The sequence below is a fragment of the Aureibaculum marinum genome (assembly GCF_003813905.1).
Lineage (GTDB): Bacteria > Bacteroidota > Bacteroidia > Flavobacteriales > Flavobacteriaceae > Aureibaculum > Aureibaculum marinum.
In genome coordinates this window covers 1-57,671 of the sequence record NZ_RPFJ01000030.1, presented here as the reverse complement: position 1 = coordinate 57,671, position 57,671 = coordinate 1, and the positions used below count along the sequence as shown (strand labels likewise).

Annotated in this window: 34 protein-coding genes (1 of these 34 running past the window's edge); 14 read left to right on the top strand and 20 right to left on the bottom strand. The window is 31.7% G+C overall.

Going from position 1 to position 57,671, the window contains the following annotated elements:
* The 4 genes from EGM88_RS12830 to EGM88_RS12815 all read left to right on the top strand — a co-directional run.
* Window positions 1-725, top strand: partial view of a polysaccharide lyase family 7 protein gene (locus tag EGM88_RS12830; RefSeq protein WP_123898829.1) — the 3' portion only. 163 nt of this gene lie to the left of the window's left edge; 725 of the gene's 888 nt are visible here — the last part of the coding sequence; its start codon lies off the left edge, out of view; its stop codon occupies window positions 723-725.
* Between the two features lie 171 nt (window positions 726-896).
* Window positions 897-1,607 (top strand): FadR/GntR family transcriptional regulator, encoded by a 711-nt coding sequence (locus EGM88_RS12825; RefSeq protein WP_123898828.1) that lies wholly within the window; start codon window positions 897-899, stop codon window positions 1,605-1,607.
* A 105-nt stretch (window positions 1,608-1,712) separates the two neighbouring features.
* Window positions 1,713-3,014, top strand: coding sequence for an MFS transporter (locus EGM88_RS12820; protein WP_123898827.1), 1,302 nt, complete (start codon window positions 1,713-1,715; stop codon window positions 3,012-3,014).
* A 31-nt stretch (window positions 3,015-3,045) separates the two neighbouring features.
* A complete protein-coding gene (locus EGM88_RS12815) occupies window positions 3,046-3,810 on the top strand; it encodes an SDR family NAD(P)-dependent oxidoreductase (RefSeq protein ID WP_123898826.1) in 765 nt (254 codons plus the stop codon).
* A 40-nt stretch (window positions 3,811-3,850) separates the two neighbouring features.
* Here the strand turns inward: EGM88_RS12815 and EGM88_RS12810 are convergent, their stop codons facing one another.
* A complete protein-coding gene (locus EGM88_RS12810) occupies window positions 3,851-4,885 on the bottom strand; it encodes a LacI family DNA-binding transcriptional regulator (protein ID WP_123898825.1) in 1,035 nt (344 codons plus the stop codon).
* Between the two features lie 154 nt (window positions 4,886-5,039).
* On the opposite strand from EGM88_RS12810, the gene EGM88_RS12805 reads away from it, so the two are divergent.
* The 3 genes from EGM88_RS12805 to EGM88_RS12795 all read left to right on the top strand — a co-directional run bounded on the left by EGM88_RS12805 (window position 5,040) and on the right by EGM88_RS12795 (window position 8,082).
* The gene (locus EGM88_RS12805) at window positions 5,040-6,080 is read left to right on the top strand and encodes a sugar kinase (RefSeq protein ID WP_123898824.1); all 1,041 of its coding nucleotides are present in this window, start codon (window positions 5,040-5,042) and stop codon (window positions 6,078-6,080) included.
* 9 nt (window positions 6,081-6,089) lie between these two features.
* Entirely contained in the window at window positions 6,090-7,307 is a 1,218-nt protein-coding gene (locus EGM88_RS12800) for a 6-phosphofructokinase (RefSeq protein WP_123898823.1), read from the top strand.
* Between the two features lie 106 nt (window positions 7,308-7,413).
* Window positions 7,414-8,082 carry a bifunctional 4-hydroxy-2-oxoglutarate aldolase/2-dehydro-3-deoxy-phosphogluconate aldolase gene (locus EGM88_RS12795; RefSeq protein WP_123898822.1) on the top strand — a complete coding sequence of 223 codons (669 nt, stop codon included), beginning with the start codon at window positions 7,414-7,416 and terminating at the stop codon, window positions 8,080-8,082.
* Between the two features lie 102 nt (window positions 8,083-8,184).
* Here the strand turns inward: EGM88_RS12795 and EGM88_RS12790 are convergent, their stop codons facing one another.
* The 3 genes from EGM88_RS12790 to EGM88_RS12780 all read right to left on the bottom strand — a co-directional run bounded on the left by EGM88_RS12790 (window position 8,185) and on the right by EGM88_RS12780 (window position 14,132).
* Window positions 8,185-9,390 (bottom strand): glycoside hydrolase family 88 protein, encoded by a 1,206-nt coding sequence (locus EGM88_RS12790; RefSeq protein WP_238988443.1) that lies wholly within the window; start codon window positions 9,388-9,390, stop codon window positions 8,185-8,187.
* 130 nt (window positions 9,391-9,520) lie between these two features.
* On the bottom strand, window positions 9,521-11,071 hold the full coding sequence (locus EGM88_RS12785) for a RagB/SusD family nutrient uptake outer membrane protein (protein ID WP_123898821.1): 1,551 nt from the start codon (window positions 11,069-11,071) through the stop codon (window positions 9,521-9,523).
* Window positions 11,072-11,096: 25 nt separating this feature from the next.
* On the bottom strand, window positions 11,097-14,132 hold the full coding sequence (locus EGM88_RS12780; protein ID WP_238988442.1) for a SusC/RagA family TonB-linked outer membrane protein: 3,036 nt from the start codon (window positions 14,130-14,132) through the stop codon (window positions 11,097-11,099).
* Window positions 14,133-14,883: 751 nt separating this feature from the next.
* Here EGM88_RS12780 and EGM88_RS12775 point away from each other — a divergent pair.
* From EGM88_RS12775 to EGM88_RS12755, 5 genes are all read left to right on the top strand, one after another.
* The gene (locus EGM88_RS12775; RefSeq protein WP_123898819.1) at window positions 14,884-17,727 is read left to right on the top strand and encodes a TonB-dependent receptor; all 2,844 of its coding nucleotides are present in this window, start codon (window positions 14,884-14,886) and stop codon (window positions 17,725-17,727) included.
* Window positions 17,728-17,738: 11 nt separating this feature from the next.
* Window positions 17,739-19,352, top strand: a complete 1,614-nt coding sequence (locus EGM88_RS12770) for a hypothetical protein (protein ID WP_123898818.1) — start codon at window positions 17,739-17,741, stop codon at window positions 19,350-19,352.
* Between the two features lie 28 nt (window positions 19,353-19,380).
* Window positions 19,381-20,928 (top strand): hypothetical protein, encoded by a 1,548-nt coding sequence (locus EGM88_RS12765; RefSeq protein ID WP_123898817.1) that lies wholly within the window; start codon window positions 19,381-19,383, stop codon window positions 20,926-20,928.
* A 65-nt stretch (window positions 20,929-20,993) separates the two neighbouring features.
* Window positions 20,994-22,271 (top strand): purple acid phosphatase family protein, encoded by a 1,278-nt coding sequence (locus EGM88_RS12760; protein WP_162497584.1) that lies wholly within the window; start codon window positions 20,994-20,996, stop codon window positions 22,269-22,271.
* 15 nt (window positions 22,272-22,286) lie between these two features.
* Window positions 22,287-24,344 (top strand): alpha-galactosidase, encoded by a 2,058-nt coding sequence (locus tag EGM88_RS12755; RefSeq protein ID WP_123898815.1) that lies wholly within the window; start codon window positions 22,287-22,289, stop codon window positions 24,342-24,344.
* A gap of 175 nt (window positions 24,345-24,519) precedes the next feature.
* Here EGM88_RS12755 and EGM88_RS12750 read toward each other — a convergent pair whose 3' ends face one another.
* On the bottom strand, window positions 24,520-27,138 hold the full coding sequence (locus EGM88_RS12750; RefSeq protein WP_123898814.1) for a glycoside hydrolase family 2 TIM barrel-domain containing protein: 2,619 nt from the start codon (window positions 27,136-27,138) through the stop codon (window positions 24,520-24,522).
* A gap of 133 nt (window positions 27,139-27,271) precedes the next feature.
* Between EGM88_RS12750 and EGM88_RS12745 the strand changes: the two genes are divergently transcribed.
* Entirely contained in the window at window positions 27,272-31,384 is a 4,113-nt protein-coding gene (locus EGM88_RS12745; protein WP_123898813.1) for a two-component regulator propeller domain-containing protein, read from the top strand.
* 148 nt (window positions 31,385-31,532) lie between these two features.
* Here EGM88_RS12745 and EGM88_RS12740 read toward each other — a convergent pair whose 3' ends face one another.
* From EGM88_RS12740 to EGM88_RS12670, 15 genes are all read right to left on the bottom strand, one after another.
* Entirely contained in the window at window positions 31,533-32,297 is a 765-nt protein-coding gene (locus EGM88_RS12740) for an HpcH/HpaI aldolase family protein (RefSeq protein ID WP_123898812.1), read from the bottom strand.
* A gap of 2 nt (window positions 32,298-32,299) precedes the next feature.
* A complete protein-coding gene (locus tag EGM88_RS12735) occupies window positions 32,300-33,757 on the bottom strand; it encodes an NAD-dependent succinate-semialdehyde dehydrogenase (RefSeq protein ID WP_238988441.1) in 1,458 nt (485 codons plus the stop codon).
* 9 nt (window positions 33,758-33,766) lie between these two features.
* Entirely contained in the window at window positions 33,767-34,921 is a 1,155-nt protein-coding gene (locus tag EGM88_RS12730) for a mandelate racemase/muconate lactonizing enzyme family protein (protein WP_123898811.1), read from the bottom strand.
* A gap of 156 nt (window positions 34,922-35,077) precedes the next feature.
* Window positions 35,078-36,553 carry a sulfatase-like hydrolase/transferase gene (locus EGM88_RS12725; RefSeq protein WP_123898810.1) on the bottom strand — a complete coding sequence of 492 codons (1,476 nt, stop codon included), beginning with the start codon at window positions 36,551-36,553 and terminating at the stop codon, window positions 35,078-35,080.
* A gap of 25 nt (window positions 36,554-36,578) precedes the next feature.
* Complete coding sequence (locus EGM88_RS12720) at window positions 36,579-38,237, bottom strand: sulfatase (protein ID WP_123898809.1); 1,659 nt, start codon at window positions 38,235-38,237, stop codon at window positions 36,579-36,581.
* A 29-nt stretch (window positions 38,238-38,266) separates the two neighbouring features.
* Window positions 38,267-39,727, bottom strand: a complete 1,461-nt coding sequence (locus EGM88_RS12715) for a hypothetical protein (protein ID WP_123898808.1) — start codon at window positions 39,725-39,727, stop codon at window positions 38,267-38,269.
* A 102-nt stretch (window positions 39,728-39,829) separates the two neighbouring features.
* Window positions 39,830-41,398 carry an MFS transporter gene (locus EGM88_RS12710; protein ID WP_123898806.1) on the bottom strand — a complete coding sequence of 523 codons (1,569 nt, stop codon included), beginning with the start codon at window positions 41,396-41,398 and terminating at the stop codon, window positions 39,830-39,832.
* Between the two features lie 38 nt (window positions 41,399-41,436).
* Window positions 41,437-43,314 carry a CRTAC1 family protein gene (locus EGM88_RS12705; protein WP_123898804.1) on the bottom strand — a complete coding sequence of 626 codons (1,878 nt, stop codon included), beginning with the start codon at window positions 43,312-43,314 and terminating at the stop codon, window positions 41,437-41,439.
* Between the two features lie 132 nt (window positions 43,315-43,446).
* Window positions 43,447-45,831: an alpha-amylase family protein gene (locus EGM88_RS12700; RefSeq protein ID WP_123898802.1), complete on the bottom strand. Its 2,385-nt coding sequence runs from the start codon at window positions 45,829-45,831 to the stop codon at window positions 43,447-43,449.
* A 16-nt stretch (window positions 45,832-45,847) separates the two neighbouring features.
* Entirely contained in the window at window positions 45,848-47,833 is a 1,986-nt protein-coding gene (locus EGM88_RS12695; RefSeq protein ID WP_123898800.1) for a glycoside hydrolase family 127 protein, read from the bottom strand.
* 11 nt (window positions 47,834-47,844) lie between these two features.
* Window positions 47,845-49,359: a family 16 glycosylhydrolase gene (locus EGM88_RS12690; RefSeq protein ID WP_123898798.1), complete on the bottom strand. Its 1,515-nt coding sequence runs from the start codon at window positions 49,357-49,359 to the stop codon at window positions 47,845-47,847.
* 50 nt (window positions 49,360-49,409) lie between these two features.
* Complete coding sequence (locus EGM88_RS12685; RefSeq protein WP_123898796.1) at window positions 49,410-50,825, bottom strand: sulfatase-like hydrolase/transferase; 1,416 nt, start codon at window positions 50,823-50,825, stop codon at window positions 49,410-49,412.
* A gap of 272 nt (window positions 50,826-51,097) precedes the next feature.
* Window positions 51,098-52,816 carry a RagB/SusD family nutrient uptake outer membrane protein gene (locus EGM88_RS12680; RefSeq protein WP_123898794.1) on the bottom strand — a complete coding sequence of 573 codons (1,719 nt, stop codon included), beginning with the start codon at window positions 52,814-52,816 and terminating at the stop codon, window positions 51,098-51,100.
* Window positions 52,817-52,866: 50 nt separating this feature from the next.
* The gene (locus tag EGM88_RS12675; RefSeq protein WP_123898792.1) at window positions 52,867-56,073 is read right to left on the bottom strand and encodes a SusC/RagA family TonB-linked outer membrane protein; all 3,207 of its coding nucleotides are present in this window, start codon (window positions 56,071-56,073) and stop codon (window positions 52,867-52,869) included.
* Between the two features lie 225 nt (window positions 56,074-56,298).
* On the bottom strand, window positions 56,299-57,156 hold the full coding sequence (locus EGM88_RS12670) for an AraC family transcriptional regulator (RefSeq protein WP_123898790.1): 858 nt from the start codon (window positions 57,154-57,156) through the stop codon (window positions 56,299-56,301).
* Window positions 57,157-57,447: 291 nt separating this feature from the next.
* On the opposite strand from EGM88_RS12670, the gene galT reads away from it, so the two are divergent.
* Window positions 57,448-57,671, top strand: a 224-nt coding sequence (gene galT, locus EGM88_RS12665) for a galactose-1-phosphate uridylyltransferase (RefSeq protein WP_123898788.1), incomplete at its 3' end; no start/stop codon positions are given.

The following is a 57,671-nucleotide window of genomic DNA, read 5'->3' as shown; positions in this document are numbered from 1 at the left end:
AAGTAACATTACCTATTGGTAATCCAACAGAAGTTGAACCTCCAGATATTTTAGATTATGGTACTAATGAAATATTAAAGCCATTTTTTTACAATGACTCTGTAAATGGGGCCTTAGTATTTTATACCTATCCTGGAGCATCAACAGCAAATTCTTCGTACTCTAGAACAGAATTGAGAGAACAAATGGTACCAGGTAGTAACAATACCAATTGGACATTTAAACAAGGAGGCCAAATAAAAGGAGTGTTATCTGTGGATGAAATATCTAAAGATTCTAATGGAGATTATCATAAAACAATTGTTATGCAAATTCATGGGAGACTAACAGATGAGCAACGCGATTTAATTGGACAAAAAGATAATAATGCACCTCCAATGCTTAAAATCTATTGGGTTGATGGTAAAATTAGAGTAAAAACTAAAGTTTTAAAAGATGTAAATGCTTCAGATATTGAACTGTTAAAAACTGACGCATGGAGTGATGATAAAGGTTATACATTTTCTGAATATGTTGGTTTCGAAAAATTCTCTTTAGAAGTTAAAGCTGAGGAAGGCAAAATGGAAGTAACCTTAAACGAAAAAGAAACTATTATTTATAACGATATTAACATACAAAAATGGAACATTTTTGAAAATTATTTTAAAGCAGGAAATTATTTATCAACAACAGATGAAGGATCATTTTCGAGAATAAAATATTATGAATTACAAGTTTATCATTAATGGTAAAAATAACTTCTTGAGTTTATATATTTAAGTAAGTTTGTTGCAAAGTTTTACAAACCTTAATTAAGATTATGGTTGGTAAAAACTAAATAATTAATGTTGACTGCTAGTTATTGAGTTTTTCATAAATTTAAAAACTGAAAACTGGTTAACCAAATAAAGTAATCAATGAATTTAGAAGTAATTGCAAAAAACGAAAATCAAGAAGTTCAAAATTCGATAATCTCGAAAATTAGAGATTTAATTAATTATAAGAATTTAGAACCAGGTGAAAAATTACCCTCTGAGCGTATGTTATCAGAAAGGTTTAAAGTAAGTAGAAATAATGTAAGAGAAGCCATTCAAAAATTAGAATTCTATGGGTTGTTAAAATCGATTCCACAAAGTGGAACTTTTATTGCACACATTGGAATTACAGCAATGAATGGGATGATTGACAGTATTTTAAGCTTAGAAGATCCTGATTTTAAATCTTTAGTAGAGACAAGAATTTTATTAGAATTAAAAACAGCAGGCTTAGCGGCTACAAGAAGAACGGAAAAGGATTTAGATCAAATAAAAGAAACTCTTGATGCTTATAAAGAAAAAGTAATGAATGGTCAAGATGCTGTACAAGAAGATTTATTATTTCATCTTGCTATAGCAACGGCCAGTGGTAATGGTACATTAAACACATTAATGTTGCTTATTACGCCAGAAATTATAACAAACTTTGCTAAATATCATGTTTGCGATGAAAACCAAGCCGTTATGGCAATTCAAGAACATATTGACATCTATGAAGCTATCAAAGATCAAAATCCAAAATTAGCAAAACAAAAAATGAAAGATCATTTTAAAATGTTATATCAGTATTGTTATAGCGATAAAACTAAATAAAATTACACACAGAAAATGCTAATTGATAAGTAGAGAGTGCAATTTTAATTATTTACGCAAAGCCTTAAGAGATTATAAAATCAAATATTAACTAAATATAGACATATGAAAATAAAAGGATTACGTTGGTGGGTTGTTGCGTTAATTGCCTTAGCTACAATTATCAATTACATTGACCGTCAGTCATTAAGTGTTCTGTGGCCAGAAATTGCCAAAGAACTATACCCTGGACATACACCTGATGAAACAAAGGCAATTTACGCTCTTATATCAATTATTTTTGTTTTCTCTTATGCATTTGGACAAGCAATATTTGGTAAAATTTTTGATTGGGTTGGAACTCGAATGGGATTTGTGCTATCAATTGGTGTATGGTCAATCTCTACAGCTCTACACGCTTTTGCTCAAGGTATATTAAGCTTTGGTATATTTCGTTCCATATTAGGTATTTCTGAAGCTGGAAACTGGCCTGGAGCAACTAAAGGAAATGCAGAGTGGTTTCCTACAAAAGAACGAGCTTTGGCTCAAGGTATTTTTAATTCTGGAGCCGCTATAGGCGGTATTATATCTATTCCTTTAATTGCAGCATTAACAATCATTTTTGATTGGAAAGCAATATTTATAATAATCGGTTTAGCTGGTCTACTTTGGCTAATTCCTTGGTGGATTTTAGTAAAAGCTCCACCCAAAAGTCATCCTTGGATTACCGATGAAGAACGTGAATATATTTTAACAGGTCAAAAAAATGAGGATTTTGATGGTGACGGAACACCAGACCAACAATACAACCCTAATACTGGTCAACTACTTAGTCATAAACAAAGTTGGGGAGTAATTTTAGCATCCGCTTTTATAGATCCAATTTGGTGGTTGTTTGTTTTTTGGATTCCAATCTACTTGCATGAAGTTTATGCTATGGACGTTACGTCAATTGGACTATATGGTTGGGTTCCTTATGTAGGTGCAATGTTTGGAGCTTGGTTTGGTGGATTATTTGCTCAAAATAGATTAAAAGCCGGTTGGAATATTAACAAAACACGAAAAGTAGTAATTACAATTGGATGTTTAATAATGTTGCCAGCACTTATAGCTATGGCAAACCCTGGAGGACCTACCTCTGCAGTTATTATAATGGCTGTTATTCTATTTGGATTTCAAACAACAATTGGTAACGTTCAAACTTTACCAAGTGATTTGTTTAGTGGAAAAACAGTGGGTACCTTAGCTGGATTTTCAGGTATGGCTGCCAAATTAACAGCTGCTGGTTTAACCTATTTAGTGCCTTGGTTAACAAGTGGTGGCAATTACACACCCGCATTTATTATTGGAGCTGCTCTGGCTATATTAACTTTAGCCAGTGTATGGATATTGATTCCTATAGTTAAACCTATAAAAAAAGGAATATAACATAATTATAAATAAATTAAAATAATTAAAAATGAGTAAAAACAAAGGAAAAGTAGCTGTTATTACAGGAGCTACAGGAGGAATTGGGTTTCAAGTAGCTAAAAGATTGGGACAAGATGGATATACCGTAGTGTTAAATGGTATTGAAGACGAAGCCGGATTGAAAAGAATTAAAGAACTTGAAGCTGAAGGAATAACTGCAGAATACTACGGATTTGATGTTACTAACGAAGACGAAGTAACTTCAAACATCAATAAAATAGGTGAAAAATACGGTAGAATTGATGTTCTGGTAAATAACGCAGGTGGTTTAGGTGGTAGATCTAGATTTGAAGAAATGACAACCGAATTTTATAGAGCTGTAATGGCTTTAAACCTTGATTCAGTATTTTTTGCTTCAAGAGCAGCCATTCCATTCTTAAAAAAAGGAGAAAATTCTACAATTATTAATTATACCTCCAATGCTGCTTGGAATGCTGGTGGACCAGGAGCAGGAATCTATGGTACATCTAAAGCTGGTGTTCATGCAATTACGAGAGCGTTAGCAAAAGATTTAGCGGAATACGGAATTAGAGTTAATGCAGTATCGCCAGGTACTATTGATACTCCTTTCCATGCTCAAATTAAATCTACAAAACCTGAAGTGTTTGCAACATGGAAAAATAGCATTTTATTAGGAAGATTAGGAGAACCAGAAGAAGTAGCTTCTGTAGTTTCTTTCTTAGCTAGTAATGATGCGTCTTTTATCACTGCTGAAACAATACAAATTGGTGGTGGTCAAGCTTTAGGTATATAACAACCTACTGACAAATTACATGTATTTAAAAAGCCCTTCTTTATGTAAGTAGGGCTTTTTTATTTGAAGAATCTCTTATTATTAATTCAGCACTTAAAATAATTTTATTTAAACTTTGTTTTACAACTTTTTCTTTATTGTATTTTAAAAATGTAAGTGCTGCTTGTTTTCCTATTTCTTCACTATGTTGATTAACACTAGTAATTCTTGGAGTAACCATATCAGTAAAAGGTTCGTTGCCAAACCCTACCAACGCAATCTCATCAGGTATTTTTATGTTTTCTTCATTTAATACTTGTAAAGCTCCTAAAGCAGCATAATCTCCTGCAACATAAACAGCATCTGGTCTTTTCTTTAAATTTAGTAATTGATACATCTTCTCTCTTCCATCTTCTATGGTTAAGCCACTTTCGGTAAGCAATTCAGTATCTAAAGGTAAATTATGTTTTTTAAGTGCATCTATATACCCCCTAATACGATTATTAAAAATTCTTGTACGTTTATATCCACCAATATGAGCGATTCTTTTACAACCGTTATCCACCAAATGATTAACTACCAAATGACTACTTTCATAATCATTTATACCAATATAATCAACATTTAAATCATTCTCTCCCCTGTCAAATAATATTAAAGGAATTCCTTTTGATTTAACTTTTTCATAATAATCTAATTCAACCGTTTCGTTAGCCATAGAAGCAATAATACCATCAACTTGTGTATATAATAAAGTGTCTATATTATCACATTCTTTCTTATAAGATTCATTTGATTGCGTAATAATAATATTATATCCTTCTTTGTTTAATACCTCTTCAATATTCTGCAAAACTGATGAAAAGAAATTACTGTTAGTTCTAGGAACAATAACACCTACTAAATTACTCTTCCCACTTCTTAATGCACTTGCTAAATGATTGGGTTGATAATTAAGATTTTTAGCAACTTGCTTTACTGCTTTTTTAGTTTTTTCACTAATTCGAGAATCGTCATGTAAAGCCTTAGAAACTGCCGCAGCAGATATATTTAAAACGTTCGCAATATCTTTTATAGTAGTTTTCTTTTTTGTCATTAATATTTTATATATTTGCTTAATCGTTTAAACAAATGTAATACCTTTGTTCGTATAATCAAAACTTATCGCATATTAATGGAGTTTTGATTTTATTTTAATTTTTTGCTTAAACGATTAAGCAAATTAAACTTAACTAATTAAATTTAAAAAAATGAAAAAAGTTGTAACTTTTGGAGAAATCATGTTAAGATTAGCTCCACACGGATTTTTAAGATTTTCACAAGCAAATTCTTTCGATGTTATTTATGGGGGTGGAGAATCAAACGTAGCAGTCTCCTTAGCAAATTATGGTATTCCAGTAGATTTTGTTACTCGCTTACCTAAAAATGATATTGGCGAATGTGCCATGATGGAAATGCGTAAAAGAGGTGTAAATTGTGAGAATATTATTTGGGGTGGTGACCGTTTAGGAATTTACTTTTTAGAAACAGGTGCAGTAAACAGAGGTAGTAAAGTTGTTTATGACAGACAACATTCTGCAATGGCTGAAATAAAGCCAGGCATGGTTGATTGGCATAAAGTTTTTGATGGTGCTGGTTGGTTCCATTGGACAGGTATTACTCCTGCAATTTCTCAAGGTGCTGCAGATGCTTGTTTAGAAGCAGTAAAAGTAGCTAGTGAATTAGGACTTACAATTTCAACAGATTTAAATTACCGTCAAAAATTGTGGAAATATGGAGGCGACCGTGAAGCAATTATGACTGAATTGACTTCTTATTGTGATATTATTCTAGGTAATGAAGAAGACGCTGAAAAACATTTTGGTATCAAACCAGAAGGTTTAGATATTACTACTCAAGGAGAACATGTAAAAGGAGAAGCATTTTTATCTGTTTGTGATCAAATGCTGAAAAAATTTCCTCGTGCAAAGAAAGTAATTACTACATTAAGAGGTTCTATATCAGCATCTCACAACACTTGGGCGGGCGTATTATATGATGGAAAAACATTATTTGAATCGCCACAATACCAAATAACTGACATTGTAGATCGAGTTGGAGGTGGAGATTCATTTATGGGGGGACTAATTTATGGATTGTTAGAATACAAAGGAGATGACCAAAAAGCATTGAATTTTGCTGTTGCTGCCTCATGTTTAAAACATACCATAAAAGGAGATGCTAACCTATCTAGTATAGATGAAGTTAAAAAATTAATGAGCGGAGATGCTTCTGGTAGAGTATCAAGATAAGCTAACGTTGTGAAAAAATCTATAGCAATCATTTGTGGAGGAGGTCCAGCTCCTGGAATTAATACCGTGATTAGTACCTTAGCCAAAACTTTTCTTAAAGATGGTTATACGGTTATTGGTGTTCATCACGGATATCAAGGATTATTATCCGATAATCCAGATGTAAAAATATTTGATTTTGCCCATGCTGATCGAATTTTTAGTCGAGGTGGGTCTACACTAATAATGAGTAGATTTAAGCCTAAAGACAGTGATTTTAAAGCTGATTTTTTCAAAAAAAACAATATCAAATTATTGGTTACTATTGGTGGTGATGATACCGCATCTACCGCCAATAGATTAACCAAATATCTTCAAACTCAAAACTTAACAGTTGCACATATTCACGTTCCTAAAACAATAGATAACGATCTACCACTTCCGGATAGAAATCCTACTTTTGGTTTTCATACCGCTAAAGATGAGGGTGTTCGCATTGGAAATACGGTTTATGAAGATGCTCGTACTAGTGAAAATTGGTTCGTAGTTTCTGCCATGGGACGCTCAGCTGGTCATTTAGCTTTTGGTATTGCTTCCGCATGCCATTTTCAAATGATGATAATACCTGAAATGTTTAATAAAACAACAATTACATTTGATAAGATAATTAATATGATTATCTCTTCAATAATTAAATGTAAAATTAAAGGAATTGAATATGGTGTTGCATTAATAAGTGAAGGTGTTTTTCATTTTATGGAAAATTCTGAAATTATAAATTCAGGTATTAATTTCACTTATGATGATCATGGCCATCCGGAATTAGGAAATGTTAGTAAATCTCATATTTTTAATTATCTTTTACAAATTAAGCTAAAAGAATTAGGCTTAGATATAAAATCTAGACCCGTTGAAATAGGATACGAATTAAGATGTTGTAACCCTATTGCATTTGATTTAACCTTATGTACGCTGTTAGGAATTGGCGTAAAAAAACTATTTGACCAAGGTATTTCTGATTGTATAGTAAGTGCAAATTCAAGAGGAGATATTACCCCTTTATTTTTAAAAGATTTTGAAGATGAAAATGGTAAAATTCCTCCAAGATTGGTCAATATTAATTCTGATATGGCTCAATTATTTATTAATAATCTTTTCTTTATTCATGAAAAAGATTACACTCAAGCTCAAAAATATGTGTCTAATCCAGAGGAATATGACTTTAAGAAAATACTAAACTGGAGTTAATTGAGCAGAAATAGACAGACGCTAGTATTCATATTTTTATCAAATATCAACAAAATTAGACAACAAAAAAACAAAACGAACAGTTAAACGATTAAATATCAATAAAATGGCACAATTTTCAAGATTAGAAGTAGCTCAAGCGATGAAAGATACAGGAATGATTCCTTTATTTTTTCATAATGATATTGAGTTAAGTAAAAAAGTATTAAAAGCATGTTACGATGGCGGTGCAAGACTAATGGAGTTTACATCACGTGGTGATTTTGCTCACGAAGTATTTGGCGAATTAACAAAGTATGCCATTGCTGAATTGCCTGGAATGATAATGGGTGTAGGTTCTGTAACTGATGCAGGAGCAGCATCATTATATATGCAATTGGGAGCTAATTTTATAGTAACGCCTGTATTAAGAGAAGACATTGCAATAGTTTGTAACCGTAGAAAAGTACTATGGTCTCCTGGTTGTGGCACATTAACAGAAATTACAAGAGCTGAAGAATTGGGGTGTGAAATTGTAAAATTATTTCCAGGTGATATTTATGGACCTCAATTTGTAAAAGGTGTAAAAGGTCCTCAACCATGGACAAACCTTATGCCAACTGGAGGAGTCTCACCTACAAAAGAAAATCTAAAGGCATGGTTTGATGCTGGTGTTACTTGCGTAGGAATGGGTTCTAAATTAATATCAAAAGATATTTTAGCAAATAAAGATTTTAAAGGATTAGAAAATAAAGTAAAAGAAGCTCTTGAGATTGTAAAATCAGTTAGAAATTAAACTTTTCTCCTTTACTATAACTTATAATAGACTTCAGTGATTTTTCCATTATTTCTAAAAAAAAGAGTAATCGTTGAAGTCTATTTTACTATAAAACATTATTTAGATGTCTTTTTTTCTAAGAAGGGCTTCTAAAAAATAGTAGTCTGCATAATTTATGGGTACATCCATTTCGTCATTTTTAGGGCCATTACCTGTACTGTGATTTAATATAAAAGGAGCTTCAATATCCGCATCTAAAATATATTCAGTAGTTTTTAAATTACTTAATACGGCGTTAGCAAAATTGAGATATGTTTTATTGTTAGTAAAAGCATATAGTTCAAATAATGCAGATGCCATAATTGAGGAGGCAGATGCATCTCTAGGTACATTTGGAATATTAGGATGGTTAAAGTCCCAATAGGGAATTCTGTCTTCAGGCAAATTTGGGTGTTCTATAAAAAATTTTGCAGTAGCTTCCGCTTGAGCTAGATAGGTAGTATCTTTAGTGTATCTGTAAGCCATAGTAAACCCATAAATGGCCCAGCTTTGCCCTCGAGCCCATGAAGAATAATCGTTAAAACCTTGATGCGTCACTTTCATTTTTACACTTCCATTGATAGTGTCATAAACAACAACATGGTTTACACTATTATTCTCTCTAAACTGATTTTTAAGAGTTGTATTAGCATGCCGTACCGCAATTTTATGATAAATACTATCTCCAGATATTTTTGTTGCTTCAAATAGTAATTCTAAGTTCATCATATTGTCTATGATTACTGGGAACTCCCAAATGTCTTTGTTAAAATCCCATGATCTAATTGAGCCTACGTTTTTATTAAAACGAGAAATCAACGTGTTTGCACTAGTAATTAAAACATCCTTATAATTCTGATTTTTAGTAACCTCATAACCTTCGCCAAAACTACAATACATTTTAAAACCCATATCGTGAGTACCTGCATTAAATTTTTGATTTTCCATTAATGCAGTCCATTCAGCTGCTTTGTCTCTATAAATAGTATTGTTTGTTAATTTATACAATTGCCATAAATTACCCGGAAAAAAACCACTTGTCCAATCATTAGAACTCACCAATCTGATTTTATTAGAAATTAAATCTAAACTTCTAGGAAAGCTATCATTTTTTACAGGATAATTTACAATATTTTGATACCGAATTGTTAGTAAAGAATCTATAGTAATAGAATCATTTTCAGATGTATGATCAGAAGTTTTTTTACAAGAAGTTAAACAAATAGATACCAAAAGAAACATTTGAATTGCAAAAGACAAATTGTTTTTTTTATTGTTATATTTCATCTGGACAGTTGAATTAAATTTTAAATTCTTTTAAAGATAGTAAATTAATAAATCTAAAAAGGCGTATTACTTTTTACAAGTAAATACGCCTTTAATTCAACTAACTCAAATAATATTTTAATTTCTCATCTTAATACCCTGGATTCTGTGTTAAGTTAGGATTTCTAACAATCTCATTTACTGGTATAGGAAATAAGTAATCTCTATTTGCATCAAAAGTTGGTTTTTCTCCTTCTAGTCCTGAAGCACTAAATACTTCAGATCCTAATTTTCTTCTTGCTATATCATACCATCTTTTAAACTCAAAGGCAAGTTCAATCCTCCGTTCTTCTAAAACCATAGTTCTAAAGTCATCTTGAGACAACCCAGATACATCTTCTGGGAAAGTACTTGATGTAAAGTTATTAGCCACACCTCCATTTCTAGCTCTTTCTCTAATTCTATTAACATAACCATGAGCTTCTGCACTTCCAGGACTTACTTCATTTAAAGCTTCTGCCGCAATCAACAACACTTCAGCATAACGCATCATCATATAATTTTGCTCTGAGCCTCTTCCATTTCCACCAGCATATAAATTCCCATTACGACGATTATATTTTGCAATATGAGGACGATCTACCCCATTAGCATATCCACCAACACTCACATCAGTAAAGTGTTCGTAAGATACTTCTACCCCATCAAAAACAGCTGTATCGTCAAAACTAACTTCTTTTCTATAATCTCTATCATCCCAAGTATCATATACTGCCATTGAAGGTATTTCTACAGACCAACCTCCACCTAAACCGTATTGGTCATCATTTCTTATACCTGTGTATGGTCCTTGATAATTCATACCTTGGTCAGAATCATCACTAGCAGTCATTCCAATAAAATCTATTACAAAAATAGGCTCTAAAGAAGCATCTTCATTTTCATTATATAGATTTTGAAAATCTGGATCTAACCCTAAATTATATGTTCCTTCGTTGTCTATTACTTCTTTGGCATAATTATATGCTTGCTGAAATTCTCCTCTTGTCAAATACACTAAAGCTAAATATGATTGAGCAGCTGACTTAGCAGGAATAGATCTAGCTTTTTGAGTATTTGGCAACCACTCTTCAGCAAATTCTAAATCTGCAATAATGTTTGCATATACTTCTTCCGCTGGAGTTCTAGTTACAGTAGATGCAGCTTGCAAATCTGTAACAGGCTCGTCCAAATAAGGAACATCTCCAAACTGTCTTACCAAATGAAAATAAGCAAATGCTCTAGCAAAATGAGCTTGAGCTACTATTGGATTTTTAATAGCATCGTCAGCATCTACTAATTTTGCACCAGCGATGGCTTCATTTGCTGCTCCGATAATTTGATATATTTTTGGCCAATACTGTTCAATACTTGCATTATCTGCTAGTAGATTTACATCGTTAAACTGAACTCTTTCTGCCCCTTGACCATTTGGATTTAGGTCTACCATATCACTACGTAACATCAGTGGCATTGACATTTCTCTAGATACAAAATACCTGTGCATCATGTGTCCATAAGAACCATTTACCGCTGTCTGTATATCATCTACAGAGGTGAAAAAACTTTCAGGTGCTAGCAAGCCTACTGGCTCTTCTTCCAAATCTGAACATCCAATTATCGAAAGTCCTATCAATAAGAATAAATATTTATATGTTTTCATTATATATATGTTTTTTAATTAGTTATTAAAATCTTAAATTAAGGCTAAAATTCACAGATTTAATAGTTGGGTAATTTCCAAAATCAAAACCTTGAGTTGTATTACTTTCTCCACTACTCTCACCTCCAGAACCAAAGTAACTTACTTCAGGGTCTAGACCTGAATAATTTGTAAACGTTAATAAATTCTGAGCACTAACCGATAGTCTTAAGTTATCGATACCTAATTTTTCAACAATATCTTCAGAAAAATTATATCCTAAAGCTATGTTTTTTAATCTCAAATAACTACCGTCTTCTACAAAACGAGAAGAGATTTCTCTACCTCTATTAGCCACTGCTCGTGGTATATCCGTATCTGTATTGGTTGGAGTCCATGAATTTAAAACATCTTTAAGTGCATTCGAATCTCCATTGTACAATTGTACATTAGTAAGATTAAATACATCGCCACCATAAGCACCTTGAAAAAAGATATTTAAATCTAAATTTTTATATCTAAAAGTATTTGTAAAGCCCATTGTCCAATCTGGATTAGGATCACCTATTATTTTTTGATCATCTGTAGTTATTACACCACTATTATCTAAATCGCTAAATAAAGGATCTCCTGCTTGTGCTCCTGCAAGAGTAGCTGTACCTGCTGGCAAAGCACCACCTTGGTAGACACCTTGATAATCATACCCCCAAAAAACACCTGCTGCTTCACCTTCTCTTAAAACGTGTGTTCGAGAAACACTAAAGTATCCTGGAGAAGCATCAAGAAATACATCTATACCATTAATTAATGATACTACTTCATTCTTATTCGTAGACCAGTTAAAATCGGTTGTCCAACTGAAATTATCAGTTGATATATTTCTAGTATTTAAACCTATTTCAAACCCTTTATTATTTATCTCACCAACGTTTCTAATACTTGCTAAGGTCAAAAATCCTAAATATTCTGGTTGACTTGCATCTGCCAAAAGAAGATCTTTAGTATCAATATTATAATAATCTAAAGAAAGAGAAATTTTATTATTAAACAGCCCTAAATCTAAACCTAGATTTGTTTGATACGAAGATTCCCATTTTAAATCTGGATTTGCCGCCTGATCTGGAACAACAGCACCTACTACCTGTCCATCTATCGCACTAAAAAGAGTACTTAATTTTGAAAAAGACTCATAAGGATTAATAGCCTGGTTTCCAGTCACACCATAACTAGCTCTTAATTTTAAGTTAGAAATAGTTTCACTATCTTCTAAAAAGCTTTCTTTTGAAATTTTCCAACCTATAGCTGCAGAAGGAAAAATAGCATATTTTTCATTTTTAGCAAAATTAGAAGCTCCGTCTCTTCTTACTGTGGCTGTTAATAAATACTTATCATCATAATCATAGTTTAACCTACCAAATTGAGATTGAATCTCTTGTTCTGTAATAGATGAGCTTGGTATAATTGTAACTTCACTACCCCCTAAATTATAGTAAGAAAAACTATCACTAATAAAACCAGTAGCCCCTGTAGAAAATCTTTCTGTGGTTGTTTTTTGATAAGAATATCCTGCTAATAAAGTTAAATTTCCTTTTCCTATCTCAGTTTTATAGGTCAAATAGTTTTCACTCAACACATTGGTAGATCTTCTATTATCAATACCGGCTCTTCCTCCTACACCTCCAGCAGTAACAATTAAAGTAGAAGGTCTAAAATAGCCTACAGTTTCATTAATTGTACTATACCCAAAGGTAGTTTTAAAACTAAGATTTTCCAGAATATCATAATTTGCATATAAGTTTGCTCTAAATCTATCTGTTTTCGTTTCGTCTATAGCTTCATTAGCAATTGCATATGGATTGTCAATATTATCACCAATAGTATTAGTCGTATAATTTCCATTATCATCATAAATTCCTAAATCTGGCATAAATCTAAACATTAATGATACCACATCATCTCCACCACCATTTACACCATTACTACCTGTAGATTGAGTAGGAACTCCATCTTTATCTGCTCTACTTCCAGTAAGATTTAAACCTAATTTTAATTTATCTGTAACTTGAGCATCTATATTAGATAGAAAAGATATTTTTTCATATTCAGAATTTATAATAACACCATCCTGTTTAAAATAATTTGTAGAAGCATAAAAATTTATTTTATCACTTCCTCCTGAAAAAGAAAATTGATGATTTTGAGTATTGCCCGATTTATATAATAAGTCTTGCCAATCTGTGTCAGCAGAACCTTGTACATAACCTGAATTTATAGATTGTTGATAAGCTGCAAATTCATCTGCATTTAACAAATCTAATTTATCTGCGGTATTTTGGATAGAATAGTTAGAATTTACTTCTATAGCCAATCTACCACTTTTACCTTTTTTTGTAGTAACCATTACCACACCATTTGACCCTCTAGATCCATATATTGCAGTTGCTGATGCATCTTTTAAAATCTCCATAGATTCTATATCATTAGCTTGAGGCATAGCTGCACCCACAAACCCATCAACAACAATAAGTGGAGCACTACTTGCATTAATCGAAGTGTTTCCTCTAATTTTTATACTTATTGGAGCTCCTGGCTCTCCTCCATTATTAGATTGAACCACAACCCCTGCTGCACGCCCTTGTAATGCTTGCTCTGCGTTTGCTACAGGAAATGCATTTAACTCGTCTGACTTTACCGAAGAAACCGCCCCAGTAATATCACTCTTTCTTTGAGATCCATAACCAACAACCACGACTTCATCTAATTCATTCTGATCAGCCTGAAGAATAACATTGATTTCAGTTTGAGTACCTACAGGCACCTCTTGACTCAAGAAACCAATAAAGCTGTAAACCAAGACAGCATCGTCACTAGGCACATCAATTGAATATAGACCATCAAAATCTGTTGAGGTTCCGATTGTACTCCCTTTTACAGAAATATTTACTCCTGGAAGAGGCATTCCGTCATCAGAGGAAGTAACTTTCCCTGTAATACTTCTTTCTTGAGCATTAACAACAGCTGTTGTTAAAAAAAGACAAGTAAGAAAAAAAGCACTGACTAATTTTACTTTGTTTTTCATCATAATTATTTGACTTAAGTTAGATTAAAAAAATTTGAGTAATACAATTATTGTAAAGTAATTTTTGGAAAGAAAAATGATAAGAATCTAACTAAAAAGTCCTTTACGGTAGGTTTACATTACACCTCTTGGGTAGATTATTTTTATTTTATTAATTATTAAAAATTGGTTTTCCAGATTGGTTTACTAAACTGGTTTACCAGATTGGTTTGCCAAATATATTGTTTTTAATTAGTAAAAAAAAATTATTTCTCTATTAATTTTCATATCTAAATATTAATTAGAAGAAGTTGTAACGAATTATAGGACAGTCATTAAACAAAAGAGGAACATTTCAACGCACTATTTATAGTACATATGCAAAAAAATAAGATAGAAAAACTATTTTACAAACTACAACAAACCATTCTCAAATAAAATTGTAAAACGGTAAAAACAAATTACAATCTCCGTAAAATGAAGGTGTAAAAATTACCAAAACCAATAAAACAGACACCACTTTTTATCAAATAAACAACAAAAAAAGAGGCAATAAAGCTTTTGTAACTAAATTACCCCATTTATGTAACCAGAATACCTCTGTAAATATTTAATAGTTACAATCTTAGTACCCGTAAATAAATCACATAAATGATACGATGAAATTTACGAGAAAATCATATTTAAAAAAGCTGATAAAATACCACGGAAGAGAAATTATATTTGGTATTCTCTTCCTGGTCTTTATCTTATTTTTGACTGTAATTATTTAATTATGTATAAAAACGTCTTAATATCAATAGTACTTATTCTTTTATTTACCAGTCTTCATGGTCAAACTACATTTGACATTAGAGGAAAAGTAATGGAAAGTAACACGGACATGCCTTTGCCTGGAGCCTCAATTGTTCTTTCTAATATTTCTGGTGATATTATAAAAGGAGCAATGACAGATGGTTTTGGTATGTTTATTTTAAACACTAATAAGCAAGGTTCTTATAAATTAGAAATAAGCTTTATAGGATTTGAAAGTAAACATATAGATATTGAATTAGATGGAACTGATAAAAATATAGGTACTATAAACCTACAATCCTCTACATTTGCATTAGAAACAGTTACTATTAGATCTAGTTTAGAAGAAAAACAAAGAGCATTAAATACCCAACGTAATGCAGATAATATAAAAAATGTTATCTCTTCCGACCTCATTGGTCGCTTTCCTGATTTAAATGTAGCTGAAGCTTTACAACGTGTTCCTGGAGTTAATATCCAAAGAGATAAAGGAGAAGGCTCAACCGTAACTTTGAGAGGAACACCTCAGCATTTTACATCAATTCAAATAAACGGAGAGCAAATACCTAGTGTACAACAGGGCGGTTCTAGAAATGAGGCTCTAGATCTTATTCCTGCTGATCAATTAGAAATGATGGAAATTACTAAATCACCAACACCGGATATGGACGGAGATGCCATAGGAGGTGTTGTAAACTTAAAAACACCAACAGCTCGTAAATATGACCTAGTGTTAAAAGTAGAAACAGCTTTAGGTTATAATGATATTTCTGGAAAAATTAATTCTATTAATAAACTAAGAATAGACAAAAGGTTTTTTAAAACCAACAATGTAACCATGGGTAAACTTGGTATAATTTTAGGAGGTAGTTATTATGAAAATAACAATTCTGAAGATAGAATAGATGCTACATGGACCGGATTACCTGAACCTATAACCAACACAGGAGAAGGTTCTCTGGTCATGGAAAATTACCAATATAGAACTACTCAAAATAAAAGAATAAGAACTGGTTTTACTGGAACTTTTGATTATCAATTCAATGATAAAAACAGTATTGTATTCAAATACATGTATAATAAAAGAGATGACAAAGACGTACGAAATCGCTTACGTTTTGATATGGATCGTAGTGGTAGCGTTTATGAAACTTTAGACTCTGTTTCTGAAGGACGAATTCGAAGAGACATTAATATTTGGGACGAATTAAAAGAAAACCACAACTTTCATTTAGAGGGAGACCATAGTATCGCTTTATGGAATATCAATTGGAGTGGATTCTATTCTACTTCTAAACGAACTTTTTATTCTGATAGAGGTGATTTTGCAAATGACGAAATTGACATTGTTGCTGACAATCCTAATGGGATTTTTACAGACGTACCTAATTTCAGGCAAGCCTACGGTGAGCAAAGTATGTACGATCCTTTTTTTTACAGCGACTTTAGAAGGTACGAAGAAGATTACGAGACTAGTGATGCCGACAACATGGTTGCCAAAATAGACATTAAACGAGATATTCAATTCTTCAAAAAACACAACGGCTACATTAAATTTGGAGGAAAATACAGAAGTCAAGGAAACTCAAAATACAGAAACAATAATGTGTATAGTTTTAATGACCCTAATAATTTAATAAAAACTGAAGAAGCTTTTTTAAATGTGCTTTCCGGTAAAGAACCAGAAACCTATTTATATTCAGATTACAGGTTTGGACCACTAATAGGCAGAAATACATTTAAAAATTACATTCAAGACAATAGACGACTACTAACAACATCAGATGATGCGTGGGATGCTAAAAGACTGTCATTAAATGACACTTATGATGCAGGTGAAGAAATTATTGGAGCGTATGTTATGGGAAAAATTCAATTTAATAAACTAATGGTTTTGGCCGGTGTCCGTTATGAGAAAAACAAAGTAGATTATGATGCTTTTGAAGTATTTAGAGTTGGAACAGATGTTTCTGGATCTCCTATAAGTGGAGGAAATGATTATGATTTTATTCTTCCAAATCTTCAATTAAAATATAGTTTTGACGAATATACTGCCATACGATTTTCATCTTTATTTAACTATTCTCGACCAAATTATGTAGATATTGTGCCTTTTGTAAATTTTGATTCAGACGCCATTACACTTCGATTAGGGAATCCTAATTTACTTCCAGCAAACGCGTTTAACCTAGACTTTATGGTAGAGCGATACTTCTCCAACATTGGAGTTATTTCATTAGGTGCTTTTTATAAAAATATTAATGATTTTCAGTTTACAAGAATTGACCCTTCACTTTCTGAAGATTTTCCTGGTTATCCTAGCACGCAAGGATTTAAATTTGAACAAGAACAAAATGGTGAAAATGCCAAAGTTGCTGGAGTGGAATTAAATTTTGTACGTCAATTAGATTTTTTACCTTCATTCCTTAAAAATTTAAGTATTGACGGAAATTATACGTACACTTTTTCTGATGCATTTACACAAGATAGAGATGGAATATCTCTTCCTGGTCAAGCTAACCACACATTTAATACTGCATTAGCTGGAGATTTTGGAAACTTTACAGCCCGAGTTTCTGCAAATTATAATGGTACATTTATTAACTCTTTAGCAAGCCAAGCACAAGACGACATTTACCAATTAGCAAGATTACAAATTGATGCAAATGCCTCTTATAAAATAGGCAAACATTTTAGAATATTTACTGAATTTACTAACCTTACAAATGAACCAAGTATTCGTTATCAAGGTGAAAGAAACCGAATATCTAGAATCGCATATTTCGGATGGTTAGCAAGAGTAGGAATCAGTTACAGACTTTAAAATTTATAAAAATGATAAAAAAATATACTTACATTTTATGGATAACAATAGCTGTTTTTCTTACAGGCTCTTGTGAACGAGAAATTGATTTTGAACTCTCAGCTCCTAGTCTAATTGTAGATTTTGACGGACCTCCAGAAATAACCCAAGAACCTGGATACGAAGTGTTTCTTGATTTTAAATTACAAGCGGCTAGCGGCTTAAAAGAATTTAAAATTTTACAAAACGGACAACTTTATGAAACAATTACATTTGTTAATGAAGAAATTTCAGACAATTATCAATTTCTGTTTACAATTCCTGAAGATACTGATAATGGAACAAATTTTAATTTCACATTTGAGTTATCAGATCAAGAAGATAGATTATCTACCTACGATTTATTAGTAAAAGTAAATACTACTTTTTCTGAATTAGAACAAACAATAAATGGAACACAAGTAATCTCCTTAAAAGGTAGATTAAATAAAGATTATTCACTCACATCAGATAACATTTACTTAATAGACAGCACTTTATCAATAGAAAATAATAGTACGTTAACTATAGATAAGGGATCAACAGTTTATTTTAAAACCTATCAAGAAGCTAATTTAGTATCTAAACTTGTTATTACAAGAGGCTCTAAAATTGAAGCTGAAGGTACCGCAGAAGAACCTATTATTCTTACCAGTGATAAAATATTAAAAAACGAAACTCCAACTCCTGAAGATTGGGGCGGACTGTTCCTTTATGGTAGTGCTCCTACAAATGAAGGTGATGATGTTTTCGGAGACGGATTTAGATATGGCGGAAATTTACCAAATGATAATTCTGGGCGTTTACAATATGTTAGAATTGAATATGCAGGAAAAGACGATGCCCATGGGATACATCTCTTAGGGGTTGGATCAACAACTCAAATTCATCATTTAGAAGTCTACAGAAATCAAAATATTGCCATCAGAATTAAAGGTGGTCGCGTTAATTTAAAATATGTTGCCACTATTGGTCATGGAGGCTATGGAATTTGGGCTGATGCAGGATGGCAAGGAAATGGTCAGTTTTGGATTTGCCAAACCGACAGACAAGCTACATTGATCCCAACAAACTTTTGGAATCAAGCTAGGTCAATTGAAATGCGTAATGATGAATCATTCTTTCTAAAAGAACCTCGTACTACTTTTAACATTTCCAACGTCACTTTAATAGGAAATGGATATGAAGATAATATTGATAATGGAACTCGTAGAGGGGTCCGTATTAGACGTGGTGCAACGGGTATTTTACAAAATCTAATTGTTACCGAATTTCCAGATGACGGAATACGAGTAGAAGATTTGGATATTGAAGAACTTGGTCAAAGCATGATTTTAGATAATACACGCTCTTTTAACAATGAAAAAAATTATGAACAAGAAGCTGAATCTATTTTCTTAGAAAGCTCACAATACAATGTTACCGAAGACAATGTTTCTGGTATTTCAACAACAAACTTTGTTGGTTCTATACCCTCTGACTTTAATCCAACAGCTATAAGCAATTGGTTTACAGCAGCACCTTTTATTGGTGCAGTCAAAGACGCTTCGGATAACTGGACAACAGAAGGGATTTGGTTTAAATCTCTAGATGGAAGTACTAATTAAATTAAACATAACTAAAATTTTATGAACTATGTTAAAAACAATCAATTTTAATCGTATCAGTATGCTATCAAGCATTTTTCTGATAATTTTTGCACTTGCTTCATGTAGCAGTGATGATGACCCTAAAGAATTACCCGCAATACCCATTTTATCCATAGATGGAGATAATGAAGTGGTTGTAAAAAATGGAGAAACAATTCATGTAACATTATCTCTCAATGCTGCTGGAGGCAACAAATCTCTTGTAGTAAATAAAGGAGGTGGATTTTTAGAAGAAATTCCTTTAAATGCAACTGCTTCAACCTACACCTATTCAAATCAAAGTGTAGATGAAAACGCAGAAGAAGGTGAGGAAATTGAATTTGAATTTATCTTGGTAGATACTGAAAATCAAGAATCTTCTGCTGTTTCTTTTAAAGTCTTCTCAGCAAAATACGACTTAATCACTATAGGAAGTGAAAAAGTATATGATGTAAATATATCTGGTGGAGTAGTAGAAAGCGGTACAAATATAAAATTTATTGAAGGAAGAAATTACTACATTAGTGAAGATGTTACATTTCTGGATGGTTCTTCTTTAAATATAGAATCAGGAGTAACTGTTTACTTAAACGCTGGTCAAGAACCGAGTGTAGGTATAAAAGCAGAATCGGGAACATTGGTAGATATACAAGGTACAGCAACAAACCCTGTGGTAATGACTTCTAGTAAAACCTTAACAGGAGATGCTAAAGCTGGAGATTGGGATACCTTTGAGTTAGAAGACATGTCAAATGCAGTGGTACGTTTTTTAAGATCTGAATATGCTGATACCGGTTTAAGATTAGACAATTGTGACAACACAAATACTGTCGAGTATATTCAATCTTTTATGAGTTCTGGTGAAGGCATTTATATTACTGACAACAATATTAATTTAAAATATTTAATAAATACTAAATCTGAAGATAGTGGATATAGAATTGGAGATGATTACAATGGTAAAATGCAATTTATCATTAATGTAGGTGCTGATAATGATGAATCAGAATTCTATGTTAGAGAAAATGCTTCTGTTATTGCTGCTAATATGACACTGTTAGGACCTGGAGAAGATGCTGAAGAAGGTGGAGACCTTATTGAAATAAAATCTGAAGCCAACACTTTTAAAATTTACAGTTCTATAGTAGCAGAATCGGTAGATGAAGACATAAAGTTCTCTGGAGATATGCCAATTACCGATTTAAATGGAGTAAACGTATTAGCTTATTCTTATTTTTTCAATAATGATGACCCATTAAAAGATAATGCATCTGACTTCTTTGGAACTTTTAATGAAGATGGAAGTTTAGCTACTAACCCATTTTTTAATAATGCCATAGCTCTAGAGGAAGATGGAGATATTGATTTTGAAAAAATAGACGGTATTGGCGTAGATGATTTTATTCCAGATGCTACTGTGACTGCAAAAGAGTCTTTTGACCCAAGTACAATAGACTCCTTTTTCACCTCTGTAACCTTTGTTGGTGCTGTAGAAAATGAAGCGAATGATTGGACAAAAGGATGGGTGAAAAATCCTGACGGAAGTATAAGATAATTGAGTTAGTAATTTTAAACGCTATACGGTAAATTATTGTATAGCGTTTTTTAATATAAATGATAATGATAAGAACAATTTTTAGTTTAGTAATATGGATGTTTACATTGACAATAGTAGCACAATCCTATGAAAAAAATTTAGCTCCAAAAACATTAGATGTTAATTACAAAGCTTCTCCAAGACCAGATAGAATTATCTTAACATGGAGTAAAAATGATTTATCAACACAAACTGTAACTTGGCGTACAGATACAACCGTTACAGACATTGAGGCTGAAATTGCAAAAGTGACACCTGATGTCGATTTTTATAAAAATGAGACTGATTATGATGCAACGTCAACTACTTTTACAGCAATAGATGAAACTGTACAATACCATACCACTACTTTTAAAAACTTAGAACCCGACACATATTATGCCTATCGTTTAAAAGCAGATGATTATTCAAGTGAATGGGTACAATTTAAAACTGCACCTAAAACAACAGACAAACCATTTTCATTTATCTATTTAGGTGATGCTCAAAACGACCTCTTCAGCTTATGGTCTAGAGTGATTCGATTGGCTTATAAAAGAGCCCCTGATGCAAAGTTTATGCTACATGCAGGTGATATGATAAACCATTCTCAAAACAACTACGAATGGGGCGAATGGTTTGAAGCAGGCTCTTTTATTTTTAAAGAAATGCCACAACTAACTATTCCAGGCAATCATGAATATATAAAAAACGACGAAGGTCATAAAACGGGAATTACACCCATATACAATCCTCAATTTAACTTTCCTAAAAATGGTTTAGCCGAAATTGGTCACACCAATTATTACATGGATTATCTTAACATGAGATTAATCAGTTTAAACTCTAATCAAGACCTTGACTTACAAAAAACATGGCTCGAAGATGTATTAAAAAACAATACTAAAAAATGGGTAGTAGTAATGACTCACCACCCTGTCAGATCACCAGCAAAAGGTAGATTTAACAAAGGTGTTATAGAAAATTGGAAGCCTCTTTTTGAAAAATATAAAGTAGATTTGGTACTTCAAGGACATGACCATACGTATGGACGAGGAAATAAAGTTAATTTAGGTTATGACGAAAAAAATGATTACTCTGGTACAATGTACGTTGTCTCAGTTAGTGGAAGAAAAATGTATGAGCTAGGTAATGAACCTTGGATGGAAGCAAAAGCAGAAAATCAACAATCTTATCAAATAATTACAATTGATGATTCTATACTAACATATAAAGCATACACCACTGATGATACTTTATTTGATGGTTTTACCTTAACAAAAAGAAAAAATAAAGACAATAAAGTAAAAGAGATAAAATAATAAATTTTAACTGCAATGACAGCTCTTAAATTGCTTGCCCATAAAAAGTATCCTTTTATCTTGATATGCTTATTTATTAATCAATTTGTATGGTCTCAAAGGATTGAAAATGAAATAAAAATAATATTAGAAAAAGATACATTAGTCCTTGAAAACCAAAAAATAAAAGCAAAATATTCATGGAATAATGGAAATATAAGTTTAACACACTTAAACGATAAAACTAATAATAAGTCAGTTTCGTTTTCTAATGAGAATCAGAATTTTCTTTTAAACAATGAGACCTCTAACGCTACTGATAGCCACTTTGAAATAATAACAGGCACTAATAAAAACTATAAAGATGCTGTTATAACATTTAATTTTAAAGGCATAAATATAAAGCAAGTTTTAAGACTTTATTCTGATGTTAAAGCCATAAAACACACTTACTTTTTAAAAGGCAAATCCGATCAAAAATCATGGGATATCAATAAGGTAGAAAATCTTGATATGATTGAAACACGAAACAATAAAAATGATGAATTTAGTAGGATTGGACACTTAGAATTTAATACTCGACATTGGAAATTTAAATCAGTTAAATTTTATGAAGCAACTGATCATCATGATAATCCCGTTGAAGAAACAACATTTTTAAGCTATCGTAAACAACGTAAAGTTCAGGCAAACTTACTTTTTGCTTCAAATACACAAAGAAAACAGTCTATTTATATTTTAAAAGAATCTCCAATTGGTGTTAGTCAGCAATATTATCCAGGGTTTGACTTTTTGGTAGATTATAATGGATTATCAATTCATGGTTTAGGTATTTCCCCAACAGACCTTAATGACAATTGGATTCAGGGTTATGGTTATGCTTTAGGTATTTCAGATGGAGATGACATCCAACAGAAAATAACTATTTTAAATTATCAAAAAAAGGTTAATCCCTATATTTTTGAACGTGATTTTATGATGATGTCAAATACTTGGGGAGATCGAAGTAAAGACTCTCGAATGAATGAAGAATTTATCCTAAATGAATTAACATCAGCCTCCAAATTAGGTATTACTCACTTTCAACTTGATGATGGTTGGCAACAAGGATTATCTAGAAATTCAGCTTCAAAATCAGGAGTAAAATGGGATGATTGGAGTACTGAAGATTGGCAACCTCACAAAGAAAGATTTCCCAATGGTTTTAAAAAAATTATAAAAACAGCTGAAAAAGAAAATATTAAAATTGGACTTTGGTTTAACCCAAGTAAAACAAATAATTATGCAAATTGGGAACGCGATGCCAATATTCTATTAGAATACTATAACAATTTTGGCATTTCTAATTTTAAAATTGATGGTTTGGACCTAATGACAAAACAAGCCGAAATTAATCTTAGAAAATTGTTTTCAAAAGTAAAACTAGAAACTAATGGAAAAGCCGTTTTTAATTTAGATGTTACTGCTGGTCGTAGAATAGGATATCACTATTTTGGAGAATATGGTAATATCTTTTTAGAAAACAGATATACAGATTGGTCAAACTATTACCCATATAGAACCTTAAGAAATTTATGGTTATTAGCTTCTTATGTCCCCTCACAACAGCTTCAGATAGAATTTTTAAATGTCAATCGCAATAAGAAAAAATATCCTATGGAGGATATGGCATCTCCTGAAAAGGTAGGATTAAATTATGCTTTTGCCGCTACTATGATGGCACAGCCTTTGGCATGGATGGAAGTGTCTCAACTAAAAGAAATACCTTTAAACTTTATAGAAATTGTAGAAAAATACAAAACCGTTGCCAAAGACCTTCATGCCGGAACAATAATACCAATAGGACAAGAACCTGATGGCAATTCTTGGACTGGCTTTTTATCATTGGGATCTGGTAACGAACATTATTTGTTAGTTTTTAGAGAAAACAATCAAAACAAAAGTTATGAATTGAATTTACCTTTTTCGATTAATAAAACGGAAATAATTTTAGGTGATTCAATAAAAATAAAAAAACAAAATACGCACAACTTAAAATTAACATTGGAAACTCCTTGGAGCTTTAGTTTGCTAAAAATTAGTTCGAATGACTAGTTATAAATTGTAATTTATTTACCCAAACACTCTTAAAACAAAGAAGATAACTTACTATTACATAATACATCATCATAGATGCTAATTATTAATCACGGACATTAAAATTAAATGTGAATTTAGGTTAGTAAAAAAACGGAAGTCTTAATTTAAGCTTCCGTTTTTTATTTCATTATTAATTTAAACTTCTCAACTTAACTCCACTTACAATTGGCTTTCCTTTTATAGCCTTAAAAGAAATACTTAATCCTTTCCCTTCTGTAACCTTAATTTTAGTTTTCTCTCTTAATGGATAGTTATACCCATAATCCTTTAAAAGATCTAAATTTTGCAACCATGGTTGATTATTAATTAACACATCAAATATTCTTTTTCCACCAAGGTGACTAGGTGAAACATCATTACCTACAAAACGTCTAGATTTAGGAAAAGGCTCAACAAATAATAACTCCACCTCATACCATCCATCTTCAACATCAAAACGATAAGCTTCTATACCTTCTCTAATGGTTTGATATAATGGAATAAACGAATCTATAGTCAATATTTTTTCTTTTGTTCCAATTTTTTTCCCAACATATAATTGCTCACCTCCAATATACCCCCAACTTTCAGGCCTATAAGGTTGATCTTCTACCCATACGTTCGCCCCTTTTTCGTCAAAAAAAGAATGATTACTACCTGCATTAATACTTATATCAATATTATATTGTTCCTTTAAAAGAACAGGGATGTTTCTAAAATTAATGGTAATATAATCAGAAATATTATTACTTATTGCTAAAAGTTGATTTTCACCTATAGAAAGCGGTACATTAAAAGTAACTTTATTATTTTTTACTATTTTCTCCTCTAAAAGTTTTCCATTGGCTTCTAATTGTACAGTTTTTTGATTGGTATAAATATCTACTGGAGATAAAAATGGAGTTGTATCTGAAACACCAACTCTATGTTGCCAATTGGTTTCAGCAATTTTTATAAAAGGCTCTTTTAAAAGTGTCGCCTGAAACAAATAGTAAGGATCTTTAGGTACTCTTTTAGAAGAAAGCAACCCTTTCTGATTCCAATGAGGTTTAGTATCAACACGTTTTTCAGAATTAAAATCAACCAAATTCCAATACGTAGCACCAGCAAGATAATTACGTTCCATAATTTGTGTTAAATAACTTTCAATCATTGCCTTTTGACCTTCCATTGTAAAGTCAAAACGCTCTGGTTTTAGACTGTGTAATCGCTGGTCACTTCCTGAACCAAATTCACTTAAAATATGTATACGTTCAGGGTGTTTTTTATGTTCTTCATCAAGAAATTTTCCTAAATCTTCAAAGTTATCATAATACCATCCATGGTAAAGATTCCAACCTACCACTTGAGGAATATCTCCTAACCCACTAGTTTCATATAAAGGATAATGATGTAATGCCATTACAGTATATCGTGTAGGATCTTCATTTCGTACTACATTTTCTAACCTTTTAGCCAGTTTAACTGTTGCTTCGGTATGTGCATCAACCACATTTTCATCTAAAAAACGATGTGCCCAATAAATTTCATTCATATACCCCCATAAGATTATCGATGGATGGTTATAATACTGCCTAATCATTTCTATAAGTATAGTTTCTGCATTGTTATCATGTGCTTCACTGAGAGTTACTTCATTAACTAATGGGGTTTCTTGCCAAACCAACAGCCCCAACTCATCAGCAGCTTCCAATACTGCTGGATCTTGAGGATAATGAGCTAATCTTATAAAATTAGCCCCCATATCTTTTAATATTTTTAAATCATGACGGTGCACATCATCTGACAAAGCTACACCATCACCATAATAATCTTGATGGCGGTTAGCTCCAATTAATTTTAAATGACTACCATTTAAGAAAAAACCATTTTCTGGATGAAAATAAAAACTTCTAAAACCAAAACGGATATTTTCTTCATCGAGAATATTACCATCTTTTATTATAGAAATTTCAGCGGTATACAAATACGGATTGTCAGGAGACCACAAATTGACTTCTGTTAATTTACTTTTAATTTCAAATGTATTTAACCCTGTATTTGATTTTAGTCTTTTTATAGTTGAAAGTACTGTTTTACGCTGAGCATCTAAAACTTTTAATTGAATTTCTAATTTGTTTTTAGATTCAGAAATAAAACTACCTTTTAATTGAATTTCAGAACTATTTCCTTTGACGTTTGGTGTGGAAATAAACAAACCTGTTGAACCATTATCGGATAGGTTAAAATGTGTTTTTGAAGTCTCTATTAAAAAAACATCACGATAAATTCCGCCAAAAAATGTAAAATCAGCAGATAAAGGTGGAATATCGGGATTATGGGCATTGTCAACTTTTATATGTAAAATATTATTATCTGCCTTTAAAAATGGTGTAATATTTAATGTAAACCCTGTGTAACCACCAACATGACTTCCTGCTTTGTGTCCATTTACAAAAACTTCCGCTACTTGACCTACACCTTCAAACTGAAGAAAATATGATTTTTCATTCAAATCTGGAAACAAAGAAATAATTTTAGAATACCAACCTTCACCACGATAATGCCCAGGTTTGTGGTCGTTAAGCACATCTTTATTGTTCCATGTATGTGGTAAGTTTACAATTTCTCCTTCTATATTTTTTGAGAAATCAGGATTTAAAACGCCTTTATGGAATTTCCAATGTGAATTTAAAGTTGTTTTTTTTCTAATTTGGGCATGAGAAAATGCCACTGAAAGGAATATTATCAGTAATAATAATCCCTGAAGGTGTGTGTTTTTATTCAACATTATATCAATTTTATGAGATTAATTATTCACACAATTGACACAATGAAATCCGAAAAAATATATTTTAAAAGCTTGCCAAATATAATAATTTCTTTTTAAATTATCCTCGTTTTTCATTTAAGCATTTAGTTTTTTGGCGAGATATATAAGATATATTAATTATTTATTAAAATCAGATTTTACAACCATTGTTTTTTTACTTTGTTGGATTGTAAGTTCTGGGCAAATTACGGACTCTATAGGTACTAGAATTAAATTCAATCATCTAAATGTAGCAAATGGTTTATCTCAAAGTACAGTATTAAGTATTCATCAAGACACCTATGGCTTTATGTGGATAGGGACACGAAATGGATTAAACCTTTATGACACAAATAGTTTTAAAATTTTTCGTCCTACTGCAGGAGACTCTTCATCTATTGCAGGACATGTTATATACGATATTGCAGAAGATGCTAATAATAATATTTGGATTGCAACTCAAAACGGTTTAAGTAAATATGATAGAAGTTTAAATACTTTTAACAATTACCAACTTTTTCCTAAAGCAACAAAAACAATTCCTGCAAGTACTATTTTTATAGATAAAAATAATCGAATTTGGGTTGGTGGAAATTTTGGACTTTTAACATTTGACCCTAAAAACAAGACTTTTTATTATCCTGAAATAAACAATAATATTCCTAAAAACATAAATGTTAGCTCTATTCAGGAAGATACTGATGGTAACTTATGGATTGGTGCAGAAAATTTTAGTGTATACCGTTTCCATCAAAAAACTAATAATTGGCATCAATTAGAAATAAAAACTCCTACACCTATTAATTCTCGTATTGAAGCATTAAAAATTGAAAAAAACGTAGGATTATGGCTGGGTACTTACGGAAGTGGTCTTATAAAAATTGATTTTTCTGGAAACCTTCTGGAACATTACCATCAAAAAGCTTCTGGAAAAAATATAATATCTAATGATAATATAAGAGCTCTTGAATTTGATGAAAAAAATAACTTGTGGATTGGAACTTTCAATGGTCTCAATATTGTGGATCAGAACGGTTATTCTAAAATTATAAATTATCAGGAAAATAATTTTCAAGGATTAAGTCATAGTAGTATTCGATCTCTTTTTAAAGATGAAAAAGGATCGATATGGATCGGCACTTACTTTGGAGGATTAAATATTTATGACAAAGACAATCAACGATTTAAACATTTTTATCACATTGAAGGGGATAAAAACTCTCTAAGTTTCAATGTGATTGGAGCTTTTTCGGAAGATTCAGACGGAAACATTTATATAGGTACTGAGCGTGGTGGGCTAAATATTTTAAACAGAAAAAAATACACACATAAAAAACCTCCAACTGGTTATGACGACCTCACTATAAAATCACTTTTTCATGACAGAAACAAACAACTTTGGCTAGGTGTTTTTAAAAAAGGACTAAACCTATACAATCCAATAAATGGACACTTAACTCAATATCCAATAAATCAACCAAACTATAACTTTTTAAAATCTACAATAATTAATGATATTCAACAAGACTTTAAAGAGAATTTATGGTTAGCAACAGATGCTGAAGGAATTTATAAATTTAACTTAAAAAACAAAACATTTATAGATTATCCGCATCAAAAAATATTAACAGAGAGGTTACGCTATGTTCCTGTAAAAAGTATTGTAATTCTAAAAGACCAACAATTGGCATTAGCTACAAGAGGACAAGGTCTGATATTTTTTAATAGTAAGACAGGAAGTATAATTCAAAAAAAAAATTTTACAGTAAAAAATAAAGATATAAATATTGAAGAATTTAATCATGTTTATGCAGATAAAAATAATAATCTTTGGCTATCCTCAAATGGAACTGGTTTAATAAAATATAATCTTAATAACAATAAAATTAGTCACTTTGACATAAAAAAAGGACTTAGCAACAATGTTGTACAAGGTATTATGGAAGACGCAGATAGTAATATTTGGGCCATTACCTTAAATGGTTTAACTAAGATAGATATAGTTTCTGACAGCATTGTTAAAAATTACACTTATGCATCTGGAATTCCGCTAAATGAAATAAACGAAGGAGCTTTTTATAAAACAATAAATAATGAGTTTTTAATTGGTGGAAATAATGGGTATATAAAATTTAACCCCACATCTCTACAAAATAACAATTATATCCCCAAGATGGCTTTTACAGGAATTGAAGTAATGAATAAAGCTGTTTCACCACAAGATGATTCAGGCGTACTAGAAAAAGAACTCAATAAAACAGAAAAAATAACGCTTAGCCATTCTCAATCAATTTTAACTTTAGAATTTGTAGCATTAAGTTACTTAAAAGCTGAAAATAACCATTACAAATATAAACTGGAAGGCTTTGATTTAGATTGGGTTTATACTAAAGATAGGCCCCGGGTAACTTATACAAATTTGCGTAAAGGAGACTATACTTTTTATGCAAAAGGTTCTAACAATGATGGTATATGGAATGAAACCCCACTTAAGTTAATGATAACTGTAAAACCTCCACCATGGCAAACTTGGTGGGCTTATATAATATATACACTTCTTATTATAGGAGGTTTTTATATCGTAAGAAGCAATGGAATAAGAAGTGCCAAACTAAAACACAGTTTAAAAATTGAACAAATAGAAAAAGAACGTTGGAAAGATGTTCATGATCTTAAACTGAAACACTTTATGGATGTTTCTCATGAATTCAGAACTCCTTTATCACTAATTTCTGCACCATTAGAAGAGATACTAAAAGAAAAAAAAATAAAACCTAAGGTAAAGTCATTGGCCAAAACCATGGATTTGAATGTAAAGAGGTTACAATTACTTATCGATCAAATTTTAGAATTAAGAGCTTTAGAAACGGGGCATAGTAAATTAAATCTACAACCGATAAACCTTACTATGCATATTGAAGAGATTATTAATTCGTTTAAAACTTTAGCAGATAAGAATAACATAAAATTAGTTTTAAATAATAATAGCACCAATGATAAATTGGTAATGGTAGATCAAGAAAAACTGAATAAAATATTTTTCAACCTTATTTATAACGCTTTTAAATTTACACCATCAGGAGGAGAGATTTCTCTTATTATTGATTCAACAACAACACAAAATCACATTTCTTACACTTTTATATTAAAAGACACAGGTATAGGAATAGAGCCTGAATTTCTTCCATATATTTTTGATCGTTTTAAAAAGAAAAATCAAATGGGTAGTGGTACAGGAATAGGTCTTGCTCTAACAAAATCAATTGTAGAGATTATGAAAGGAACAATTGAGGCCACTAGTACCCTTGGTAACGGAACTACTTTTACTTTACATTTGAATTTAAATAAAGCCATTACTGAAAACCAAGTTGTTGAAACTACGAGCTATGCCCTACCATTTCCAATCGAACAAGAAGTTTTAACTACTCAAATTATTGACGAAGAATCGACTTCTGAAAAAGCACAAATTTTAATCGTAGAAGATAATCTAGAATTACAAAATTATTTAAATGATAAATTAAAAAAGAACTACATCATTCGTTCTGCCAGTAATGGAAAAAAAGGCTTAAAAAAAGCAAAAAAGTATGGTCCTGATCTAATAATTAGCGACGTTATGATGCCTGAGATGGATGGATTAGAGCTCTGTAAAGCTATAAAATCTGACAAGGCCTTATGTCACATTCCAGTATTACTACTAACAGCAAAAGTATCTAAAATGAATAAAATGGAAGGTTTGGAAACTGGTGCAGATGCATACTTAGCAAAACCTTTTAGTCTTGAAGAGTTACAAATTAGAATTAAAAATGTATTAAAAAACCAAGCCTTACTTCAACAAAAATATCAAAAACTTTCTACACCATATCTAAAAGAAGAAAAACTACTAAATCCTCAAGATGAAAAATTAATGACTGCTATCTTAAAAGTTATCACTGACAACCTAGATCAACCAAATTTTACTGTAGAATTTTTAGGTACCGAAGCAGGTCTTAGCCGTGTACACCTTTATAGGAAATTAAAGTCACTAACAGGAATGAATCCTTCTGAATTTATTAGAGATATTAGAATGAAAAACGCTTGTAAATTGCTAGAAACACAACAATACAAACCTTCAGATGTAGCCTATATGGTAGGGTTTCAAGACACTAAATATTTTAGCATTTGCTTTAAAAAACATACTGGAATGAGCCCTTCTAAGTATATAAATAGTAAAAAATTGAAAGTTTAAACAATTAGAGTATATCTTAAAAGAGTAAAGAAATAAAAACTCAATCATAAGCAACTTAGCAATCAATCGCTGTAGAACTAAAAATTTGAAGAAAAACATACTAGATTACGTTAAGTAACTATCTTATTCAACAAAAACAGAAAAATATTTAACTACTGATTTGACCAGTTATTTGCTTAAAAGAGTTCATTATTATACCGACATCTACGGCATAAGAAATATATTGAACACCAATGTTTCTCCACATTTTTGCTTTTTCAGGAGTTTCTGTAAAAGTACCTATGTACTTACCATATTTTTGAGCAATTTTAACAGCTCCTTTCATAGCATCAACCACTTTAGGGTTATTTACCTCTCCTGGCACACCACATGACTGTGACAAATCATAAGGGCCTAAAAATATAACATCTATACCGTCAACTTGGACAATTTCTTCCAAATTACTAATTCCTTCCATTCCTTCAATGTGAATTATAGTAGTGATGTCATCATTAGCCTTACCAAAATGATTTATAGCACTAATGTTTGTATATTCTGCAGCTCTTACATAACGACACATTCCTCTTTCTCCTTTAGGATAAAATTTTGTAGCTTTTACCAATTTATCTGCATCTTCTTTAGTACAAATTTGAGGAACTTGAATGCATTTTGCACCAACATCTAAAGTTCTTAAAATTAAGGTCTCAGAATTTTCTGTTACCCTCACAACCGGTATGATATCACGTGCTTCAGCAGCACGTATCATATTTTGGAGTGACTCAATACTATACGGGCCATGTTCCATATCAATAATCACGAAATCAAAACCACTTAACGCTGCGATTTCAACAATTGCCGGATCTTGAATTTTACAAAATGGCCCACAAACTGTTTCTCCTTTATTGAGACGACTTTTTAGCATATTTTTTTTCATAACTATAATGCCGCAGTTATACGTTTTTTAACTAAATAATCTTCCAATGCGAGATGTGAACAATCATGACCAATTCCACTATTCTTAAACCCTCCATGAGGTAAATAAATAGCATATTTTACTCCATTAATTTGAACCTCACCAAATTCCAATTCTTCAACAAAACGTTCAATTCTTTTATAATTGTTGGTAAAAATATAGGATGCTAATCCAAACTCTGTATCATTTGCCAATTCCAAAACCTCATCATCAGTTTCAAAAGACATAATACCTGCAACTGGTCCAAAAATTTCTTCTCTAAAAACCTTCATTTCTCTTGTTGTTCCAGAAATTACTGTAGGCTTCATCCAATTTCCCTTTTCAGGTAAATCATCAGGAATTTCACCTCCATATTCTAATGTAGCCCCTTTACTCAACGCATCTTCTATTAATTCAAACATTCTTTCTCTAGATCCTCTTGAAGCTAGCGGCCCCATAAAAACATCTTCATTTTCTTTTATACCAAATCCTACATTTAGTTCTGATGCTTTTTTCACAAAAGCTTTAATGAATTTTTTATAAATATTTTTATGCACAAAAATTCTATTTGCAGCAACGCAAATCTGACCAGCATTGCCAAACTTTAAAGCAATTGCTAAATCTAAAGCTGTATCAAAATCAGCATCTTCAAAAACAATAAAAGGAGCATTTCCTCCCAATTCCATTCCTAATTTTTTTATAGATGTAGTGCTTTCTGCAATAATTTTTTGTCCTGTTTGAGTAGAGCCAATCATGGTAATTACAGATGGTATCTTACTTGTAGTCATTGGGGTTGCAACCTCACTACTAGAACCTGCTAAAATAGTTACAACTCCGGGAGGAAAATTAATGCTATGCATAATTTCACCAACCATATATGTAGACAATGGTGATAAACTAGATGGCTTAATAATTAACGAACAACCTGATGCCAAGGCAGGTCCAATTTTATAACCCACATTTAATAAAGGAAAATTCCATGCTAAATAAGCCACTACTACACCTGCTGGTTTAGAAATCATTTTGTGAGTATGTGTATTGTCATAATCTGGAATTTGCTCTTCTCTTAAATTTTTCATAGCATTTGGATACCATTCTAATGCTTCTGTTAATCTTTGAATATCTTCAAGTGAACCTGCATAAGTTTTACCCATTTCATGAACCATAGCAGTTCTTAATTCATATTCTTTTTCTAAAATAGCATCTCTCAACTTTAGCATCCAAGAGGTCCTTTCTTCAAGTGACAATTTAGACCAAAATTTAAACCCCTTTAAAGATGTTCTTAAAGCTTTTTCAGCATCTACCCTACCTGCTTTGGCAACTTGAGCAATTACTTCTCCTGTGGCAGGGCAAATAACATCTTCTCTACTGCCACTATCTGCATCAACTAATTGTCCATCAATATATAACTTTTTATATCCAAAATTTTGTGTTTTCATCATTATTCTATCTTAAATATTATTTTGAATTGTAACATTAGATCTTGAAAATTCTTTTAAAACATCTTCATCTACATCAATTCCAAGACCTGGTTTATCTGGTACTTCAATCATACCATCAACCATTTTAATTTTAGGATTTGTTAATCGTTCTCTTAAACCATTTTCTGTTTGATCATATTCTATTAAAAAATCTGGTTGATACATTCTTCCAGGAATATTTTCTAAATTAGAAATAAAATGAAGAGCAACATGAATACCAATGGCGGTTCCCCAAGTATGTGGAATTAAATCAACTCCGTAAGAACTTGCCAATGCTGCTATTCTTTTAGCTTCAGTAAGACCTCCACTAGCACAAATGTCTGGCTGAATAATATCAACTGAATTATTTCTCAATAATTGATGAAATCCAAATCGTAAATATTCACATTCACCACCAGAAATAGGGATTGAAGTTTTAGTTCTTAATTCACTATACTGTTTATAATATTCAGGTGAAATAGGCTCTTCAAACCAACTAATATCAAAAGGTTCAATTTTCTTGCATAATGCGATTGCCTCCCTCAAAGTGTACGCATGATTAGAGTCTACCATTAACTGAATATCATCACCAATAATTTCTCTTATTTTTTTTACATTTTCGTAGTCCGCTTTAATTCCTAATCCCACCTTCATTTTAATAGCCTTAAATCCCTGATTCACATATTTTGTTGCCTCTTCTGTAAAATCTTTGGCAGGATTCTTATGGTCTGTAAAGTATAAACCTGTAGCGTATGGTCTAATTTTTTTTCTATGAGCACCACCTAATAAAGTAGAAACAGGTAACCCTAATATTTTCCCTTTCAGATCCCAAATTGCAATATCAATAGCACTCATAGAAGCTACTAGAATTCCCCTTCTTGCAAAATCCAAAGTCTTTCTATACATATTATGCCAAATCACTTCATTTTCTAATGGATTTTGACCAACAACATAAGGCTCTAAAAGTTTAACACCTTCTTCTAATACATTTGCTGGTCCATACCCTTCTCCCCAACCAAACTCGCCATTTGATGCTGTTAACTTTACTACACAAATACATCTTTCTGAGTATTCCCACTGTGAAAAGAAAAAACTTTTTGACAGTTTATCTTTAAGTATAAATGTTTCTATTTTTTCAATAATCATAATTCAAGTCAAATTTTTATGAAACTACTATCAGGTATAAAACAACCTAAATTTTAAGAAATAAAATTACCCTTTCCATACCTAATAAAATTCACAATTTTACCTCAAACCAATCAAATATTACCCCTCTTATTTGATGAAATAAGCCAATTAAATTTATGGTTCTAAACTAAAGGTTCTGTCAAAATGAGGCATACTATCCTTTCTCCATTCTATTCCTGTTTGTTCATCATGAAACCATTTTGGTTGTTTATGAGTTTTACTCCATTCAGATGTTTTTAACACTAGTTCCTTCAAAATATCAGGATACTTATCACTCAAATCATTTTGTTCTCCCAAATCCTCTTCGATATTAAATAATTGCCAAGGTTTCTGTTCTACTTTTAAAGCTTTCCATTGATTGTACCTAGCTCCTACATCTGTATATCCTTCCCTATGTCTTAAAACATAAATATTTTCATCTTTATGAGGATTTTTTCCTGCCAAAAAATCATTCCAAATATCTTTTCCATCTAACATCTTACCTTCTGGTATTGTAGCATTTGCTAACTTGGCAAAAGTCGGATAAAAATCTAGAGATGACACAGGATAATCATAATATTTACCTGCCGGAACATTATTAGGCCAATGAAAAAACATAGGAACTCTATACCCGCCTTCTTGAGTACTTCCTTTACCCTTACTCAATGGATAATTAGTAGCACCTTTAGTTGTTTTACCTCCATTATCACTTAAAAAAACAATCAATGTATTATCAAACTCTCCTATATCTTTTAATGCTTTTTCAATTTCATTCACACCTCTATCAACTGCATAAACCATAGCAGCATACGCTCTTCGTTTTTCATCTTTTATAAAAGCAAACTTCTCTAAATCTTCTTTCTTAGCTTCGAGAGGAACGTGTGGTGCGTTATATGAAAGGTACATAAAAAAAGGTTTGTCTTTTTCAGATGCATCTTTCATAAAACGTATAGCTTGATGGGATAGAGCATCTGTAAGATATTCCTTTTCACGTACCTCTTTTCCATTATGCTCCAACGGAAGAAGGTATTCAAAAATAACTTTTTTACCCTCTTTTTTTTGCTTTTCGTAAGTAGCCAAATACTCTTCAGGAAAATACTTATGTCCTCCACCAAGAAAACCATAAAAATCATCAAAACCTCTATTATTGGGATGATACTTTGAAGTTGCTCCAAGATGCCATTTTCCAACAACACCAGTTGCATAACCAGACTCTTGCAAAACTTTACTAATAAATGTTTCGCTTAAAGCGACACCTTTACCTATAGTTTCACTATTCGGAGGTAAATTAAATTGTGCTCCAATTTTATGTGAATATCTACCAGTCATTAAACTTGTTCTGCTAGGACCACAAAATGGATGAGCTACATAAGCTGAAGAAAAAATTGTTCCATTTTTTGCTAACTTATCTAATGCGGGAGTTTTTATATCCTTTGCCCCATTAAAACCAACATCTGAATATCCTAAATCATCACACAGAATTAATAAAATATTTGGCCTTTCTACATGTTTATCAGTTTTACCAACTACTTTTTCTTCCTTAACTTTTGAATTAGAACAACCATAAATAAAAGTGGTAATTCCAATCAGTATCACTATAATTTTTTTCATATCTAGATATTCTATGTTTTTACAATCAAGATTTCACATCAGCTAAGTTACCTTTCCACCCTTTATTAAATTGCTTTAACAGTTTAGAAACTAGCTTGGGATTTTCATCAGCAATATTTTTTGTTTCAGACGGATCATTTTTATGATCATATAATTCAAAAAAAACTGGTTCTGCATTGGGATCTCGATAATCTCGCCATACCATAAATCGATATTGTTCTGTTCTCATAGTATAGCCCATTAAATAATTTTCATATAAATCTCTATTCCATTTCTCTCCTTGTTGTTGTTTTATTCTTCCTTCAACCTCTTCTATCAATGGACCAAAATAAGTCTCTCTCATACCTTTTGATAAGGGATTTGCAGCCCATTCACGCAACGCAGGTGTTGGAAACTGGGTAAAAGCCGCAGACTTCCACTTTTTATTGGGATTAGTTAATAATGGGACAAAACTTTGCCCTTCTAAATGTTTAGGCAATGGAAGACCTGCTAACTCTGTAATGGTAGGGTAAATATCAACAAGTTCTACTAGTGCATTAGATTTTGAACCTCGAACAGATTTTGACATTTCTGGTGTCCAAATTATTAATGGTACTCGAGTGGCAATTTCATAATTAGTTGCTTTTCCCCATATACCCATGTCGCCTAAATGCCATCCATGATCACTCCAAACAATAATTATTGTATTATCACGGACACCAGCCTCATCTAAAGCTTTTATCATTTTCCCTATTTGAGCATCAACATAGCTAACACTTGCTAAATACGCATGTTTTAATGTTCTAGCCATTTCATCACTTATAGGTCCTTTTTTTGGAATACCATATCTAGCTCTTAATTCAAAAGACGCATGAAGCCCCATTGCTGCTCCATTTTCAGGTGCTGAAGTTTGGGTTGTCAGTTTAATATCTTCAGGATTATACATATCCCAATATTTTTTAGGCACCAACCAATCAAGATGTGGTTTTTTCATCCCCATACCCAAAAAGAAAGGTTTGTCAGGATTTTTTTCTAACATATCTTTCATAGTTACAATTGCTAACTCTGCATTGTAACCATCCTCATAAAAAGTATCTGGTACATCTGCAATTTCATAAGCAGGCCCTTTTCCTAAACCATTTCTAGGAGCATTTTTACCATATTTTTCAATAACCTCAGCTGTACTTTTTCTAAAAAGTTCTTGATTTTCAACTAGAGCATATCCTCCTGGTGTTTTACTCTTTTCTATGGTCATTTTATCATATGCTGGTTTTCTGCTCCAAGATAATTTAGCATCTCCAAACTTTTCATTATGATAGATTTTTCCTGTACTTGTTGTTTCATAGCCATTTTCCCTAAAATATTGTGGTAAGGTTAAAATATCAGGATTAAGATCTCTAAAATAGGTAAAGTTCTCTATTACTTTTATTGTTTCTGGTCTAGCTCCAGTCATTATACTGGCTCTTGAGGGGCTACATATCGGTTCTTGACAATATGCATTATTAAATAATAAACCTTGATTAGCCAATTTATCTAAATTAGGTGTAATAGCTATATCTGACCCATAAGCTCCAATTTCAGGTCGTAAATCATCTATAGCTAAAAATAAAATATTAGGTGTTTTAATTGGCTCTACTTCCTTTTGCTCTTTTGGTTTACAACCAATAAGCAACACAAGTAAAAAAAGAATATTTACGATTCTCATATTATAAATTTTATTATTTCATATCAATGCTAATATTCTTTCAAATTTACCTCATCAAGAATATGTTCATTAGAATTATCAACCTTTATTAATAGGATGATTTTAGAAGCCTTCTTGTACTTTTGTAAAGTATGATTAATGGTGAATGCATTTAACGGATTTACCTTTTCCAAAACAATATTTTTAATAATATTATTTGAATTATCCATTAAACGAAGTATAGCATCACCTTCATAAAAAACACCATAACTTCCATTTAATGCATTAACTTTAGTATCAAAACTTAACTTTTTTGTAATAACACCTGTTTTATTTACGTCAATTACTGGTAACGAAGAAACTTTTGCTGCACCATGAATTTCTTTATACTCAAAACTTTTTCCAGGATGGAGTGTATAAATTGGTGTTTTTACTTCAGTTTCTAAATAACCGGTTTCCATACCACTCATAAATATAGATACATTTAATCCGTGATCATACTTTAACTTAGGATTATAAGGTTCTAAAATTTTTGCAAAAACAGTTTTCTCAATTTTATTAACATAACATACCCAAGCTTTTGAGGAAATGATATGAAATCCACTCATTAAATAATAGTCATAATGCATTTCAAAAATACCATGAGCAACTTCACCAGTCCAATTAGTACCATTGTTATAGAAACGTTTTACATGGTCAGGATTATTTTTATCTAGAGGCATTCTGTTTCTACTCACATATTGCCATCTTGAATCTGCTGTACCCATAATTTCGTATTGTTTACCACTAGGAAGCTTATATTTTTTATCGAAAGGTACATATGCTAAAAAATTTTCACCATCTTCTAATTCTGGTTTACTTCTAGAAACATGCTGACTAGAAGTCATAATTCCTCTTTTTACAATTTTATCTCCAACATTTTTCAAGTTATGCTTAATATAAACCAAACTACTATTTGGTTTAATATATAAACTTCTACTATACTGTAACTGTTCGTCAATTGAATTAGGAAGATTAAAAGAATTTGTTTTATTATTATAAGTAGGAACAGGTAAATTTTGAATACCGGAACTTACAAGGATACTTTTATATCCTTCTTTATTAGTAGTTATTTCAGCATTATAAGGACTGTCACCAATGATTGCGGGAGGTGGCCAACGTTGTATTTTCTCCCCTTCACTATTTATAGCACAATTTTCTATAGGAAGTGGTACTAATCTATATCCACCAAAATTACGCCATTCGTTTCTCTTAACTAAATCTGTAGATTCAAAAGACTTTCCTAGTAATTTCGGATTTAACCACAGTGAAGGAATATCTCCTAAATTATATTCTAGTATTCTACCAGCTGCTTTAGGTACAACTGCTATACTTATAAATTGATTTTTAGCTACATAAACACTATCCCATTTCCAATTATTATAATTCTTTTCAACACTAATTGTAGTTTGTTGTGCTATACTAATATTACAAATTATTATACTAATAAAATAAAACAGAATATTTTTCATTTAAATCATTTTTATGTATCAAATTTAAAAGAGACTCAATGTAATTAATTTACTTATTTTACCTTTAAAGAGAACTATCTTAACCCTAATTTCAAAATAAGGTTAAGAATTTACCTGTAGTTTTCCTTGAATTTCTTCAATGGTTAAATTTTTAGTTTCAGGCAAATACTTAAATAATATGAGCAATCCTATAAATACTAATCCTCCATAAAATAAAAATATGGTACTTGCTCCCATATTGGCAAGTTGCCACGGAAAGAAAAACTGAGTTAATGCACTTATAGTGCTAGACAGTAATGCGAAAAAGGGTATAGCTATACCCCTTAGAGATATTGGAAAAATTTCAGATAACAGCACCCACATTATTGGTCCTACAGAGAAATGGAATGCTGCAATAAAACTTAAAATTCCAATCAAAATTAAAGTTGCATTTAATACAGCTGACTTCTGTAAAAAAACACTCGAATTATCTCGTGCAGAAATTTCCCCCATTACACTTTTTACAGCTTCTTTAAATTCAATATCTGTTTCAAATTGCTGTCCAACTAAGGCTGTTAATTTATTCACATCTTCAATTTCTTGCATTTCTGCAATAGCTCTGTCGGTAACTTCGTATTTTGCAGTGCCAAATCCATATGCACATACTCCTAAACTTAAAATAACCCATATTAACCCCCAAATCATCATTGGACGTCTGCCCATTTTATCAATTAATACTAAGGATAATATTGTAAAAATTACACTCACTAATCCTACCCAAATTGCTTGTTCAAAAGCTGCATTTTCTCCCAACCCTAATTGTTCCATTACCGTTGGAGCATATGTTAAAACTGCATTAATTCCTGTAGATTGCTGAACAATAGCCATTGTGAATGCAACGATAGCCACAATTTTCATTTTCTTACTAAAAACTTCTTTAAGTTGAGTTTTAACTGAACGATCTTGATTGCTATTCTGAACACTTTCTTTCATTTCTGCAACGTGTTCCTCTATTTCAGATTTTGGAATTACTTTAGTTAATGTTTTTTTTGCTTCATTATACTTTCCTTTATATACTAACCAAGCTGGACTTCTAGGCACAGCATAAAGCAATCCAAACCATATTAAAGCTGGTATAATTTCAATACCTAGCATCCACCTCCATGTATAATCTCTAATCCCCAGCGTTGTAACCCATTCTGAATTAGAATTAGTAGTTTGCAATAGCCAATAATTTATAAAATAGGCTGCAGTTAAACCTATTACAATATTAATTTGTGTCATTGATACTAACTTGCCTCGCCATCTGGCTGGAGAAATTTCACCAATGTACATGGCTGCCAGTGTTATGGAACTAAAAGCCAATCCTCCTAAAAAACGTGCAAACATTAAAATGACAAAAGATGGTGCAAATGCCGAACCTAAAGCAGAAATTAAATACAAAGCAGCAATAATTTTCAAGGTTGCTTTTCGTCCGAATTTATTACTCGACCACGCTGCAAGAGGTAATGCTATTAAAACACCAATTCCTGGTCCAAAACCTAGAGCACCTACTTGCCAAGGATTTAAATTAAATTCAGCTGTAATAAATTTAAACGCTCCTGAAATTAATGCAGCATCTAATCCAAATACAAAACCTCCCATAGCAACTATGGTAGAATAGATAAAGGCATTTCTTTTGAATGAACTCATAGTTTTAGAATTTGATTAGTTCTTTTATGATTAGTTGATTAATATCCAATCTTAATCTTTTTATTTACTGTTGAAATTCTTTTTGTTTCGGTTTCTCCATTAGTCCAAATAACTTTTACTTTAACTGAAGTACAATCTCCTAAACCGAAGTGAACAAAATTATTATGACCCAGAGAATAAGCTGCTCCGGTACTGCCAACACGCAACATTTGATCATTTTTACAAGATTCTATTTTAACCAAAGCCCCTAAAGGTGATACTTTTCCTCTTTTAGAATGTCCAACTTGAACAGTTAAATACTTATTATCTTGTGCTTCAACCAATTCATTTTTAAACAAATGCCATTTTCCACGCTCGTTTCCTAAAACAACATCTACATTCCCATCTTGATTATAGTCAAGAGTTTCAACTGCCATACCAATGGCTCCTAGTTCTGTAGAAATAATATTATGTTTTTCGAGTTTTACAAACCTTGAATCTTTTGAGTTTAAATATATAATAGACTCATTTTGATGAATTAGATTACCTCTGCGAATAATTAATAAATCTTGAAATCCGTTATTGTCAAAATCGGCAACACTAACAGCCATTGTATGCTCTTTATTTGCCAAACCATATTCTTTTGTAACATTTTTAAATCTATTGCCTGTATTTTCTAACAGAATATCATTTAAGCCTTCTGGATGATTTCCTTCTGGATAATTCTCTACACCGTGTACAACCCCTGTAGCTGGTGCCCATAAAAAACCAGCAATACGCCATTTTCTATTCCCAACAAAACCAATATACCACCCTTTTTTCTCACTATAATCCACATTATCAGGAAAACCAAGAGCATCACTATTAACCAACCTGATATTTTTACCAGAATGTGTTTCTCCTTCAAATTTATAGTTATAAGCTGCTTCTCCAATAAAATAGGTATCATTATTTGGCCATTGTGATTGAAAGTTTTCTACATTTAAAACATCACCAACTTCTAAATCTTCAAATTGAAACTTACCACGTTTGGTAAAAAAACCAAAGGTTTTTGATTCTTTGTCAAAAAAGGTTTCACCAATTGCAAACTCTTTACCTCGTGTGATAAATAAATCAAAATCACCATCATTATCAAAGTCAATTTCAGCAATAGCTGTAACATTTTCAATTTTTTCAGGAAACAACTTTAGAGATATATCTTCAAATGATAAATCTCCTTTTCCTGCGTATGCTTTTATGGGGCCATTTCCATATAAAATAATGTCAAAAATATTATCACCATTAAAATCAGTTACTAATGTTTTTTGACCATTCATTTTTATAGCAGGCAATGTTGAATGCAAAATCAATTGCCCTTTACCATTATTTTCATATATATAATTTTCACTTTTCCCCTGCTTTGTAGCATCAGGAAAAGCAAAATTTAGTAAATCTAAATCTCCATCATTGTCAGCATCAATAAATGCAACAGTACGACCTCTCATCATAGCTAATGGTTCATTAAAATCTGCCATTTCAATAAATTGACGGTCTTTTGTTACTTTAAATATTTTAGAATTTCTAGCATTACTCCCTGACCCACCTCCACGTGACATTATTATCTCTAAATTACCATCACTATCAAAATCACCAACAGAAATACCATGTAAATCTCCCATAACAATGTCATAAGGCTTGGTAAATTTACCTTTGTTATTCCATTGTACCTGAACGGCATAACCGTGATCATTTATAAGTAAATCGAGATAACCATCTTGATCTAAATCTGCAATTACAGGTGCGTCCCATTTTCGTAAATTTTTTTCTTGTCTTGGAAATTCATTGAAGACTTCTATAAATCCATTTACTTTCTCAGATTGTGAGAAGCTAAATTCTGATATTATAAAACAATGTAAAGCAATTACATATTTAACACAAGAGTTTATTTTGACTAACATAATAATAGGTTTGTTTAATTTCAAAAAACTGCTATGATACTTTTTTATAAGCGACTCTATTTCACTTCTTCAGAAAGAGTACTCATATGGTTGTATAACATATCAAGTTAGGTCTGATGTATTTTTATTTTTTTATTTAATCTCAATAAGCAAAACCCCATTCGATTTTAAAGTAAAAATAGAGCCAAGTTTTTGACCTGTTAACAAATCCGTAGCATTTACTGTTTGTCCATTTTTCATAATAATTTTGAGGACTGCTGAGTTTTTTCCAATGTTAAGAATATTCATTAAATAACCCCCTTTAGGATTTTTAACAACCCTCCAAGTACATCCTTTATATTCGCTACCATTAGATTCTGTCAAAATCACTTCAGGTAGGCTTTCTGAAATTTGATTTAAAACTTTGTCTTTTATCTCGTTTGGTGTTAAATCTAAATTTAGTACTATAAGTTTGCCTTTACTAGCATTAAGACTTTTTGTTCTGTACTTACCATATTCATTTTTTGACAGACTTTCTTTACTATCTATCATTACTGTTCCTCCTTGGTCTAGGTAACTTTGAAGAGAGTTGAATTCATTATCTGTAACATATTCTGTTTTGTAAACCAAAATAACATCCCAATTACTATTATCTTGTTTTGTAATAATATTTTCGGTAACATAACCCATTGGGAAACCTTCGAAATAAAGGGCTTCATACATAGGAAATAGCTCTGTCATATGAGACTTTTTGTTGATAGCAGATGTTTCCGAATAAAATAAACGTATAGGTCTTCTTTGCTTTCTAAAAGCAAACATTTCTTCTGAAAATGAATTCAAATCCATCATTACCTGTGTATATTCATTAGCAACATGAGGTTGCATATTTACTGAACCAGCAAAAGAACCTGCTAGAGCGGGATCGAAAAAATCCAATTCACCTTCTAATCTATCTTCAGGAGAACCATCTGGATCTCTTGCCCAAAACCATGCTAGTTGTGCATCCATACCATGTAAGGTTGACAACCAAGTTGTACTTCGAACATAATCTGAAGAGACATCTAATTTTCGCCAATTTGATGCAGATAGATAATGAGATTCTGAATTAAAATGAATTTTATTTGGCGAAACAGACTCCATGAAATCATAGGCCACACTCATTTCTTCCCAGAAATATGAATAACGTTCTTCCCATTCTTCGGGTTCTTGTTTTCTAATGTGACGCTCTCTAATTTTAGCATCATCACCAATCATAGATGTTAATTCAGTCAAAGCTTCCAAGTCTATACCATGTGAACGTGCATTTTCCGTAAACATATTTGGCATAATTTTTATACTAGTATCTGCATCTGGATTAGTTATTCTCAATTGATTTTGAAGAAAGGTAAACCAATCAATACTTCTATCCATATTATACCTACACCAGTCGTACCAAATAGGTGTTCCTCTTTTAATTTTGTCTATTGGAATTTCAATCTCTACTGAACCAAAATTTTCGAAATCAGAAATCCAATTTTTATTTAATTCATCAATCTCACCATTATATTTTTTAGCTAACCATTCTCTGAATTTATTTAGTGTATATGAAGATAATTTTGTCATTTCATTAAAACGAGCTGTCCAATGATTTTTTTCTGAAAACCAATGGGGTTCGTTGGATAACACATATCCCATTTGAGTCACTTTTTTCCCTTTCGTCAGCGAACCTGCTTTTTGAATTACATCGCTCCATACTTGTCTTGCAGTAGGATTATCAATATCAAAGCCAGTAAAAAGAGAACGGCCATCTGCAAGCTCAGGGTCTTTTTTATGAGCCCAATCTGGCATACCCATATTCCAAAGAATCATAAATCCAACATTGGTATCAGGAATGTCTGTGATTAATTTCAGTTTTTCTTGGTCGAAAGTACCATCTTCATTTAAAATAAAAGGATTAATAGCCCGATCTTGATTAACCTCATAAAGGGTGCTCCCTCCATGATATATAGCTCCTAAATGATTATTATAAACACTCGTATTAGTTAATGGCTGACCTACTGTTTTAGAGAAATAATCATACAAAAAAACGGGCTTGTTATAACTAACAAACATATCTTCTTTTACTTTAATATTTTGCCAATCTACTTTAGAAACAGGTCTTCTTTTTAAACTACCATCAAGCTCTTTTTTAAGATTCAAAATGCCTTTATCTAAGATTTCGATGACTTTTTTACGTTCAAAATCTGGAAGTTCTTGAGCATATTTTGTCTTTTCACTTGTAAAAGGTTGATAATAACCGAAAAGCTTTTCAATTTCATCAAAATGAGCTTCATCCCAATTAGCAAATTTCAAAAACTCTTTAGAAAACCATAGTGTTGTTTCTTCTCTTGTAACATCAATGGATTTTGATTTCGCCTCATCCATTAAACTCTCAAGTTTTTCAATTTTTTTTGTAGCCTCAATAGTTAGTTTATTTTCTTGAGCACATGCTACAAACATGAAAATTGAAGAAAGTATAAAATATAATTTCAGAATAATAGAATTGTTATTTTTTTTCATCTTTAATAGGTATATTTTACCAAATAATTGGCATAAAAACGGTCATTTCTGCTTGACCTCTATTGCTCCAAGAGAAATATGGAACTAGTTGTGTTTTGTAAGATTTCCAAGATGGTTTTTTTACGGGTTGATATATTTCATTTTTCTTATCTTCTCTTATTAGAAGAGTTGTATTTATAACTGTTATACCATTTAAAAAATCTTTTTTATGAACAGCTTCAAATTTTTCATTTTCTTTTAAATACACATCCAAAATTGAGGTGTCTTTTGGCAAATCTGGAGTTTCTATGCAATAAACAATCGGACCTCTTTTTACCGCTAATTGATTTCTCACTTCCTCAATTCTGTTATGGCCTTCTATTAAATTTACTTCCATTGGCATATCCAAAACAAGTGAATCACCTACTTTCCAAAGTCTATTTATTGTTGCAAAAGAACCTGGATTAACATCAACATTAATATCTTCTCCATTTACTTTTATAGTGCTACCTACTGCCCAATTTGGAATTCTTAATTTAATTTCAAAAGCTGAATCTTTACATTCTTCAATTGTGATTTTGACTAATCCTTTCCATGGATATTCCGTATCTTGAGATAATTTCAATTTAGAACCATCTAACATTGTTGTATCTAAATTATTTCCTCCATACAAAATCACAGCTACTCCATTTTCTGACAAATTATACGCCCATCCTGAACTTTTACAAATGGTTCTTACCAAATTTGGAGGGCAACAAAAACACTCTAAATATGGTTGTCTTTCAGGGCTTTCAGTAACATCATCATGAGCCTCATAATTTCTTGTATTATTTACCATCCTAAGCGGATTGGAATAGAAATAATCTTTACCTTCAATGCCAATTCCAGACAAACCACTATTATACAGTACCAATTCAATAATATCTGCATATCTAGATTCTCCTTTAACCGCCATCATTCTATTACTAAACATTGCATTACATAGATTAGCACAAGTTTCGTTATATGCAGTCATGTTTGGCATCATGTATTCATCAATAAAGCCTTCCTCAATCATATCCAGATTAGTTGAAGCTCCATAATGTGCTTGGCCAACTGCACCAGTTACATACATTTTCTTTTTCGTAACATTCTCCCACAATTTATCTAGAGCATCAATTAAAGCTTTTTCACCTGTTTCGGCATAAACATCTGCGGCTCCAGCATAATAATATAAAGCCAATACTGCATGACCAACAGCTTCTTTAGATTCCCTAAGAGGTGTTCTTTCTTGCACCATATCACCAATAGGATAACCAATTGTAGTATCATCATGCTTTATTTCGTAAGTACCTCTTCTATCAATAAATTTTTCGGCAAGTTTTAAATATTTTTCATTTTTTGTAGTTCTATACAATTCTACCAAGCCCATTATTTGAGTTTGGTTAAAACCAAATCGTTGATAATGCTTTGTATCTGGCATAAAGTATGTGTACAACAAATCTGCCGCTTTTATGGCAATATTTAAAAAATTAGACTGTCCAGTAATACGATGATGAACGGTACTAGCAATAAATAAATGCCCATAATTGTACATTTCGTGATATTTTCTATTCTCAAACCTATCAACACCTTCTGTAGTTTGAACATAGGTATGAATATACCCGTCTTCTTCTTGAGCCTTTCCGATTAGTAGAATATATTCTTCTATTTCTTTTAATAAAGATTCGTCTTTTGTAAGGCCATATATATACATTTTAGCTTCCATAAATTTATAGAAGTCTCCATCATGCCAATAAAATCCTTTATGACTTCCTTCTTTTACTCCTGCAGCTATTTTAAAATTGTTTAACCCATGACCTATATCACCACATAGTAAATCTCCCATATAAGGAAGCATCTTTTCTTCTGCATCTTTAACCTTTTCTGCCCAAAACCCTTTAGTCCATTTACAATCTCCAAAGTTGATACTTTTCAGTTTTACAAAAGGACTTTCTGAAGTATTAGTAATCGCTTTATTATGAATGTTTAAAGTCGTATTCATTAATTATTTTTTTACTTATTTGATTTTTTTATTTCTATATCATCAATAAACAAATTGGTTGCTCTGGTTTTAGGTAAATCTTCTTTTCTAATTTCTATAACCATACCGTCATTATTTGTAGATGCCTCTAATCTTGAAAATTTCTTTTCAACGGTTACCCATTGTCTTCGAGGTAATTTTTTAAGTCCATCAAATACAATCTTGATTTCTGGATTACCTAAAGTTACATAAATTTTATCTGCTATACGACCTTGATTTAGCCAAAGGTTTATTGACAATTTAAAGTCTCCTGATGGCAATCTTAAAGCTCCTTCAGGGGTTTTTGCAACTACTTTTGACACCTTTAACGAATCGTTTTTTCCATATCCTAAAAATTGAAGACTTTCTACTCCACTAGCATAATGTCCTTCTGTTATTTGAAAATATTTAGATGACTCTTTATCAATTAACCAAAATTTCTGGTAATCGTTAGGTTTCGAATCTTCAGGAACCATGTTAAAAGGTCTTGGATTATTTTCAAACAAAATAGGCCCTTCAAATCCGTAAAAAGCTTTATCTTTAGCTAATAAATTATCTGAAGGTTTTTGCCAAACCCTCACATATTCCACTTCAAAAGTTGCAGGTAACTCTTCTTTATGAGGAACCCCTAACCATTTAAATATTTCTGAGTCTAGCCAAATTTCCATAGGGTTATTTAACACCCAGTCAATACCTAATTCATCCTGAGTAAAACCATGAACAAATTTTCCATCTCTATAAATATTTAAATAAGCTTCACCCCACTCCACACCATAAACATGAAAATCGTCAGAAGTAACATAAGGCAATTGCTCGTCATACCCAAAAGCTTTAGTTGGTCTAACCGCTGGTGGACTCCAATCATGAACAGCAGTTCTATTTGTATTTTTACTTATTGAGCCTTCTTTTGCAATTTTAGGAACCCCCATTTGTTCATATACATCTAATTCTTGCTCATAACCAATTGCCCAAAATGCTGCTGTTATTGCAGCTTCTGGTGCTTTTGATTTTACTTCCATATAACCATTTAAAAATCTTTTCTTACCTACAATAGCGGCAGTTGTAACTGGTAAGGGTTTCCCTTCATGGAAGCCGTAAGTATCTACATGAGCTCCATCTGCATAACTTTCTTTTGCAAATGAATAATCAGGTTCCCACTGGGTTTTTAATTTTAAAATACCATTTTCAACACTTACATTGTGAGGGACATATTGCGAAGGTGCTCTCCCTTTCCAAATATAATAGTTTCCATTCTGACCTTGAACGAACCATTTTGTTGTATCTAATTCAGTTCCTTCAAATTCATCACTAATTTCTTCATTTAGCACCCATCCTTCTTTATTATCAGGATCAGAAGCAGGAGTCACAACTCTCAAATTACTTGATTGACTTAATTCCACTTTCTTATCTGAGGTCGAAGTCTCTCTATTATTTTCTTTACACCCAATAATTAAAAGAATTGGAAAGATTAAAATAAAAACTAGATTACAAACTTTTTTTACGGTCATATTTAATATTTTTGATAGTTAGTTCTTCTAATGAATATTTTTTATTGTGATTAATCCATGTTAAATCCTGACGTTTCTTTTTTTACTAATTCAGGTGTTCTATACCGATCCATTCTATCTATATCATTTTTTTCAAATTTTCGTTTTAACATCCACATCGGTCTTTCTAGAGTTAATTCCCATTGAAATAACTTTTTATACATTTCTTTTACCCGTTCTGGATATTTATCTGCAAGATTCTCTAATTCTGAAGTATCTTTACTCATATCGTAAAGTTCTGCTGGTCTATCTGGAAAGCGTATAAATTTCCAATCTCCTTCTCTGTAAACTCCCCTATTTTCTTTTTTCCAATATAATTTTTCGTGTGGTCTGGTCTTATTTTCCCCTGTTATATATGGCAAAAGGTTGACACCATCTATATCTTTCAAATCATTTGTATTTCCTCCTCCTGCAGCATAAAAGGTTGGCAATAAATCCAATGTACTTACTGGGTAAGTATATGTAATATTTTTATCTAATTTTTTAGGCCAACTAATTACATATGGCACTCTTAGCCCTCCTTCTAATTGATTTGATTTTGTTCCGCTTAATGGCAAGTTAATTGATGCATTTTTGTCCGTTGGCCCACCATTGTCATTAGAAAAAACGATAATCGTATTTTCATCTAATCCTAACTCCTTTAATTTATCAATTACTTTTCCACACGCACGATCCAAAGCTAAGGTCATGGCAGCTACTTCTTTTCGTTTACCTTTTAAGTTTGGAAATTTTTTTAAATCTTCTTCGGTAGCTTCCATTGGAGTATGAACAGCATTAAATGCTAAATACACAAAAAATGGCCTATCTTTGTTCCTTTCTATAAATGATATCGCTTTTTCTGCGAAAACATCTGTTGCATAAGATTTAGGTTCTTCGAAATTACCAAAACCATTTTCCATTCTTTTATCTAAATGTCCCTTTGGTACTTCTTTATAGGCAAAATAACTTCTATCACCTCCCCTAAAACCGTAAAATTCATCAAACCCTCTTTTCAACGGATGAAAACGATCTGCATCACCTAAGTGCCATTTACCGAACATTGCATTGGTATAACCTAATTTTTTTAAATAATCTGCCATTGTAACTTGATCTAACGGCAATCCCATATCATCACCCAAAAATTTTGAATTTTCACTCATATACCCTGGCACATTAATTTCTTCGTAGCCAAAGCGTTGCTGATATTTACCAGTCATTAGCCCGGCTCTTGATGGTCCACAAACAGATGCTGAAACATACCCTTGCGTAAATGTTATTCCTTGTTCTGCTAGTTTATCTAAATTTGGAGTTTTCATAACTGTACTGCCCTGAAAACCAAAATCACCATAACCGGCATCGTCTGAAAACAGTAAAATAATATTAGGCTTGTCTTGTGCATACAAAGCAGTACACATCAGAACAAGAACTAAGATTGCAATATTCTTCATGTCTTTTAATTTTTATAATATCTTATAATTCCAGAAAACTATAGAATTTTCTTATCTTCAAATTAAGCAAAATTTAAAGTTTAGTTAATAATTAAATTTACCCTGTCTTTATCTTATTTTACCTTTATTAATAACTTATCTCAAATACCTATTATTAAAAATTTTTAAACAACTTCTTTAAACAAATAAACCGAGGAAAGTTACCCTCGGTTTATTACTAACTCAAATAATAAATTTATTATGAACTACATTCTTTTTAGTTCAAACTAATCTTAATATCCATAATTTTGTTCTAAAGCTGGTGCTTTTTCTATTTCAGACTGTGGAATTGGAAGATAATATCTATACTCAAACCAAGGTCTTGATACTACTGTATATTCTTCGAAAGACAAATTTCCATTACTTCCTTTTTGCCATTTTAGCCCTTTAATATCATAACCTCCGATATGATCTTGTTCCATCCATCTTCTTTCATCGAAAAAATTATGTCCCTCAAAACACAGCTCTATACGTCTTTCTCTTTTTATAGCTTCTAACAAATCTGATCCAGTAGCTGTTATATCTGGTTGAAGAGCTCTATTAGAAACTTTATTTACATATTCACGAGCTAAATCTTCATTACCTAAATGATATTGAGCTTCCGCATAATTCAAATAAATTTCAGCCAATCTATACAAAACATAAGGACGATTAGCCGATATATCTGTTAATGCAACTAAGGATTCGTCTTGAAATTTTCTAATATTATAACCAGTCTTAGACGAATGTAAAGTATTTCCCAATCCTTCAGGAGAATCTAAACCATGAGGAGTTTCTGAGCTAGGGTTATCTGCTAAAGCATAATCAACAGGTCTTCCTCTAAATTCAGCTCCTTGGTAAAGAAGATTAGCATAATATCTCATTTCTCTATTTGCATTTGGATTTAATGGATCATAAGTACCGTCATCTGTTGTTGTACCGTCATTCATATTAAATTCCTTAGCAAAATTATGAGAAGGCGAAATCAACGCCCATCCTCCATATCCACTAGGAGATAATGTTTGATCAGGTAAAGTATTTACATCATTTGCAAATTCATGATATAAAGCACTATACGACCTTGCAAACAACATATCTTGATTAGGAGACAAAAATAAATTCTGATAATCTTTTGCATTTGATACAGAAATTAAATCACGAGACCCTACTAAATCAATAACAGCTTTAGCGGCATCAGCTGCATCTTGCCATTTACTCGCTTTCGTATAATCATATAAAGGTCCGTTAGGAACTGTATTTGGATCATGTAACTTACTAGCTGCATATAACAGCGTTCTAGACTTCACTGCTAATGCAGATAATTTAGTAGCTCTACCAAACCAAGTACCCGAAACTGTTTCAGGTAAAACAGCTATAGCAGCATCTAAATCTTCAATAATAAAATCAACACATTCTTCATAAGAATTTCTTGGTAAATTAAATTCATCGTCTAAGCCTAAAGAGCTTTTCATTATAGGAACACCTCCATAAAATTTAATTAACTTAGAATACAAATTTGCTCTCAAAAACTGCATTTCAGCTTTTAAAACACTTGTTTTTTCAGGATCATTTTGCATCGCTGGACTATCATCAATTTTATCTAAAAATTCATTTATTAATCGAACATAATCCCAAGAGTTAGACCATCTATTATTAAATGCTAAACCAGCATTACTAGGAGACCAGCCTCCCCTCATTTTATAAACATTATCTAAATCATTAAAATTAAATTTCCCTTCCCAAGAAGCACCTTCAATACCAACTCTACGTGTCCACCATTGAAAACGGTTTATCGACCAACTTTCTGTACTATTATATGCCGTAAAAACTACACGTTCAGCTTGACTAGGATCACTATATATAAGATCTTCAGCAAAAGCATCTTTTGCTTCAGTATCTAATACATCTTCACAACTAACTATCGAAAAAATAGCTAAGAGTGCAATTGCAAATGTTATTTTTTTATATTTCATGTTTTTTATTTTTAATAGTTTACATTAATTAGCAATGGTTGTTTCAATGCTTAAAAATTTAAATTAATTCCAAATGAATATGTTTTCAATGATGGATATGTACTCAATCTAAATCCATTATATCCAGCCGCTTCTGGATCTAACCCTAAATCATATACTTCAGAAAACATAGTCAATAAATTATACCCTCTGAAGTATAATTTAACATCACTAAACTTTATAACATTTTTAGGAATTGTATACGCCAATTCTACCTCTTTAAGCCTTAAATAAGACGCGTCACGCAACCATAAATCTGCACCTTGAAAATTATCTGGTCCATTTAAACTAGAACTGTAAGAATCACCTACATCAAATGCTCTTGGATATCTTGCATCTGTATTTTCTGGTGTCCATCTTTGATCGAACATAAAATCAGGCAAGGCACCTTGCCCTTCAAAAAACACTAACATTTTTGCTTTGGCTTGTCCTTGAAATAAGAAACTAAAATCCCAATTTTTAAATTTTACCCCTCCATAAATACCATACTGTACCTCAGGAACATTTGATGAATATGAACGAACTCTATCTGCAGCCGTAATTTTACCATCATCATTGGTATCAATATAATAAGGCTCTCCAGGAACGGTACCTGCTAAAATTGCAGGTGCAGCATCTATTTCTTCTTGATTTTTAAAGAGCCCATTTGTTGGATATGTTATATAGGAATCCATTGGATGTCCTTCTCTTTTTAAGGCCTCAGGAACATCAACGGCTTCATCTAAATATTTAACTTCATTTTTAGCCTTCGTATAATTAAAACCTAAATTATAACTAAGGTTTTCATTAATCTCATCATTCCATCCTAATTCTAGCTCCCATCCATAATTATCAACCTTTCCTAAATTTTCTTGCGGTAATGTTAACCCAGTAAAATCAGGAATGGATGCATTTCTAGTAATTAAAATATCTTCTCTTTTTTGATAGAAATAATTAAAGTCTCCTACTAATCTATTATCAAACAGAGCGAAATTTAATCCCAAATTTTTCATATCTGCAGATTCCCATGTAACGTTAGGGTTTGCAGCTGGAACTCCAATACTAGAAAACCCATTATAGGGTTGACCACCAAAAACATAATAGTTTGGTTGTGCACCTAAAGCACCTGCATAATTATATCTAGTTAGGTATTGAAATCCATTAATTCGATCATTCCCCATTTTAGCCCAAGACGATCTTAATTTTAAAGTACTTAACCACTCGACATTATCCATAAACGATTCTTTATCTATTGACCAAGCTACTTGAACACCAGGAAACGTACCAAATCTATTATTAGGACCAAACGTACTAGAACCATCATGTCTTAACGTAAAATCAACATAGTATTTTTTCTTAAAATCATATGACAATGAACCAAAGTAATTTACTCTACCCCATTCTTGACCGTTACCATCAGATTGCTGCCCGTCAGAATTACCTGCAAATAATTCAGAATGATCTGCATCTGGAAAGCCCCTTTTCTCAACCCAGAAAGTACGTGACTCTGATGTCATTTGCTCATACCCTACAAAACCACCAACAGTGTGATCACCAAAAGTTCTATTGTAATGTAATGTTGCATTAAGCATCAATTCGTCGTATTTCCAAAAGCTCTCACGTAAAATACGCTCATTACCTCTTTGAGAAAAACCAGGTTGCTCTATATATTCATCTGTACTCTCCTGATATGAATATACAGACCATGGTGTATACCATGATTTTTGGTCGTTATTCATTCTTCTATACCCGCCAAACGTTTTTAGAACTAATCCTTCTGTTAGTTTATCCAATTCTATGTCTAAAGACACTTTACCTCTTAAATCATTATCAATTCTCTTAATAAACCCTGTTTCATCACTAGACATTACATATGGGTTTGCTCCATTTTCCCCCCCCCAACCTGGTAATCCGTTATCATAAACTCCAACTTCTGTTGGAAGATTGGTATAGATGTGTTTATAAATATATGCATCATCAACGCCTGGTTGAAGATTTTTACCAAATCTTCCTGATAAATCAACACCTAATTTAATTGCATCAGAAATCTTAACATCAATATTAGATCTAACTTGATTTTGTTTAAATTTTAAATCACCAGAATCATACATTCCTGTTTGTCTAATCATATCTCCACTTACAAAATACTTCACATACTCACTACCTCCAGAAACTGAAAGTGAAGTTCTTGTTTCTGGTGAATAATCTGCAAATGTTAAATCTGCCCAATTTGTATTTGGGTAATTGGGGTCATTCCCTGCAGCATATTTATCTATATCTGCTTGACTGTAAGGCAATGATTCGTTTTTTCTTTCAGCTATTTCATTATTATAAATTGCAAATTGTTCAGAGTTCATTAAGCTTGGAGACGCAGAAAAAGAAGATAAATTGTACGACGATGAAAAACTAATTTTAGGCTTACCCGTTTTACCTCTTTTTGTGGTAATTAAAATTACCCCATTAGCAGCCCTTGCCCCGTATATTGCTGCTGCACCATCTTTTAACACAGTTAAACTTTCAATATCTTGAGGTGCTAATTGGGAAAAATTACCCGCTTGAATACCATCAATTAAAATTAAAGGAGAGTTGTTACCTAAAGTAGATTTACCTCTAATTAAAAGTGTTAAGTCTCCAGTAGATCCAGGCAAACCTCCTCTATCTGAAATAATTAACCCTGAAACCTTCCCTGATAGTGATTTTGCTAAATCTTGAGTTCCTGTTTTGCCTAATGATTCTGATTTCACAGTACTAACAGATCCAGTAACATCACCCTTTTTTCTAGTCGTATATCCAATAACAACTACTTCATCAAGTTGTGAATCTGAAATCAACGTAACATTTAAAGTTGTTTGATTACCTACTACTATTTCTTGAGTTTTGTAACCTACAAAAGAAAAAATTAAAACAGCTTCTTCACTATCAACTTCAAGGGAATAATTACCATCAAAATCTGTAGTAGTTCCTTTTGTTGTACCTTTTACCATTACTGTTGCTCCAGGTAAGGGGCCATCTGCATCTGAAACCACTCCAGAAATTTGAATCTGCTGTTTAAGGAATGTACCCTCTTCTATTTCGCCCTCATAATTATTGCCTGAATGTATATCCAAAGCAATAACTTGAGTAAAGCTTAATGTAAAAGTTAGCACTGTTAAAAGTACTTTCTTTAGAGACCATTTAAATTCTAAATTATCCTTTAAGGAATAATTTATTTGTCCGTCTAGATTTCTAATTTTTTTCATAAAATCGAGTTAAGTTAGAATGAGTAAATTAAATATTTGATTAATTACGCAATGCCTACTTGTCTTTATATTACCTATTAATTAATACATTTCTAGACTTTTAGCACTTTTGCATATACAAAGAAAGACAAATGTTTTATGAAGTAAATAATAACATTTACCTATAAATTACATTATTTTACCCCATTAAATTTTTAGTAGTTAAAAACGAATATTTATGAAGAATTAAATAGTTTTTCTATAACATTTAGGAGTACAGTTCATTATTTGTTTAAACTGCTTATGGAAATTTGTTACTGAATTATAACCAACTAGGTAACATGCTTCTGAAATGGGCATATCATTTTGCACAAGCAATCTCGATGCTTGACGAATACGTACTTCATTTAAGAATTGAGTAAAAGATTTATTTGTCATTTTTTTAAAAAAACGACAGAAAGAATTTGTGGTCATACATGCGATATCAGCAACATCATTTAATGTAATATTACTAGCGTAATTATCAGATATAAACTTTAAAACCAAATCTAACTTATCTGAATTTTCTGAGGTATATTGACGCATATCAGAAGAAGATAAAATAACTTTATCTTCGGTTATGGATAACTGATGTAAAATATCCAATAGCTTAATACTTTGCTCTACTATAGATAAATCGGCAAGTTTCATTATTTGATCATGCAATTTTTTACTTACACTATTGCCAAAACATATTCCATATTTTGACTCTTCTAACATTTTACTAATTTTTGAAAAATTAGGATTATCAAAAGTGCCTTCTCCAATAAAGTCTTTATTAAACTTTGTTACTATTGTTTTTACCTTGTTTGTTTTTTCACCACTATAATATGACACATCATTTCTCCATAAATGAGGTAAATAAGGACCAACTAAAACTAAATCACCTGCAGAAAAATTAGAAACACTATCTCCTACATAGCGAATTCCATTACTTTTTGAGATGTATAATAGCTCAAATTGCGAATGATAATGCCATGCTGCATCTAAACAAGGAACCTCTTTCTTAAGAATATTCAATCCCTTATTAACAAGAGTATCAGTATTTTTTACTACAAGTTTCATTATGAACAAACTTAAGGATTTTTCTGTAGATTTCAAATAATTAACTTTTACCCATACGCTGAAAGAGATAATATTATACAATAAAATGGTAATAATCATTTAATTTAATAACATCAACTTGAGATAACTTTGCTTTACAATTTTTGTAAAATATTTTTTTACTTAAAAAAGAAATATATTATTTCTTTTTTTAAGTTTTCGTTTGTGATATAAATTATAATAATAGACCCATAAATTAATCCTCTTTAATTAGAGACAATTAAACTTTTTTATAAACCAAAATACAAAAAAATGCAATCAAATTTAAAAACACATCCTCATCGTCGCTACAATATTTTAACTGGCGAATGGGTATTAGTTTCTCCACACAGAACTAAAAGACCATGGCAAGGAAAAACCGAGTCTTCTTCTAAAAAAGAATCCATCTCTTATGACCCTAGTTGCTACCTCTGCCCTACAAACACTAGAATTAATGGAGAAATTAATCCTGATTATAAAAATACCTTTGTTTTTAA

Bases quoted from the DNA above. Each gene is read 5' to 3' on its own strand.
- EGM88_RS12825 (WP_123898828.1), top strand. From the start codon at position 897: ATGAATTTAGAAGTAATTGCAAAAAACGAAAATCAAGAAGTTCAAAAT.
- EGM88_RS12820 (WP_123898827.1), top strand. From the start codon at position 1,713: ATGAAAATAAAAGGATTACGTTGGTGGGTTGTTGCGTTAATTGCCTTA.
- EGM88_RS12815 (WP_123898826.1), top strand. From the start codon at position 3,046: ATGAGTAAAAACAAAGGAAAAGTAGCTGTTATTACAGGAGCTACAGGA.
- EGM88_RS12810 (WP_123898825.1), bottom strand. From the start codon at position 4,885: ATGACAAAAAAGAAAACTACTATAAAAGATATTGCGAACGTTTTAAAT.
- EGM88_RS12805 (WP_123898824.1), top strand. From the start codon at position 5,040: ATGAAAAAAGTTGTAACTTTTGGAGAAATCATGTTAAGATTAGCTCCA.
- EGM88_RS12795 (WP_123898822.1), top strand. From the start codon at position 7,414: ATGGCACAATTTTCAAGATTAGAAGTAGCTCAAGCGATGAAAGATACA.
- EGM88_RS12790 (WP_238988443.1), bottom strand. From the start codon at position 9,390: ATGAAATATAACAATAAAAAAAACAATTTGTCTTTTGCAATTCAAATG.
- EGM88_RS12785 (WP_123898821.1), bottom strand. From the start codon at position 11,071: ATGAAAACATATAAATATTTATTCTTATTGATAGGACTTTCGATAATT.
- EGM88_RS12780 (WP_238988442.1), bottom strand. From the start codon at position 14,132: ATGATGAAAAACAAAGTAAAATTAGTCAGTGCTTTTTTTCTTACTTGT.
- EGM88_RS12775 (WP_123898819.1), top strand. From the start codon at position 14,884: ATGTATAAAAACGTCTTAATATCAATAGTACTTATTCTTTTATTTACC.
- EGM88_RS12770 (WP_123898818.1), top strand. From the start codon at position 17,739: ATGATAAAAAAATATACTTACATTTTATGGATAACAATAGCTGTTTTT.
- EGM88_RS12765 (WP_123898817.1), top strand. From the start codon at position 19,381: ATGTTAAAAACAATCAATTTTAATCGTATCAGTATGCTATCAAGCATT.
- EGM88_RS12760 (WP_162497584.1), top strand. From the start codon at position 20,994: ATGATAAGAACAATTTTTAGTTTAGTAATATGGATGTTTACATTGACA.
- EGM88_RS12755 (WP_123898815.1), top strand. From the start codon at position 22,287: ATGACAGCTCTTAAATTGCTTGCCCATAAAAAGTATCCTTTTATCTTG.
- EGM88_RS12750 (WP_123898814.1), bottom strand. From the start codon at position 27,138: ATGTTGAATAAAAACACACACCTTCAGGGATTATTATTACTGATAATA.
- EGM88_RS12740 (WP_123898812.1), bottom strand. From the start codon at position 32,297: ATGAAAAAAAATATGCTAAAAAGTCGTCTCAATAAAGGAGAAACAGTT.
- EGM88_RS12735 (WP_238988441.1), bottom strand. From the start codon at position 33,757: ATGATGAAAACACAAAATTTTGGATATAAAAAGTTATATATTGATGGA.
- EGM88_RS12730 (WP_123898811.1), bottom strand. From the start codon at position 34,921: ATGATTATTGAAAAAATAGAAACATTTATACTTAAAGATAAACTGTCA.
- EGM88_RS12725 (WP_123898810.1), bottom strand. From the start codon at position 36,553: ATGAAAAAAATTATAGTGATACTGATTGGAATTACCACTTTTATTTAT.
- EGM88_RS12720 (WP_123898809.1), bottom strand. From the start codon at position 38,237: ATGAGAATCGTAAATATTCTTTTTTTACTTGTGTTGCTTATTGGTTGT.
- EGM88_RS12715 (WP_123898808.1), bottom strand. From the start codon at position 39,727: ATGAAAAATATTCTGTTTTATTTTATTAGTATAATAATTTGTAATATT.
- EGM88_RS12710 (WP_123898806.1), bottom strand. From the start codon at position 41,398: ATGAGTTCATTCAAAAGAAATGCCTTTATCTATTCTACCATAGTTGCT.
- EGM88_RS12705 (WP_123898804.1), bottom strand. From the start codon at position 43,314: ATGTTAGTCAAAATAAACTCTTGTGTTAAATATGTAATTGCTTTACAT.
- EGM88_RS12700 (WP_123898802.1), bottom strand. From the start codon at position 45,831: ATGAAAAAAAATAACAATTCTATTATTCTGAAATTATATTTTATACTT.
- EGM88_RS12695 (WP_123898800.1), bottom strand. From the start codon at position 47,833: ATGAATACGACTTTAAACATTCATAATAAAGCGATTACTAATACTTCA.
- EGM88_RS12690 (WP_123898798.1), bottom strand. From the start codon at position 49,359: ATGACCGTAAAAAAAGTTTGTAATCTAGTTTTTATTTTAATCTTTCCA.
- EGM88_RS12685 (WP_123898796.1), bottom strand. From the start codon at position 50,825: ATGAAGAATATTGCAATCTTAGTTCTTGTTCTGATGTGTACTGCTTTG.
- EGM88_RS12680 (WP_123898794.1), bottom strand. From the start codon at position 52,816: ATGAAATATAAAAAAATAACATTTGCAATTGCACTCTTAGCTATTTTT.
- EGM88_RS12675 (WP_123898792.1), bottom strand. From the start codon at position 56,073: ATGAAAAAAATTAGAAATCTAGACGGACAAATAAATTATTCCTTAAAG.
- EGM88_RS12670 (WP_123898790.1), bottom strand. From the start codon at position 57,156: ATGAAACTTGTAGTAAAAAATACTGATACTCTTGTTAATAAGGGATTG.